Source organism: Pseudoxanthomonas sp. LjRoot206, assembly GCF_056175725.1.
In genome coordinates, this window is the sequence record NZ_JBGFFI010000004.1 from 1 (window position 1) to 56,210 (window position 56,210).

The 56,210-nt window shown below is 68.3% G+C and carries 55 protein-coding genes (1 of these 55 running past the window's edge); 30 read left to right on the top strand and 25 right to left on the bottom strand.

Annotated features, from left to right (window positions below; all coding sequences use genetic code 11):
- Nucleotides 1-436: 436 nt before the first annotated feature.
- Nucleotides 437-1,645, bottom strand: coding sequence for a tyrosine--tRNA ligase (gene tyrS / locus AC04MD_RS13035; RefSeq protein ID WP_475497710.1), 1,209 nt, complete (start codon nt 1,643-1,645; stop codon nt 437-439).
- 186 nt (nt 1,646-1,831) lie between these two features.
- On the opposite strand from tyrS, the gene AC04MD_RS13040 reads away from it, so the two are divergent.
- Together AC04MD_RS13040 and AC04MD_RS13045 are read left to right on the top strand one after the other, a co-directional pair.
- Nucleotides 1,832-3,268 carry a peptidoglycan DD-metalloendopeptidase family protein gene (locus AC04MD_RS13040; RefSeq protein ID WP_475497711.1) on the top strand — a complete coding sequence of 479 codons (1,437 nt, stop codon included), beginning with the start codon at nt 1,832-1,834 and terminating at the stop codon, nt 3,266-3,268.
- 71 nt (nt 3,269-3,339) lie between these two features.
- Nucleotides 3,340-4,479: an anhydro-N-acetylmuramic acid kinase gene (locus tag AC04MD_RS13045; RefSeq protein ID WP_475497712.1), complete on the top strand. Its 1,140-nt coding sequence runs from the start codon at nt 3,340-3,342 to the stop codon at nt 4,477-4,479.
- Here AC04MD_RS13045 and AC04MD_RS13050 read toward each other — a convergent pair.
- Genes AC04MD_RS13050 through AC04MD_RS13060 form a run of 3 tightly spaced genes read right to left on the bottom strand, consistent with a single transcriptional unit; the run spans nt 4,476 to nt 6,855 of the window.
- Entirely contained in the window at nt 4,476-4,703 is a 228-nt protein-coding gene (locus tag AC04MD_RS13050; RefSeq protein ID WP_475497713.1) for a hypothetical protein, read from the bottom strand. The two genes, AC04MD_RS13045 and AC04MD_RS13050, sit on opposite strands and share 4 nt — an antisense overlap.
- 47 nt (nt 4,704-4,750) lie before the next feature.
- A complete protein-coding gene (locus tag AC04MD_RS13055) occupies nt 4,751-6,085 on the bottom strand; it encodes an AmpG family muropeptide MFS transporter (RefSeq protein WP_475497714.1) in 1,335 nt (444 codons plus the stop codon).
- Nucleotides 6,085-6,855 (bottom strand): exodeoxyribonuclease III, encoded by a 771-nt coding sequence (locus AC04MD_RS13060; RefSeq protein ID WP_475497715.1) that lies wholly within the window; start codon nt 6,853-6,855, stop codon nt 6,085-6,087. Before AC04MD_RS13060 ends, AC04MD_RS13055 begins: the two co-directional genes overlap by 1 nt.
- 115 nt (nt 6,856-6,970) lie before the next feature.
- Here AC04MD_RS13060 and pyrE point away from each other — a divergent pair, with 115 nt between their 5' ends.
- Nucleotides 6,971-7,642: an orotate phosphoribosyltransferase gene (gene pyrE, locus AC04MD_RS13065; RefSeq protein WP_475497716.1), complete on the top strand. Its 672-nt coding sequence runs from the start codon at nt 6,971-6,973 to the stop codon at nt 7,640-7,642.
- Between the two features lie 18 nt (nt 7,643-7,660).
- Nucleotides 7,661-8,389, top strand: a complete 729-nt coding sequence (locus AC04MD_RS13070) for a hypothetical protein (RefSeq protein ID WP_475497717.1) — start codon at nt 7,661-7,663, stop codon at nt 8,387-8,389.
- A gap of 81 nt (nt 8,390-8,470) precedes the next feature.
- Here the strand turns inward: AC04MD_RS13070 and AC04MD_RS13075 are convergent, their stop codons facing one another.
- The 3 genes from AC04MD_RS13075 to coaBC are packed head-to-tail and all read right to left on the bottom strand — an operon-like array spanning nt 8,471 to nt 12,521.
- Entirely contained in the window at nt 8,471-10,783 is a 2,313-nt protein-coding gene (locus tag AC04MD_RS13075; RefSeq protein WP_475498159.1) for a phosphomannomutase/phosphoglucomutase, read from the bottom strand.
- Between the two features lie 44 nt (nt 10,784-10,827).
- Nucleotides 10,828-11,292 (bottom strand): dUTP diphosphatase, encoded by a 465-nt coding sequence (dut, locus tag AC04MD_RS13080; protein ID WP_475497718.1) that lies wholly within the window; start codon nt 11,290-11,292, stop codon nt 10,828-10,830.
- Complete coding sequence (gene coaBC / locus AC04MD_RS13085; RefSeq protein WP_475497719.1) at nt 11,289-12,521, bottom strand: bifunctional phosphopantothenoylcysteine decarboxylase/phosphopantothenate--cysteine ligase CoaBC; 1,233 nt, start codon at nt 12,519-12,521, stop codon at nt 11,289-11,291. The genes dut and coaBC overlap by 4 nt, the downstream gene beginning before the upstream one ends.
- Nucleotides 12,522-12,617: 96 nt before the next feature.
- Here coaBC and radC point away from each other — a divergent pair, with 96 nt between their 5' ends.
- The 7 genes from radC (at nt 12,618) to AC04MD_RS13120 (ending at nt 18,132) form a co-directional block, all read left to right on the top strand.
- Nucleotides 12,618-13,292: a RadC family protein gene (gene radC, locus AC04MD_RS13090; RefSeq protein ID WP_475497720.1), complete on the top strand. Its 675-nt coding sequence runs from the start codon at nt 12,618-12,620 to the stop codon at nt 13,290-13,292.
- Between the two features lie 100 nt (nt 13,293-13,392).
- A complete protein-coding gene (gene argS, locus AC04MD_RS13095) occupies nt 13,393-15,081 on the top strand; it encodes an arginine--tRNA ligase (protein WP_475497721.1) in 1,689 nt (562 codons plus the stop codon).
- A 14-nt stretch (nt 15,082-15,095) separates the two neighbouring features.
- The gene (locus tag AC04MD_RS13100; protein ID WP_475497722.1) at nt 15,096-15,884 is read left to right on the top strand and encodes an SPOR domain-containing protein; all 789 of its coding nucleotides are present in this window, start codon (nt 15,096-15,098) and stop codon (nt 15,882-15,884) included.
- On the top strand, nt 15,881-16,303 hold the full coding sequence (locus tag AC04MD_RS13105; RefSeq protein WP_475497723.1) for a hypothetical protein: 423 nt from the start codon (nt 15,881-15,883) through the stop codon (nt 16,301-16,303). The genes AC04MD_RS13100 and AC04MD_RS13105 overlap by 4 nt, the downstream gene beginning before the upstream one ends.
- Nucleotides 16,304-16,339: 36 nt before the next feature.
- The gene (locus AC04MD_RS13110) at nt 16,340-17,092 is read left to right on the top strand and encodes an SDR family NAD(P)-dependent oxidoreductase (RefSeq protein ID WP_475497724.1); all 753 of its coding nucleotides are present in this window, start codon (nt 16,340-16,342) and stop codon (nt 17,090-17,092) included.
- Between the two features lie 106 nt (nt 17,093-17,198).
- Nucleotides 17,199-17,765, top strand: coding sequence for an RNA polymerase sigma factor (locus AC04MD_RS13115; protein ID WP_475497725.1), 567 nt, complete (start codon nt 17,199-17,201; stop codon nt 17,763-17,765).
- Complete coding sequence (locus AC04MD_RS13120) at nt 17,752-18,132, top strand: DUF6768 family protein (protein ID WP_475497726.1); 381 nt, start codon at nt 17,752-17,754, stop codon at nt 18,130-18,132. Before AC04MD_RS13115 ends, AC04MD_RS13120 begins: the two co-directional genes overlap by 14 nt.
- 194 nt (nt 18,133-18,326) lie before the next feature.
- Here the strand turns inward: AC04MD_RS13120 and speA are convergent, their stop codons facing one another.
- Nucleotides 18,327-20,216, bottom strand: a complete 1,890-nt coding sequence (speA, locus tag AC04MD_RS13125) for an arginine decarboxylase (protein WP_475497727.1) — start codon at nt 20,214-20,216, stop codon at nt 18,327-18,329.
- Nucleotides 20,217-20,460: 244 nt separating this feature from the next.
- Here speA and speE point away from each other — a divergent pair, with 244 nt between their 5' ends.
- Complete coding sequence (speE, locus tag AC04MD_RS13130) at nt 20,461-21,318, top strand: polyamine aminopropyltransferase (protein ID WP_475497728.1); 858 nt, start codon at nt 20,461-20,463, stop codon at nt 21,316-21,318.
- 80 nt (nt 21,319-21,398) lie between these two features.
- On the opposite strand, the gene AC04MD_RS13135 is transcribed toward speE, so the two are convergent.
- The gene (locus AC04MD_RS13135; protein ID WP_475497729.1) at nt 21,399-21,761 is read right to left on the bottom strand and encodes a DUF6404 family protein; all 363 of its coding nucleotides are present in this window, start codon (nt 21,759-21,761) and stop codon (nt 21,399-21,401) included.
- 6 nt (nt 21,762-21,767) lie between these two features.
- Nucleotides 21,768-22,106, bottom strand: a complete 339-nt coding sequence (locus AC04MD_RS13140; RefSeq protein ID WP_475497730.1) for a P-II family nitrogen regulator — start codon at nt 22,104-22,106, stop codon at nt 21,768-21,770.
- Between the two features lie 187 nt (nt 22,107-22,293).
- On the opposite strand from AC04MD_RS13140, the gene ubiK reads away from it, so the two are divergent.
- From ubiK to AC04MD_RS13155, 3 genes are all read left to right on the top strand, one after another.
- Nucleotides 22,294-22,557, top strand: coding sequence for a ubiquinone biosynthesis accessory factor UbiK (gene ubiK, locus AC04MD_RS13145; RefSeq protein ID WP_475497731.1), 264 nt, complete (start codon nt 22,294-22,296; stop codon nt 22,555-22,557).
- Nucleotides 22,558-22,567: 10 nt separating this feature from the next.
- The gene (locus AC04MD_RS13150; protein WP_475497732.1) at nt 22,568-24,073 is read left to right on the top strand and encodes a YifB family Mg chelatase-like AAA ATPase; all 1,506 of its coding nucleotides are present in this window, start codon (nt 22,568-22,570) and stop codon (nt 24,071-24,073) included.
- A gap of 104 nt (nt 24,074-24,177) precedes the next feature.
- Nucleotides 24,178-26,238, top strand: a complete 2,061-nt coding sequence (locus AC04MD_RS13155) for a S9 family peptidase (RefSeq protein ID WP_475497733.1) — start codon at nt 24,178-24,180, stop codon at nt 26,236-26,238.
- A gap of 57 nt (nt 26,239-26,295) precedes the next feature.
- Here AC04MD_RS13155 and AC04MD_RS13160 read toward each other — a convergent pair whose 3' ends face one another.
- From AC04MD_RS13160 to aceB, 4 genes are all read right to left on the bottom strand, one after another.
- Nucleotides 26,296-26,772 carry a hypothetical protein gene (locus AC04MD_RS13160; RefSeq protein WP_475497734.1) on the bottom strand — a complete coding sequence of 159 codons (477 nt, stop codon included), beginning with the start codon at nt 26,770-26,772 and terminating at the stop codon, nt 26,296-26,298.
- 56 nt (nt 26,773-26,828) lie between these two features.
- Nucleotides 26,829-27,296 (bottom strand): hypothetical protein, encoded by a 468-nt coding sequence (locus AC04MD_RS13165; protein ID WP_475497735.1) that lies wholly within the window; start codon nt 27,294-27,296, stop codon nt 26,829-26,831.
- Nucleotides 27,297-27,410: 114 nt separating this feature from the next.
- Nucleotides 27,411-28,745: an isocitrate lyase gene (gene aceA, locus AC04MD_RS13170; protein ID WP_475497736.1), complete on the bottom strand. Its 1,335-nt coding sequence runs from the start codon at nt 28,743-28,745 to the stop codon at nt 27,411-27,413.
- 53 nt (nt 28,746-28,798) lie between these two features.
- Entirely contained in the window at nt 28,799-30,430 is a 1,632-nt protein-coding gene (aceB, locus tag AC04MD_RS13175) for a malate synthase A (RefSeq protein WP_475497737.1), read from the bottom strand.
- Nucleotides 30,431-30,540: 110 nt separating this feature from the next.
- Here aceB and AC04MD_RS13180 point away from each other — a divergent pair, with 110 nt between their 5' ends.
- The 3 genes from AC04MD_RS13180 (at nt 30,541) to AC04MD_RS13190 (ending at nt 32,653) form a co-directional block, all read left to right on the top strand.
- Nucleotides 30,541-31,509, top strand: a complete 969-nt coding sequence (locus AC04MD_RS13180) for a LysR family transcriptional regulator (RefSeq protein WP_475497738.1) — start codon at nt 30,541-30,543, stop codon at nt 31,507-31,509.
- 12 nt (nt 31,510-31,521) lie between these two features.
- Nucleotides 31,522-32,232, top strand: coding sequence for an AraC family transcriptional regulator (locus AC04MD_RS13185; protein WP_475497739.1), 711 nt, complete (start codon nt 31,522-31,524; stop codon nt 32,230-32,232).
- Nucleotides 32,233-32,302: 70 nt separating this feature from the next.
- Nucleotides 32,303-32,653 (top strand): VOC family protein, encoded by a 351-nt coding sequence (locus AC04MD_RS13190; RefSeq protein WP_475497740.1) that lies wholly within the window; start codon nt 32,303-32,305, stop codon nt 32,651-32,653.
- 1 nt (nt 32,654) lies between these two features.
- On the opposite strand, the gene AC04MD_RS13195 is transcribed toward AC04MD_RS13190, so the two are convergent.
- Both AC04MD_RS13195 and AC04MD_RS13200 read right to left on the bottom strand, forming a co-directional pair.
- The gene (locus tag AC04MD_RS13195) at nt 32,655-33,650 is read right to left on the bottom strand and encodes an alpha/beta hydrolase family protein (RefSeq protein ID WP_475497741.1); all 996 of its coding nucleotides are present in this window, start codon (nt 33,648-33,650) and stop codon (nt 32,655-32,657) included.
- An 82-nt stretch (nt 33,651-33,732) separates the two neighbouring features.
- Complete coding sequence (locus tag AC04MD_RS13200) at nt 33,733-34,011, bottom strand: hypothetical protein (protein ID WP_475497742.1); 279 nt, start codon at nt 34,009-34,011, stop codon at nt 33,733-33,735.
- 158 nt (nt 34,012-34,169) lie between these two features.
- Here AC04MD_RS13200 and AC04MD_RS13205 point away from each other — a divergent pair, with 158 nt between their 5' ends.
- Nucleotides 34,170-34,985 (top strand): CHAD domain-containing protein, encoded by an 816-nt coding sequence (locus AC04MD_RS13205; RefSeq protein ID WP_475497743.1) that lies wholly within the window; start codon nt 34,170-34,172, stop codon nt 34,983-34,985.
- Between the two features lie 225 nt (nt 34,986-35,210).
- Nucleotides 35,211-37,904, top strand: a complete 2,694-nt coding sequence (locus tag AC04MD_RS13210; RefSeq protein WP_475497744.1) for a bifunctional diguanylate cyclase/phosphodiesterase — start codon at nt 35,211-35,213, stop codon at nt 37,902-37,904.
- 6 nt (nt 37,905-37,910) lie between these two features.
- On the opposite strand, the gene AC04MD_RS13215 is transcribed toward AC04MD_RS13210, so the two are convergent.
- Nucleotides 37,911-39,023 (bottom strand): alpha/beta fold hydrolase, encoded by a 1,113-nt coding sequence (locus AC04MD_RS13215; protein WP_475497745.1) that lies wholly within the window; start codon nt 39,021-39,023, stop codon nt 37,911-37,913.
- A 200-nt stretch (nt 39,024-39,223) separates the two neighbouring features.
- Here AC04MD_RS13215 and AC04MD_RS13220 point away from each other — a divergent pair, with 200 nt between their 5' ends.
- The gene (locus AC04MD_RS13220; protein WP_475497746.1) at nt 39,224-40,807 is read left to right on the top strand and encodes a hypothetical protein; all 1,584 of its coding nucleotides are present in this window, start codon (nt 39,224-39,226) and stop codon (nt 40,805-40,807) included.
- 11 nt (nt 40,808-40,818) lie between these two features.
- On the opposite strand, the gene AC04MD_RS13225 is transcribed toward AC04MD_RS13220, so the two are convergent.
- Nucleotides 40,819-41,208, bottom strand: a complete 390-nt coding sequence (locus AC04MD_RS13225; protein WP_475497747.1) for a DUF1801 domain-containing protein — start codon at nt 41,206-41,208, stop codon at nt 40,819-40,821.
- A gap of 87 nt (nt 41,209-41,295) precedes the next feature.
- Nucleotides 41,296-41,694, bottom strand: a complete 399-nt coding sequence (locus AC04MD_RS13230; protein WP_475497748.1) for a hypothetical protein — start codon at nt 41,692-41,694, stop codon at nt 41,296-41,298.
- Nucleotides 41,695-41,896: 202 nt separating this feature from the next.
- On the opposite strand from AC04MD_RS13230, the gene AC04MD_RS13235 reads away from it, so the two are divergent.
- Entirely contained in the window at nt 41,897-43,003 is a 1,107-nt protein-coding gene (locus AC04MD_RS13235) for a sensor histidine kinase (protein ID WP_475497749.1), read from the top strand.
- Nucleotides 43,000-43,779: a LytR/AlgR family response regulator transcription factor gene (locus AC04MD_RS13240; protein WP_475497750.1), complete on the top strand. Its 780-nt coding sequence runs from the start codon at nt 43,000-43,002 to the stop codon at nt 43,777-43,779. Before AC04MD_RS13235 ends, AC04MD_RS13240 begins: the two co-directional genes overlap by 4 nt.
- Here AC04MD_RS13240 and AC04MD_RS13245 read toward each other — a convergent pair.
- Nucleotides 43,776-44,021 carry a hypothetical protein gene (locus tag AC04MD_RS13245; RefSeq protein WP_475497751.1) on the bottom strand — a complete coding sequence of 82 codons (246 nt, stop codon included), beginning with the start codon at nt 44,019-44,021 and terminating at the stop codon, nt 43,776-43,778. The genes AC04MD_RS13240 and AC04MD_RS13245 overlap by 4 nt on opposite strands.
- Nucleotides 44,022-44,121: 100 nt before the next feature.
- Nucleotides 44,122-45,090, bottom strand: coding sequence for a polysaccharide deacetylase family protein (locus AC04MD_RS13250; protein ID WP_475497752.1), 969 nt, complete (start codon nt 45,088-45,090; stop codon nt 44,122-44,124).
- A 165-nt stretch (nt 45,091-45,255) separates the two neighbouring features.
- On the opposite strand from AC04MD_RS13250, the gene AC04MD_RS13255 reads away from it, so the two are divergent.
- The 7 genes from AC04MD_RS13255 to AC04MD_RS13285 all read left to right on the top strand — a co-directional run bounded on the left by AC04MD_RS13255 (nt 45,256) and on the right by AC04MD_RS13285 (nt 53,711).
- Nucleotides 45,256-46,299: a DUF2272 domain-containing protein gene (locus AC04MD_RS13255; RefSeq protein ID WP_475497753.1), complete on the top strand. Its 1,044-nt coding sequence runs from the start codon at nt 45,256-45,258 to the stop codon at nt 46,297-46,299.
- A complete protein-coding gene (locus AC04MD_RS13260; protein WP_475497754.1) occupies nt 46,299-46,667 on the top strand; it encodes a hypothetical protein in 369 nt (122 codons plus the stop codon). Before AC04MD_RS13255 ends, AC04MD_RS13260 begins: the two co-directional genes overlap by 1 nt.
- A gap of 141 nt (nt 46,668-46,808) precedes the next feature.
- Nucleotides 46,809-49,940, top strand: a complete 3,132-nt coding sequence (locus AC04MD_RS13265; RefSeq protein ID WP_475497755.1) for a discoidin domain-containing protein — start codon at nt 46,809-46,811, stop codon at nt 49,938-49,940.
- A gap of 167 nt (nt 49,941-50,107) precedes the next feature.
- Nucleotides 50,108-50,977 (top strand): DUF2167 domain-containing protein, encoded by an 870-nt coding sequence (locus AC04MD_RS13270; RefSeq protein WP_475497756.1) that lies wholly within the window; start codon nt 50,108-50,110, stop codon nt 50,975-50,977.
- Nucleotides 50,974-51,708: a hypothetical protein gene (locus tag AC04MD_RS13275; RefSeq protein WP_475497757.1), complete on the top strand. Its 735-nt coding sequence runs from the start codon at nt 50,974-50,976 to the stop codon at nt 51,706-51,708. Before AC04MD_RS13270 ends, AC04MD_RS13275 begins: the two co-directional genes overlap by 4 nt.
- A gap of 5 nt (nt 51,709-51,713) precedes the next feature.
- The gene (locus tag AC04MD_RS13280) at nt 51,714-52,172 is read left to right on the top strand and encodes a helix-turn-helix transcriptional regulator (RefSeq protein ID WP_475497758.1); all 459 of its coding nucleotides are present in this window, start codon (nt 51,714-51,716) and stop codon (nt 52,170-52,172) included.
- 93 nt (nt 52,173-52,265) lie between these two features.
- Nucleotides 52,266-53,711 carry an FG-GAP-like repeat-containing protein gene (locus AC04MD_RS13285; protein ID WP_475497759.1) on the top strand — a complete coding sequence of 482 codons (1,446 nt, stop codon included), beginning with the start codon at nt 52,266-52,268 and terminating at the stop codon, nt 53,709-53,711.
- A gap of 57 nt (nt 53,712-53,768) precedes the next feature.
- On the opposite strand, the gene AC04MD_RS13290 is transcribed toward AC04MD_RS13285, so the two are convergent.
- The 4 genes from AC04MD_RS13290 to AC04MD_RS13305 all read right to left on the bottom strand — a co-directional run.
- Nucleotides 53,769-54,308, bottom strand: coding sequence for an RNA 2'-phosphotransferase (locus tag AC04MD_RS13290; protein WP_475497760.1), 540 nt, complete (start codon nt 54,306-54,308; stop codon nt 53,769-53,771).
- Nucleotides 54,309-54,314: 6 nt separating this feature from the next.
- A complete protein-coding gene (locus tag AC04MD_RS13295; protein ID WP_475497761.1) occupies nt 54,315-55,298 on the bottom strand; it encodes an HPP family protein in 984 nt (327 codons plus the stop codon).
- Between the two features lie 91 nt (nt 55,299-55,389).
- The gene (locus AC04MD_RS13300) at nt 55,390-55,707 is read right to left on the bottom strand and encodes a DUF3817 domain-containing protein (protein ID WP_475497762.1); all 318 of its coding nucleotides are present in this window, start codon (nt 55,705-55,707) and stop codon (nt 55,390-55,392) included.
- Nucleotides 55,708-55,881: 174 nt separating this feature from the next.
- Nucleotides 55,882-56,210, bottom strand: partial view of a DUF4231 domain-containing protein gene (locus AC04MD_RS13305; protein WP_475498160.1) — the 3' end only. The gene runs 547 nt beyond the window's last position; 329 of the gene's 876 nt are visible here — the last part of the coding sequence; its start codon lies off the right edge, out of view; its stop codon occupies nt 55,882-55,884.

Below are 56,210 nucleotides of genomic sequence, written 5' to 3' on the forward strand. Positions count from 1 at the left end.
TGCATTGCCCGAAGGCAAAAACATTTAGCTGCAGAGCTCGATCACAAGCTTTACGTATCGCTTGCATTTCTACAATTGACAAGATGCTCATGAATCGAACGTCTGCAAGATGGACAGCTAGTCCTTCCTGCAGGCGCCCACACAAGTCACCTGCGCACACTGTCAAAGAGCTTCGAAGTCGGCCTCAGCGCCTTCCTTCGTGACCCCGTCGTTTCCGTCGAGGTGAGCCGCCTATTATGGCGGGTTTTTCTGTTTCGTCAACACCTTTTTTCGAAGGTGTTGACGAATCTTTTCCCTTCTTCTGGCGCCCTGCCGGTCTGGCAGGGCCCCGTGCGTCGGGGGAGGGAAAGTATGGCCGGTTCTACCGGCTTTGGGAAGGGGGGTTGGACGGAAATTTTCACGCGCCCTCCACCACCCTTCCTGCGTCGGCCCTTGCTCAGCCCGCCACCAGGCGGATGCGCGCGAAATTGCGCTTGCCTACCTGCAGCACGCCCTCGAAACCCGGCGCCAGCTGCAGGCCTGCATCCTCCACGACTTCGCCGTCCAGCCTGACAGCGCGCTCCTTGAGCTTGCGGCTGGCCTCGGAATTGCTGGGCGTGATGCCCGCCGCCGTCAGAAGCGCGGCGATGCGGATGCCTTCGGCGGGTACCACGACATCCTTCAGCTCCAGCAGCGAGGTATCGCCCTGACCAGTGACGACAGCATGCCAACCCGCGATGGCCTTTTCCGCCTCACCCGCATCATGGAAGCGGGTGGCCAGCTCGCGCGCCAATCGCAGTTTCACGTCGCGCGGGTTCAGCCCGCCATCCGTAACGGACACCTTCAGTGCGGCCGCTTCGGCCGCTCCGATCTCGAAACTCAGCAGTTCGATCCAGCGCCACATCAGCTCGTCACCGATCTTCATCGTCTTGGTGACGATGTCGATCGCCGGCTCGCTGACGCCTATGTAGTTGCCCAGCGACTTGGACATCTTGTTGACGCCGTCCAGACCCTCGAGCAGGGGCATGGTCAGTACGATCTGCGGTGCCTGACCATGATGCTCCTGCAGGCCACGCCCCATCAGCAGGTTGAACTTCTGGTCGGTGCCGCCGAGCTCGACGTCCGCCTGCAGGGCCACGGAGTCGTAGCCCTGCACCAGCGGATACAGGAACTCGTGGATGGCGATGGACTGCTGGGCGGCGTAGCGCTTGGCGAAATCGTCGCGCTCCAGCATGCGGGCCACGGTGTGCTGGCCGGCCAGGCGGATCATGTCGGCCGCCCCCATCTTGCCGAACCATTCGGAGTTGAAGCGGACCTCGGTCTTTTCCCGGTCCAGCACCTTGAACACCTGATCCTCGTAGGTGCGCGCATTGGCCAGCACGTCCTCCCGGGTCAGCGGCTTGCGGGTGACGTTCTTGCCGGAGGGGTCGCCGATCATTCCGGTAAAGTCGCCGATCAGGAAGATCACCTGGTGCCCGAGGTCCTGGAACTGGCGCATCTTGTTCAGCAGCACCGTATGGCCCAGGTGCAGGTCTGGCGCAGTGGGGTCGAAGCCCGCTTTCACGCGCAGCGGGCGACCCAGCTTCAGGCGGGCCTCCAGGTCGTCGGGCTTGAGGATTTCGTCGGCGCCACGGCCGATCAGGGCAAGAGCTTCTGCGGAGGACACGGGATAGCGGTTCCAGTAGGGACGGCCACGTGAAGGCCAAGTCAGTGACGTGAAGTTACCGTTAAAAGAAAGTAAACAGTGATACCAATCAAAAAAGCTATTTGACTCAATGGTTTGACGCGAAGTCTTCGCGTGTCTATGGTACGCCGATTGGGGCTTTGCCTTGGCCCTTAAGGTGCAACCTTGATGCAAACTCATGGGGGCGGCAACGGCCGCAAGCAACAGTTCCGCGAGCGCCTTGGGGTGCTCCGCGACAACGCGGTAAAGCGGCATCTGCCGGAAGGCCGCTGGACGCGCCGCCACTGGATCCACGCCAGCCTGTTCACCACCATCGGCGTGCTGATGGCGACCATCGTGCCGGGCTTCTCCAGCGCGATCCAGGCGCCGGTGTCCGAGCCGCGCAATACCCTGCTGCTCGACCTGCCCGAATTGTCCGCGGCACGCCAGGCCGGCACCGCCGGCGACAGCTGGCAGGTAGTCCGGGTGAAGCCCGGCCAGACCATGGGCTCGATCTTCGAAGAACTCGGCATTCCTGCCGCCACGTTGCACCGCATCCTGGACAACGCCGACGCCAAGAAGGCGCTGACGCGCCTGAAGCCCGGCACCGAGGTCGCCTTCGACCTGCCGGTCACCGGCGGCCTGCGCACCCTGCGCTACGACCGCGACCCGAGCCACCGTGTCGAGCTGGTGGTCGGCGACGACAAGATCACCGAGCGCGTGATCGCGCGCGAAACCACCACGCGTACCGTCGTGCTCAGCGGCAAGGTGGGGCGCTCGCTGAACCGTTCGGCACGCAAGGCCGGACTGACGTCCGCCAACATCAACTCGATGACGGACGAGATCTTCAAGTACGACATCGACTTCAATTCGGACCTGGGTCCGGAAGACCGCTTCAGCGTGGTGGTCGAACAGACCTGGCGTGAAGGCGAGCTGATCAGCACAGGCCCGGTGCAGGCCGCCACGTTCACCGTCGACGGCAAACTGCACTCGGGTTTCCGCTTCACCCGCCCGGGCGGCAAGCCGGAGTACTTCACCGCCGCCGGCCGGCCGCTGAAGAAGAACTTCATCCGCATGCCGATCGCCTATGCGCGCATGAGCTCCAAGTTCGGCGCGCGCCGCCACCCGGTGCTGGGCACGATGCGCATGCACAAGGGCGTGGACTACGCCGCGTCGACGGGCACGCCGATCATGGCCGCCGGCGACGGTCGCGTGCAGTTCGCCGGCTGGCAGGGCGGCTACGGTCGCACCGTGATCCTCGACCACGGCCGTGGCCACACTACGCTGTACGCGCACATGTCGCGCATGGGCAACATCAAGCAGGGCCAGCGCGTGGCGCAGGGCACGGTGATCGGCTATGTCGGCACCACCGGCCTGTCGACCGGCCCGCACCTCCACTACGAATTCCGCATCAACGGCGTGCACCGCAATCCGCTGTCGGTGACGATGCCGCCGCCGGAGCCGCTGGCCGGCGCACAGCTGGCGGCGTACCGCACCTACACGGCCAACGCGCTGGCGCGCATCCGCACCGTGGAAGACATCATCTATGCCGATGTCGGCCCCGCCGACGAAGGCAAGAAGCCGGCAACCGTGGCCGCGGCGAAGCCGGCAGCACGCAAGGGCTGATCGCCCCGCATGGCGGGATGCCTGAAAAGGCGGGACACTGTCCCGCCTTTTTCTTTGCCCGACGGTTTCGCATGACCCAAGCCACCGACGCCCTTGCCGCCGAGCTTTACCTGGGCCTGATGTCCGGCACCAGCGCCGACGGCATCGATGCCGCGCTCGTGCGCTTCGAGGGCGAGGGTCGCGCCCTGCGCTGCGAACTCGTGCATGGCCGCACCTTCGGCTGGGACGCGGCGCTGCGTGCGCAGCTGGTGGCGCTCGGCCAGGGCGCGGACACGGTGTCGCTGGATGAACTCGGCATGCTGGACGGGCGCATCGCGCTCGCCTTCGCCGAGGCGGCGCTGTCGCTGCTGCAGGAGGCCGGCGTGCCGCGTGGCCGCGTACGGGCGATCGGTTCGCACGGGCAGACGGTCCGTCACCGACCGCACGCGGACCCTCCCTTCACCTGGCAGCTCGGCGACGGCAACGTCATCGCCGAGCGCTGCGGCATTGCCACGATTGCCGATTTCCGCCGTCGCGACGTGGCGGCGGGCGGCCAGGGTGCGCCGCTGATGCCGGCCTTCCACGCCGCCCTGCTCGGCTCGGCGCAGGAAGACCGTGCCGCACTGAACCTGGGTGGCATCGCCAACTTCACGCTGTTGCCGGCGGACGGGGACGTGCGCGGTTTCGATACCGGTCCGGCGAATGCACTGATGGACGCCTGGTGCGAGCGCCATACCGGCCGCGCCTACGATGCCGGCGGCGCCTTTGCCGCCAGCGGGCAGGTCAATGCGGCGCTGCTGGCCCGGCTGCTGGCCGATCCGTGGTTCGCGCAGCCGCCGCCCAAGAGCACGGGACGCGAGCATTTCCACCTGGACTGGCTGCAGGCTCGCATGGACGAGACCGTCGTCGCGCCTGCCGACGTGCAGGCCACGTTGCTGGAGCTCACCGCGCGCACGGTCGCCGATGCCCTGCAGATGACGCAGCCGGACACGCGGCGCGTGCTGGTGTGCGGCGGCGGCGTACGCAATCACGTCCTGATGGCGCGCCTGGCGGCTTACCTGCCGCAGGCGATCGTGGAATCGACGGCCTCGCACGGCCTGGACCCGGACTACGTGGAGGCGATGGGCTTCGCCTGGCTGGCGCGCGAGACGCTGGCGGGCCGCCCCGGCAACCTGCCCGCCGTCACCGGCGCGACGGGACGTCGCGTGCTGGGCACGGTGTATCCGGCCTAGAACCCCTTGCCGGAGGGGACATCCCTCAGCGCGCTGATCGCATCGGCCAGCGCATTGACCTCACGGTCGCTCAAGCCACCGCGGACTTCCGCCTCGCAGACGAACAGCCCCTGCTCCAGCAGGTTGAAGATGGTGTCGTGGATCGGCCAGCCCCGCGCGTGCGAGACGCGGCGGATGCGTTCGGCCAGGATCGGATCCACGTCCTTCAACACAATGTCGGTCATTCCGCCGTTCCCCGCAGTGCCCCTTGGCGCGACTGTAGCGCAGTCATTCACTCCGGCGTAGACGAGGTGGGCGCGTCCACGCCGGTGGCGGCCTCGTGCCCTCCGCCGAAGCGGATGCGTGGCGCCAGCCAGAAGAACAGCCCGACGGCCGGCACCGCCACCAGCGCGGTGATCCAGAAGTACACGCCGTAGCCGGTCTGCTCGACGATACCGCCGGAGACCGCGCTGAGCAGCTTGCCCGGCAGCATCACCAGCGACGAGAACAACGCGTACTGTGTAGCGGTGAAACGCTGGTTGACCAGCGCGGACAGGAACGCCACCAGGGTCGTGCCCTGAAAGCCCTGCGCCAGGTTTTCGCCGGAGATCACCAGTGTCAGCTTCCACACGTCGCCGTCAGCGCCGATCAGCCAGACATACAGCAGGTTGCTGATCGCGCCCAGCACGATGCCGGCCAGCAGCGGCCATTTCACACCCCAGCGGGCGATCGCGATGCCGGCCAGGAACACCCCGCCCAGGCCAACCCAGATACCGTAGAACTTGGTGACCGTGGCGATCTCGGTCTTGGTGAACCCCTGCCCGAGGTAGAACGGCGCCATGATGCCGCCACCCAGCGACTGGTCGGAGATCTTCGCCAGCAGGATGAAAGCCAGCAGCGCCAACGCCAGCGCGGCCCCGAAGCGGCGGAAGAAGTCGAGGAACGGCTCCACCACGCCTTCCTGCAGACCCTCCGCCCACGTGGTCATCCTGATCCGCACCACGTCAGGCTCCGACGCAAGCAGCACCGCGGCTACCGGGATCAGCATGAAGGCGGCCATGGCCACGTACACCTGCGGCCACGGCACATGGTCGGCCAGGACCAGCGCCAGCATGCCCGTGATGATCAGCGCGATGCGGTAACCCAGCGAATAGGTCGCCAGCAGCGCGCCCTGCGACTCCTGCGGCGCGATCTCGATGCGGTACGCATCCACGGCGATATCGAGCGTAGCGCCGGCGAACGCCGTCAGCAGGGTGATCCAGACGAAGGGAGCCAGCTTCCCCGGCGTCAGGTGGGCCATCAGCAGCAGGCCGACGATGACGACCGACAACGCCAGCAACAACCAGCCGCGGCGTTGGCCTAGGCGACCGAGCAACGGCAGCCGCCACCGGTCCACCACCGGCGCCCACAGGAACTTCAGGGTGTATGCCAGGCCCGCGCTCGCGATCAGGGTGATGTTCTTCAGCTCCAGACCGTTCTCGGTCAACCAGTACGCCAGTGTGCCGGCCACCAGCAGGAACGGCATGCCCGAGGCGAAGCCGAAGAAGAACATCGTCCACGCCGACGGCTGCGCGAAGGCACGCCAGACAGACGGTTTGGCGGGGCGGTCGCTGGCGGAGGCGGTCATCAGGTGTAATCCACCGTGAAGGGTGCATGGTCGGAAAAGCGCTGCTCACGGTAGATCGAGCAGGCCTTCAGCCGGTCGCGCAGCGAGGGCGTGACGAACTGGTAGTCGATCCGCCATCCCACATTGTTAGCGCGGGCCGCGCCGCGGTTGCTCCACCAGGTGTAGTCCTGCCCTTCCGGGTGCAGCGCGCGGTAGGCATCGACCCAGCCGCCGTCGTCCACGCACATGCCGTTCAACCAATCGCGCTCGGGCGGCAGGCAGCCGGAGTTCTTCTGGTTGCTGGTCCAGTTCTTGATGTCCAGCCGGCTGCGCACGATGTTCCAGTCGCCGCACAGCACGTAGTGCCGGCCACTGCGCCGCCACTCGTCCAGCACCGGCGCCAGCCAGTCCATGACCTTGAACTTGAAACCCTGGCGCTCGTCGCCCGAGGAGCCCGACGGAATGTAGAACGACACCACGCTCAGGTCGCCGAAGCGCGCCTCGAGGTAGCGGCCTTCCTCGTCGAAATCGGGCCAGCCCAGCGCCGTGCGGACCTCCTCCGGCTCGCGCCGGGCGTAGATCGCCACCCCGCTGTAACCCTTCTTGGTGGTGGCGTCGCGGAACCAGGCCTTGTAGCCAGCGGGCAGGAATTCGGGACCCGCCAGCTGATGCTCCTGGGCCTTGGTCTCCTGCACGCACAGCACGTCGGCATTCTGCGCGGCGAACCAGTCGAAGAAGCCCTTGGTGGTGGCCGAACGCAGGCCGTTGGCGTTGAAGCTGATGATGCGCATGGTCACGTCGTTCGTCGGAAACCGGGCAAGCGTACCCGAACCGGCGCATCCGTCGCGCGGCATCGACCGGCAGGCGGTTATCCTGTCTGCTCACCTGTTCAGCCGTTTGCCGCCCATGACCGATCACCGCGCCCGCTTCCTACAGCTCGCCTTGCACGCCCAGGCGCTGCGCTTCGGCCAGTTCACGCTGAAATCGGGACGGCAGAGCCCGTATTTCTTCAATGCCGGGCGTTTCGACAGCGGCGCACGGCTGGCTGGACTGGCCGCGTGCTACGCGGATGCCGTCGAGGACGCTGGCCTGCAGTTCGACTTGCTGTTCGGCCCCGCCTACAAAGGCATCCCGCTGGCCACCGCGGTCGCGTGCGAGTTCGCCCGCCGTGGCCGCGACCTGCCCGTGGCCTTCAACCGCAAGGAAGCCAAGGACCACGGCGAGGGCGGCCTGCTGATCGGTGCGCCGCTGGAAGACCGTCGCGTGCTGATCGTCGACGACGTGATCACCGCCGGCACCGCGATCCGCGAAGCGCTGGGGCTGCTCCGCGCCGGTGGCGGCACGCCGGCCGGGATCGTCGTCGCGCTCGACCGGCAGGAAGTGCTGGGCGAACCCGGTGCCGGTGGCGTGCGCCGTTCGGCCGCGCAATCGGTGGCGGACGAGACCGGCGTGCCCGTGGTCGCCGTGGCCAACCTGCACGACCTGCTTGCATTTGCCGGCGAAAGCGCCGACCTTGTCCGCCATCGCGACGACCTGCTGGCCTACCGGGCCCGCTACGGCAGCGCGACCCAGGACTGACCGCAGTTGGGGACTGCCATGACCGTCCGTACTTCCTACATGCTGGCTGCGTTGCTCGTGGCCGTACCGCTCGCGTCCGCCCAGGGCAACCAGGGCAAGAAGCCGACGGCCGCGTCGACCGCCAACAAGAAACTCTTCTGCTGGGAAGAGAAGGGTCAGCGCATCTGCAGCGATGCGCTGCCAGCCGACGCCGTGAACGTCGCGCGCGACGAGATCAGCGCGTCCAGCGGCCTGCGTACCGGCGGCGTGGACCGTGCCATGACCGACGAAGAGCGCGCCCAGGCCGCCATCGATGCCCAGCAGCAGCTGATCGATGCCGCCGCGGCGGACATGCGCCGGCGCACCGACGCGGCGATGCTGCTGTCGTACCGCAGCGAGGACGAGCTGCGCCGGGTGTTCAACGAGCGCACGGCCATCGTCGACAACAACGTCCGCACCGCCCGCTACAACACGATCAGCCTGCGGGACGGGCTGATCAGCCTGCTGCAGACCGCAGGCGACAGCGAACTGGCGGGCCGGCCCGTCCGCAAGGAGACGGCCGCGGCGATCCACCAGCGCCATGCGGAACTGGTCCGCACGCGCCGCCTGCAGCAGAGCTTCGAGCAGCAGCGCGCCGACCTGGACGTGGAGATCGCCGACATCCTGCAACGCTTCCGCGCGATGAGGGGCATCACGCCGGACCAGGCCGGGGAAGCGGCCTTGGCATCACCCACACCGCCGCAAGCCTCCGCGCCCGTCCGCAAGTAAGGCATGGCGCGCGACCACTGCGGGAACTGAAAACGCCGGGCATTGCCCGACGTTTTCGTGTGGCTCACCGTCGTGCGACAGTCAGAACGTCATCTTCAACTCCGGCGCCAGCGCCTGCAGGCGTGTACGGAACTCCGACTTGATGCGCTCCAGTGCCGCGCTGTTGTCGGCTTCGAACCGGAGTACCAGGATCGGCGTGGTATTGGACGCCCGCACCAGGCCCCAACCATCGTCCCAGTCCGCGCGCAGGCCATCGATGGTCGACAGACGCGCGCCCTCGAACTCCGCCCCGTCGACGAAGCGCTCGACGATGGCGTGCGGCGTGCCATCCACCACGTCGACCTTGATCTCCGGCGTGGACACGCCGTCGGGCAGTTCGGCCAGCACCTCGGACGGGGTCTCGGCTCGGTTGGCCAGGATCTCCAGCAGGCGGGCGGCGGAGTACAGGCCGTCGTCGAACCCGTACCAGCGCTCCTGGAAGAAGAAGTGGCCGCTCATCTCACCGGCGAGTTCCGCCCCGCTCTCGCGCATCTTCGCCTTGATCAGCGAATGGCCGGTCTTCCACATCATCGGCGTGCCGCCGTGGCGCAGTACCCAGCCCTGCATCTTTCCGGTGCACTTCACGTCGTAGATGATCAGCGCGCCCGGGTTGCGCTCCAGCACATCGGCGGCGAACAGCATCAGCAGGCGGTCGGGGAAAATCACCGCGCCTTCCTTGGTCACCACGCCGAGACGGTCGGCGTCGCCGTCGAAGGCCAGGCCGATATCGGCGTCGAAACGCTTCACGGTCTGGATCAGATCTTCCAGGTTGTGCGGCTCGCTGGGGTCCGGATGGTGGTTCGGGAACGTGCCGTCGACCTCGCAGTACAGGGGGATCACATCGGCGCCGATCGCCTCCAGCAGCTGCGGCGCGATGTCGCCGGCCACGCCGTTGCCGGCGTCCACCACGACCTTCAGCGGACGCTCCAGCTGCACGTCGTCGGCGATGCGCTGGATGTAATCCGCGGCGATGTCGCGTTGCTGCAGGTCGCCCGGCACGCCCGCCACGTACAGGCGGTTGTCGCGGATGCGCTCGTACAGGTCGGTGATCGCGTCGCCCGACAGGGTCTGCCCGCCCACCACGATCTTGAAGCCGTTGTAGTCCGGCGGATTGTGGCTGCCGGTCACCGCTACGCAGCTGCCCGCGCGCAGGTGATAGGCGCCGAAGTAGGCCACTGGCGTCGGCGCCAGACCGATGTCGATGACATTGCGGCCGGCCTTGCGCAGGCCTTCGATCAGTCCGCCGGCGAGGTCCGGTCCGGACAGGCGACCGTCGCGGCCGACCACGATGTCGGGCAGGTCCTCGTCGCGCATCACCGAGCCGATGGCCAGGCCGATCAGCTCGGCGACTTCGACGCTCAGCGACTTCCCGACGATGCCGCGGATGTCGTAGGCGCGGAAGATGCCGGGATCCACGTCGACCGTCTTGCCCTCGGCCTGCCGGTAGGCGTCTTCGTCGCCATCTTCCGCCGCCACGGCGGCGCGTCCCGTCGTGACCGGTGGCGGATCGCGCAGCAGCGCTTCGCCGAGGGTCGGTTCCTCCATGTCGCGCATCTCTGCTCCTTGTTTTCCGAATCGTCCCAAACGGACACCACCCCGCGCGGCCAGCAACGCCGCGATCGCCAGGAGCGCCAGCAGCGCCGCTACGACGAAGGCCGGGATGGCGCCCAGACCCAGCGGGCCGGACTCGCTGTCGGGCACGGCCGTCGCCACGCGCAAACCGGTCTTGCCCACCGCATGGGCCATGCGCTCGGCGCCGTCCTCGAGCCCGCTGTCGCCGCGCTGCTCGATCGAATAGCTGCCCTGGCGAAGGGCCAGGTATCCGCCGGCGGGCATCGCTACATCGTCGAAGCCCTGCGTCAGCTGCGCCAACGGCAGGCGCACGTACAGCACGCCCTGCGGCACCGCGGCCGCCAGCCCGAACGCGGACTGCTTGCCATCCTTGACCACGCGCGTCGCCACGGCGTCGCTCTGCATGCCCGCTTCCAGCAAGGCCAGCTTGCTGTAGCCGAAGGCGACGGCATCGTCGTAAGCCGACGTCAGCGTGCCCTCGAGGATTTCCACCTGCTCCACGCCGGCCCAGCCCTCGCGGATGGCGGCAATGGCGGCGGCCGTGTCGTTCGCCGCCAGGGCCGACTTGACCGACGCGGACCCCAGACGTTGTTCCAGTTGCCTGACCTGGGCCGTGTGGCTGGCCAGGACCGCGTCGACCGCAGCGTCGCGCGCGCGCTCCGTTTCTTCCAGCAGGCCGGCATCGCGCCATTGGCGGATGCCGCTCCACGCCATCAGACCGGCCAGCAGCGCAAGCAGCACCGCCAGTTTCGGCAACGCGCTGCGCAGGTCGCCCACGGCCATGCGCCCGCGGCTTTCGTTAGTCGTGTTCATCGGCTTGTCCCCTGTCACCGCACGCCGGTGTGGCCGAAGCCACCCGTCCCCCGTGCGCTGTCGGCGAAAGTATCCACCACTTGCAGGCTTACGCGCACGACCGGCAGCACCATTACCTGGGCGATGCGGTCGCCCGGCTGGATGGTGAAGGCCTCATGCCCGCGGTTCCACACGCTGATCAACAGCGGTCCCTGGTAATCGGCATCGATCAGGCCGGTGCCGTTGCCCAGCACGATGCCGTGCCGATGACCCAACCCGGAGCGCGGCAGCACCACCGCGCACAGCTGCGGATCGCCCAGGTACAGCGCGATCCCGCTGGGCACCAACGCGGCATCGCCCGGCTCGAGCACCAGCGGTGCGTCCAGGGCCGCGCGCAGATCCATGCCGGCGCTGGCCTCGGTGGCGTAGGCCGGCAGCGGCCATTCGTCGCCGAAGCGGGGGTCCAGCAGTTTCACTTCCACCGCGCGCTCTGCGCTCATGCGTTCAGTCGCTCCACGATCAGATCGATCAGTTCGTCGGCAAGCCGCGTCTTGGGCGCGGACGCGAAGCTGCGCTCGCCATCCTTCCAGTAGGCCGTCATCGCGTTCTGGTCGCTCTCGAAACCGCCGTCGGCGATACCGACGCGGTTGGCCACGATCATGTCCAGCCGCTTCGCCTCCAGCTTCCTGCGTGCGTACTCGGCGACGTTGTTGGTTTCGGCAGCGAAACCGACCACCAGCTTCAGCGCCTGCGTCTGTGCGGCGACCTCGGCCAGGATGTCGGGCGTGCGTACCAGGTCCAGCGCCAGCGACTCGCTGGACTTCTTGATCTTGTTGGCTGCCGGCTCGCGCGGCGTGTAGTCCGCCACCGCGGCGGCGCCGATGTAGATGTCCGCGGGCAGGGAGGCGAACACCGCATCGTGCATCTGCGCGGCCGAGCGCACGTCCACGCGCGTAACGCCCGCGGGGGTGGCCAGATGTACGGGACCCGCGACCAGGGTGACGACGGCGCCGCGCCGGGCGGCGCTGGCGGCGACCGCGAAGCCCATCTTGCCGCTGCTGCGATTGCCGAGGTAACGCACCGGATCCAGATCCTCGTACGTGGGGCCGGCGCTGACCACGACCTTGAGGCCGGCCAGGTCCTGCGGCCCCTGTGCGACGGCGGCAGCGTGTCCGGCCAGCGCGGCCACGATCTCGTCCGGTTCGGCGAGCCGGCCGGGGCCGGATTCGCCTTCGGCGAGCGGACCGTCGTTCGGGCCGACGACCTGCACGTCGCGGCCGCGCAGCGTGGCCACGTTGGCCTGTGTGGCCGCGTGCTGCCACATGCGGTGGTTCATCGCCGGCGCAACGGTGATCGGCGCGGTGGTCGCCAGGCACAGCGTGGTCACCAGATCGTCGGCCAGACCGTGCGCCAGCCTGGCGATCAGGTCGGCGGTGGCCGGCGCGACGATCACGCGGTCGGCCCAGCGCGCCAGTTCGATATGGCCCATCGCCTGCTCGGCGGCGCTGTCCCACAAGCTCGTGCGGGTGGGATGGCCGGACAGGGCCTGGAAACTGAGCGGCGTCACGAACTGCTGGGCGCCTGCGGTCATGGCGACCTGCACCTCGGCACCCGCCTCACGCAGCCGGCGCACCACTTCCAGCGCCTTGTAGGCGGCAATCCCGCCCCCCACGCACAGCAGCAGGCGCTGCCCCGCCAGTCCATGCGCCCTGTTGTCCGATCCGCTCACGTCGGCCCATTCCTACGTCGATACCGGCAATTAGCTTACCCGAACGCCCCGCAAGGCCCGATGCCGGCGCAGCGACCGTCCGTCGACCATGACCGCATGCACATCCGCGACTGGCCCCACGACGAACGTCCCCGCGAGAAGCTGCTGGCCCGTGGGCCCGCCAGTCTCAGCGATGCGGAACTGCTCGCCATCTTCCTGGGTTCCGGATTGCGTGGGCGCGACGCCGTGGCCACCGCCCGGGAACTGCTCGCCCACCACGGTCCGCTGCGCGCCCTGCTGGAACGTCCGCCCGCCCAGCTCGTCGACCTCCCCGGCCTGGGACCGGCCCGCGCCTGCGCTCTGGCCGCCGCCCTCGAGCTCGGTACGCGCCTGCTGCATGCCTCGCTGGAGCGGGGCGACTCGATCGGCGATCCGGACGCCGCAGGTCGCTACTTCTCCCAGCGCCTGCGTGGACGCCCGCATGAGGTTTTCGCCGCACTCTTCCTCGATACCCGTCACCGGGTGCTGGCCTTCGAAGAGCTGTTCCAGGGCTCCGTGGACAGCGCCGAAGTGCATCCGCGCGAAGTCGCCAGGCGAGCGCTGGCGATCAATGCCACCGCGCTGATCGTCGGCCACAACCATCCGTCGGGATGCGCGGAGCCGTCGGCCGCCGACCGCGCGGTCACCCAGCGGCTGAAGCAGGCGCTGGCCCTGGTGGACGTGCGCCTGCTGGACCATTTCGTCATCGGCGACGGACCACCGCAGTCGATGGCGGCGCGCGGCTGGGTCTGAGCGGCTGCGGTCCAGGTGGGCCTCGCTGAACCGCGCCGATCCCACGCGGGGACCGGGAAAACCTAGAATAGGCGGTTCCCACGCAACACGACGGTCTTCCGTGAAAGCTTCCCTCCGCGCCTTGATCGCCCAGGGCATCGATGCCCTGCGCTCCGCCGGCACGCTGCCGGCCGACGCCGCCACGCCGGATTTCGTGGTCGAGCGCCCCAAGACCCGCGAACACGGTGACTTCGCCACCAACGCCGCCATGCAGCTGGCCAAGACCGCACGCAGCAACCCGCGCGCGATCGCGACCGCGCTGGTCGCGGCCCTGCCGGCCAGCGACGACGTGGCCAAGGTCGAGATCGCCGGCCCCGGTTTCATCAACTTCCATCTCAGTCCGGGCGCCTACCAGCGCGAAGTCGCGGCAGCGCTGGCGCAGGGCACCGGTTATGGTCGCAACGACAGCGGCCAGGGACGTACGGTCGGCGTGGAGTACGTGTCGGCCAATCCCACCGGTCCGCTGCATGTCGGCCATGGCCGCGCCGGCGCCATCGGCGACTGCATCGCCCGCGTCCTGGCCGCCAACGGCTGGAACGCGAAGCGCGAGTTTTATTACAACGACGCCGGCGTGCAGATCGACAACCTGGCCAAGTCCACCCAGGCGCGTGCGCTCGGCAAGGTACCCGATGGCGAAGGCTGGCCGGAGGACGGCTACCGCGGCGACTACATCGCCGACGTGGCGCAGGCCTACCTCAATGGCGACTCGGTCGAGGTCGAAGGCCATGTGGTCACTGGCGAGAAGGATCCGCAAGACCTCGACGCCATCCGCCGCTTCGCCGTGGCCTACCTGCGCCGCGAGCAGAACCTCGACCTGGCTGCGTTCGGCGTGTCCTTCGACCGTTATTTCCTGGAGAGCTCGCTGTACGCCGACCAGAAGGTCGAGGAGACCGTGCGCAAGCTGGTCGCCTCCGGCCACACCTACGAGGAAGGCGGCGCGCTGTGGCTGAAGTCCACCGACTTCGGCGACGACAAGGACCGCGTCATGCGCAAGTCCGACGGCAGCTATACCTACTTCGTGCCGGACGTGGCCTACCACCTGAGCAAGTGGCAGCGCGGCTACGAGCGCGCGATCACGGAACTGGGCGCCGACCACCATGGCTCGCTGGCGCGCGTGAGGGCCGGCCTGCAGGCACTGGGCGAAGGCATCCCGCACGGCTATCCGGAGTACGTGCTGCACCAGATGGTCACGGTGATGCGCGGTGGCGAGGAAGTGAAGCTCTCCAAGCGTGCCGGCAGCTATTTCACCCTGCGCGACCTGATCGAGGAAACCAGCGCCGACGCGACGCGCTGGTTCCTGATCGCGCGCAAGCCGGACTCGCAGCTGACCTTCGACATCGATCTCGCACGCCAGCAGAGCAACGACAATCCGGTGTTCTATGTGCAATACGCGCACGCCCGCGTGTGCAGCCTGCTGCGCCAGGCGGGCGAGAAGGGCTACGCCTACGACCAGGCCAACGGCCTGGCCAACCTGGCGCGGCTGGATGACGACACGTCGCTGCAACTGATGGTCGAACTGTCGCGCTACCCGGAGGTGGTGGAGGCGGCCGGGGAATCGCTGGAGCCGCATGGCGTGGCGCAATACCTGCGCGAGTTGGCCTATGCTTTCCACACGTGGTACGCCGGCACACCGGTGCTGATCGACGATCCGGCGGCACGCGATGCGCGGCTGGCGCTGGCCCTGGCGGTGCGCCAGGCGCTGGCGAACGGACTGGACCTGTTGGGCGTCAGCGCGCCCGAGAAGATGTGAGCGGAGAGCAGTAGATGGCAGCAAGGCGCGGCAAGAACCAGGCCACCCGTAACTCGGGCCATGCGACCCCGCCGTGGGTATGGCTGGTGCTCGGTTTGCTGATCGGCCTGGCGGTGTATTTCATCGTGCCCGGCCTCGGCAAGAAGGACGGCGACGGCTTCTTCCGCCCGCAGCCGAACCCGGACGCGCAGCCGGCACCGATCGACAGCGCCGACGTCGAGTCGGTGGTGCCCGACGCGCCCGCGGGCGATACACCGCCGACGGCGGCGACCGATGCATCCGGCACGAAGGAAACGCAGTACGACTTCTACACCCTGCTGCCCGGCAAGGAAGTGCAGATGTCCGATGCGGAACTGGCTGCCAGCGCGCGCGAGGAAGACGCCCGCAAGGCGCGTGCCGCACTGAACGGGCAGGCAACCACGCCCGTGGCGACCACGCCGGCCGACGTCGCCCCCGCCCAGCCGGCGCCGATCGACGAGACCTCGCCCCCGCGCGCGAACGACGCCCCTCGCGTCGCGGATGCCGCCGCGACACCCAGGCCCGCGCCCCCCGTCGCCAGCGCCGACACCGGCGCGCGCTACATCCTGCAGGCCGGCGCGTTCGGTGCGTCCGGCGATGCCGAGGCCACCAAGGCCAAGATCGCCATGCTCGGCCTCAGCGCCCGTGTCGAATCGGCGCAGATCAACGGAAAGACCGTCTATCGCGTGCGCATGGGGCCGTACGGCACGGCCAGCGAACTGGCCGAGGCGAAGCAGAAGCTCGCCAGCGGCGGCTTGCCGGCGATGGCGGTCAAGGCGCAGTGAGCCCCGCACGGCCGACGCTGCAGCGCCTGCTGCTGGCGACGGCGGTCGCGATGGTGGCGCTGCTCGGCGCGTCGTGGCTGGTGGGACGCGTGCTGCCGGCGACCTGGCAGGACGTGGTGCAGACGCGCCTGGGATTCCTCACGCCGGTCAGTTACATCGTGACGGCCCTCTGCATGGGCGTGGGGGGCGCACTGGCGGGTTACCGCTTCCTGATCGTCGCCATCGGCCTGACGCTGGCGGTGTGGATCGCCACGCTGTCGGTGCTCGCGGGCATCGCCGGTTCGGCCTCGGACGTCGCCTACCCGCTCGGTTACCTGCTGCGCACGAACGCGCTCAGCGCGACGCTTTCCGTGGTGGCTGCCGCGTTCGGCACCTGGCTGGGCGCCTTGTGGTACGCGCGGCGCACGGCGCGACGCTGACCCGACCCCTTGTTCGTTTCCCCCCAAGGAATCCGCATGACCCGCACCGCCCTCATCACCGGCGCCACCTCCGGCTTCGGCGCCGCCGCCGTCCGCCGTTTCGCCGCCGCAGGCTGGCGCGTGATCGCCACCGGACGGCGCGCCGAGCGCCTGCAGTCGCTGGTGGACGAGGTCGGCGCCGACAAGGTGCATGCTGCCGCCTTCGACATCCGCGACGAATCGGCGATGGATGCCGCCCTCGCCGCACTGCCGGACGGCTTCCGCGACATCGACCTGCTGGTGAACAACGCCGGTCTCGCGCAGGGCACGCTGCCCGCGCAAACCGCGCTGCTGTCGGACTGGCGCACCATGATCGACACCAACGTCACCGCGCTGGTCGTGCTGACGCACCGCCTGCTGCCGCAGCTGGTCGAGCGGAAGGGCGCGATCATCAACATCAGCTCGGTCGCCGGCGTGTATCCGTACCCCGGCGGCAACGCCTACGGCGGCAGCAAGGCCTTCGTCAGCCAGTTCTCGCTCGGCCTGCGCAGCGACCTGCACGGCACCGGCGTACGGGTAACGGCGATCGAGCCCGGCATGGCGGAAACCGAGTTCACCCTGGTGCGCACGCATGGCGACCAGGCGGCCTCCGACAAGCTCTACACCGGCGCCAACCCGATGACCGCCGAGGACATCGCCGAGTCGATCTTCTACGTCGCGACCCTGCCGCCGCACCTCAACATCAATCGGCTGGAGATCATGCCGGTGACGCAGTCGTTCGCGGGTTTCCAGGTACATCGCGGCACTTAGGAAAGATGCCCGCGCCGGCCGCACCGCATTTCCTTCCGCCCGGATTGAACCGTTTCCGCTGAATTCGGCACCTTGACTCCCGACAGACGGATACAGGGGCGCTCGCGTGCAGCGGGACAAGGAACGGATACTGGACGAATACCTCGCCGCGGCCGCCCGGACGGGCGACCGCGCCGCGTGGGAGCGTCTGGTCGCGCGCTGGCAGCCGCGCCTGCTGCGCCACGCCTGGCGCCTGACCGGCCACCCGGACCTGGCTCGCGACATGGTGCAGGAGGCGTGGGTCGAGATCGTGCGTGGCCTGCGCCGCCTGGACGACATCGCGGCCTTTCCGGCCTGGGCGTTCCGGATCGTGACCCGCCGCTGCGCGCGAGCGATCCGAGGACGACAGGTCGAGCGTCGTCATCTGGTCGATGCGGAGCTTGAAACCACGATGGCAGGTGGACAGGACGCGGCGGGCGAACGTGCCTCGGAGCTGGCCATCGTCATGGCCGAGATGCGGACCCTGCCAGCGCCCCAGCGCGCGGCGCTTTCGTTGTTCTACCTGGAAGACCTGAGCGTGGCAGAAATCGCCGTCGCGCTCGACGTGCCCCCGGGAACGGTCAAGACCCGGCTGATGCATGCGCGGCACAAGATCCGCGCGCGACTGGAAGGAAACTCCGATGGACAAGACTGACGAGCTGATCAAACAGACCCTTTCGGCCGAGGATCGCGACCTGCTGGCGCGACACGGCGAGCCGGGTTACTTCTCGCAGGCGTTCGGCCTGTTCCGCGGTTCGCTGGGATGGGTGGTGTGGGTCGCCTACCTGTGCGGGATCATCGCCTTCGCGGGCTTCGGCGTGTCGCTGTGGCGGAGCTGGCATGCCACTGACGCATTGGCCGCCGTGCAGTGGGGCGTGCTGGCCATCGTGCTGTTCCAGTTCACGATGATCATGAAGTCGTTCCTGGGCAGCCACCTGGAAGCCAACCGCATGCTGCGCGAGTTCAAGCGCGTGGAGCTGCAACTGGCGCTGCTGCGGGATGCCGGAAGGAAGATCCCGTGAGGGCGGAAATGAGTCCGGCCGCACGTCGCGTGGAATCCGGCATCACGTGGTCGTGCGCGTAGCCCACGCTACGCCAAGCTCGTCCGGGAGCCGGCACAGGCATCATCCGCGAAGATGGTCCGGGCAGCACGTAGCGTGCGCCATGCGCACGTCACGTGGAATGAGGCTTCGCGTGGTCGTGCGCGCAGCGCACGCTACGCCAGCGGTTCATCCGACAGGTAGGTGTAGCCGGTCAGACCTGCTTCCAGCGCGTCGGCGAGCCGCTGTGACTCGTCGGCGGGCAGGCCGGCTTCCTGCACGCGCTGCCGATACACCGCGCGCAGGTCCTCCAGCTTGTAGCCCACGTAGTCGAGCATGACGTCGGTGGTATCGCCGCGACGCTGCTGCGTCAGCAGGTAGCCGGCACCGGCATCGGCACTGACTTCCACCGCATCGGTGTCGCCGAACAGGTTGTGGATGTCGCCGAGGATTTCCTGGTAGGCGCCCACCAGGAAGATGCCCAGCCGGTAGCTCTCGCCCGGCTTCATGGCATGCAGCGGCAGCGAGGAATCCAGGCCCTCGTTCTCGACATAGGTCTTGACCATGCCGTCCGAGTCGCAGGTCATGTCGGCGATGATGCCGCGGCGCGCCGGCGCTTCGTCCAGGCGCTCGATCGGCACGATCGGGAACACCTGGTCGATCGCCCACACGTCGGGGATCGACTCGAACACGCTGAAGTTGACGAAGTACTTGTCGACCAGGCGCTCGTTGAGTTCGTCCAGCAGGTCGCGATGGCTGCGCTCGTCGCTGCTCAGGCGCGCACGCACGGCATGCGCGATGGCGTAGAACAGGTCGTCGATGCGCGCGCGGTGGACCAGGTCGATCTGCCCCAGCGCGTACAGCGACAGGCCTTCGCTGTGGTGGTGCTGCGCCTCGTGGAACAGCTCGACCGCCGGACGCGTATCCAGTTCGCCGTGGATCTCGCGCAGGTGGCGAATCACCGCCGGCTCGTCGTCGTGCGCGGGCGGCACGCGACCCTCCGGCGCCTGCTCGACTTCGGACACGTTGACCACCAGCACGGCATGGTGCGCGGTCATCGCGCGTCCGCATTCGGTGACGATGCGCGGCGGCGTGAGCCCGTGCTGTTCGCAGGCTTCGGCCAGCGGCTGCACGATGTTGCTGGCGTATTGGCCGATGCCGTAGTTGATCGAGCAGTAGCTGCGCGAGCGCGTGCCTTCGTAGTCGATGCCGAGGCCACCACCGACGTCGACATGGCTGATGGTCGCGCCCAGCTTGGACAGCTCGACGAAATAGCGCGTCGCCTCGCGCATGCCATTGGCGATGTCGCGCACGTTGCTGATCTGCGAACCCATGTGGAAGTGCAGCAGGCCCAGCGTGTCCTGCAGGCCCGCCTCGCGCAGCTGCTTCCACAGGTCCAGCACCTGGCGCGGGGACAGGCCGAACTTGGCCTTGTCGCCGCCGCTGTTCTGCCACTTGCCCGCGCCCAGCGTCGCCAGCCGCATGCGCACGCCCAAGCCAGGCTTCACGCCCAGTGCGCGCGATTCCTCGATGACCAGCGCCAGCTCGGACGGCTTCTCGATGACGATGAACGTCTGCAGGCCCAGCTTGCGGCCGATCAGCGCCAGGCGGATGTATTCGCGGTCCTTGTAACCGTTGCAGACAATCAGCCCACCCGGGCGCGACAGCGCCAGTACGGCCATCAGCTCGGGCTTGCTGCCGGCTTCCAGGCCGAAGCCATCGCCTGCGTGCGACGCCAGCGTGCCGGCGACGCCGCGATGCTGATTGACCTTGATCGGATAGACCGCCGTGTAGCCGCCCTTGTACTCCCAGTCGGCCTGCGCCTGTGCGAACGCCGCCTGCAGCTTGCCGAGGCGGTCGCCAAGGATGTCGGGGAAACGCACCAGCAGCGGCAGCTGCGCGCCCTGCGCGCGTGCGGCGTCGACCACCTCCGGCAGCGGAATCACCGGGCCCTGCGCGCCCTTGGGCGACACCACGATGCGACCCGCGGCGTCCACGTCGAAATACCCTTCGGCCCAGTGCGGGACGGAGTAGGTCTTGCGGGCGTGGTCGGTGGACCAGGACATGGCGGTTTTCCAGTGGGGGCGAGCGGACGCGCATTCTACAGGCTGCGGTCACATGGGTCCGTTACAATGCGCCCCCGCGCTCAAGCCCCTCTCCCGTCGGGAGAGGGGTTGGGGTGAGGGTTCGGCGAAGTCCCGATCACGCGGGCATCGCTGCGCTCACCGCACCCTCATCCGGCGCTGCGCGCCACCTTCTCCCGACGGGAGAAGGAAACAGCTTTCGCCTTCCACACGCAGGACATCACCCATGACCGCCAACGACACCTGGTTCATCGAACACTTCTCGCACACCGGCTCGGCCATCGGCTTCCGCACCACCGGCAAGCTGGACGAGGTGCAGTCGCCGTTCCAGAAGATCGAGATCTACGACAGCACCGACTGGGGCAAGCTGATGGTGATCGACGGCGCCATGATGCTGACCACGCGCGACAACTTCTTCTACCACGAGATGATCAGCCATCCGGTGCTGTTCACCCATGCCGCACCGAAGCGCGTGGTGATCATCGGCGGCGGCGACTGCGGCACGCTGCGCGAGGTGCTGAAGCACCCGGGCGTGGAGAAGGCCACGCAGTGCGACATCGACGAGCAGGTCACGCGCATGGCAGAGAAGTATTTCCCCGAGCTGTGCGAATCCAACCACGATCCGCGCGCCGAGCTGCTGTTCGACGACGGCGTGGCCTACATGGCCAACTGCGAACCCGGTAGCGTCGACGTGGTCATCGTCGACTCGACCGATCCGGTTGGCCCGGCGGAGGGCCTGTTCAACAAGGCATTCTTCGAGAGCTGCTACCGCGCGCTGAAGCCGGACGGCCTGCTGGTGCAGCAGTCGGAATCGCCGCTCGCGCTGCTGGACCTGATCAAGGACATGCGTGCCGAGATGGGCAAGGCCGGCTTCCAGTCGTTCAAGACGCTGCCGTTCCCGCAGCCGTGCTACCCGACCGGCTGGTGGAGCGTGACCATCGCCAGCAAGGCGGCCGGTGCCGACTTCGCGTTCCGCCAGGAAGACGCGCAGGCCAAGCCGTTCGACACGCTGTACTACACCGCGCACCTGCATACGGGGGTGCTGGTGGCGCCGCCGTTCGTGGCGAAGGCGCTGGGCGAGTAAGGCGCACCGTATGATGCAAACAGGAAGGCCCCGCTCTCGCGGGGCCTTCCTGCTTCTGACCTATGGATCGGGACCGGCCGCTACGGCACGAAATCCTTCCACGCCGGGATCTGCTTGTTCCGCGCCTGCGAGCGCAGCACCGCGGCCATCAGCAGGCCGAACAGCACGCCCGCCACCAGTGCGAGCGCCGCAGCAAAGGCCAACGGCATGCTGTTACGGCCCCACATCAACAGCCACATCAGGAGCCCCCAGAACAGGCCGAAGAAGCCGCCCATCAACAGGGCAATCGCCCAGAAGCCCGCCATCAGCGGCGGCGGCACGTTCAACCCCATCCGCCAGAACAAGCGATACAGCGGCGGCGCTGCCGTACTGCGGCGGACGCCTTTCGACTCGATGAACGCCAGCGCCTGTTGCAGGCGCGCGTCGAATGCGGGATCAGTCACGGGGCATCACAGCGCGTCGGCGTCGAGTTCGCCGGTACGGATGCGCACCACGCGTTCCAGGTCGTAGACGAACACCTTGCCGTCGCCGATCTTGCCGGTGCCTGCCGCCTTCACGATGGCTTCGACGACCTGCTCGACCTGATCGTCGGTCACCGCGACTTCCAGCTTCACCTTGGGCAGGAAATCCACCACGTACTCGGCGCCGCGATAGAGCTCGGTGTGGCCTTTCTGCCGGCCGAAACCCTTCACTTCGGTGACGGTGATGCCGGCGATGCCGGTTTCCGCCAGCGCTTCACGCACGTCGTCCAGCTTGAAGGGCTTGATGATCGCCATGACCATTTTCATGCGGAGTGCTCCCTTGGATGCTGGACGCAGGATAGCGCGCCACGCCGGCACGCGGTTGCGGCCTCGGGCCGTACGCGGTTCAATGGCCACCTCGCCGCCGGATTTTCCCGACAGCGCTGCGCAGCGAATGCCGATGGCGAGTCTCCATGCCCGGCTCGCAAGCTCGATGCACTGCCGGAGACCAGACATGATCGACCTCAACCACATCGACGACCTCGCCCGCCGCCTCAGCCAGCTGGTGCCGCCCGGCCTGAAGGACTCGCAGGAAGAACTCCAGCAGACCTTCACGTCCGCGCTGCAGGCAGGGCTGGCGAAGCTGGACCTGGTGACGCGCGAGGAGTTCGACGTGCAACAGGCCGTGCTGCTGCGCACGCGCGAGAAGCTCGAAACGCTCGAGCGCACCGTCGCCACGCTGGAAGCCCAGCTGGCCGACAAGCCCGCCCAGTCCTGACACCGCCGCCATGAGTCTGGCCCTGGTGAACAGCCGGGCACGGGCGGGCGTGTCCGCGCCCCCGGTCCGGGTGGAGGTGCACCTGTCCGGCGGGCTGCCGTCCACGCAGATCGTCGGCCTGCCCGAAGCCGCGGTACGCGAGTCGCGCGACCGCGTGCGCGCCGCGATCCTGTGCGCGCAGTTCGAGTTCCCGACACGCCGCATCACCGTCAACCTGGCGCCTGCCGACCTGCCCAAGGACGGCGGGCGCTTCGACCTCCCGATCGCGCTCGGCATCCTCGCGGCCAGCGGACAGATCCGTCGCGAGACATTGGCGGAATATGAGTTCCTAGGCGAACTGAGCCTCACCGGCGAACTCCGCGCGGTGGACGGCGTGCTGCCGGCAGCGCTGGCGGTCGCCGCCAGTGGCCGGACCCTCGTCGTGCCGGAACCGAGCGGCGCGGAGGCCGCACTGGCGCAGCGGGGCCAGGCCTTCACCGGACGCACGCTGCTGGAAGTCTGCGCCCTGCTGGAAGGCCGTAAGGTCCTGCCGTCGGCGATCGCGCCGCCACCGCTGCCCTCCTCGATCCCCGACATGGCCGACGTGCGCGGACAGGCTCACGCGCGTCGCGCCCTGGAGGTCGCGGCCGCGGGCGGCCATCATCTGTTGCTGGTCGGCTCTCCCGGTTGCGGCAAGACGCTGCTGGCCTCTCGACTTCCCGGCCTGTTGCCGGACGCGAGCGATGCCGAAGCGATGGAGAGCGCCGCGATCGCCTCGGTCAGCGGCCGCGGCCTCGATCCCGCACGCTGGCGACAGCGTCCCTATCGGGCACCGCACCACACCGCCAGCGCCGTTGCACTGGTCGGCGGTGGCGCACAGCCGCGGCCTGGCGAGATCTCGCTCGCCCACAACGGCGTGCTGTTCATGGATGAACTTCCCGAATGGAGCCGCGCCGCACTGGAGGTCCTGCGCGAGCCGTTGGAATCCGGCACGGTCACCGTCTCGCGCGCCGCGCGGACCGCCGAGTTTCCCGCGCGCTTCCAACTGGTCGCCGCGATGAACCCCTGCCCCTGCGGCTGGGCCGGTGATGCGAGTGGGCGCTGCCGGTGCGGCCCCGACCTGGTGCGTCGTTATCGCAGCCGGCTGTCCGGACCGCTGCTGGACCGCATCGATCTGCATGTGCACGTGCCGCGCCTGCCCCCGCATGAGCTGCGACCGGATGCCCCGGATGGCGAATGCACGGCGGCGGTGCAGGCACGCGTCGTGGCGGCGAGGACGCGACAACAACTCCGATGCGGCCGCCCCAACGCGCGCATGGGCCAGGCCGAGACGATGGCGCATTGCCGGCTGTCGGCGCGCGACCAGGCCTTGCTCGAGCGTGCGGTCGAACGCCTGCAACTGTCCGCACGCAGCCTGCATCGCATCCTGCGCGTGGCACGCACCATCGCGGACTTGGCCGGCAGCGATGCCATTGCGACACCGCACCTGACCGAAGCCCTTGGCTACCGGGGGATGGATCGCGGCAGCGCGGCATGACGTCCGGCCACCGCGGCCGGCGGCGCGGTGTGGTCTACTCGGGTCACATTGACCGTCGGCAGGCGTCCTGTCTGCCGTCGCCCCATTTCCCGAGGAGTCCACCCATGCGCCATACCGCACTTCGACTCACCCTGCTGGCTTCGACCGTCGCTGTCGCACTGGCCGCGCAGGCTGCTCCGTCCGCCGCGGACCGCATCGCCGGCACCGAACTGATCGCGCGCGACGCGCTGTTCGGCAATCCCGAGCGCGCCAACGTGCAGATCAGCCCCGACGGCAAGTACCTGAGCTGGGTCGCGGCGGTCGATGGCGTGCTCAACGTCTGGGTCGCTCCGGCGGACAACCCGGCGCAGGCCAAGGCCGTCACCCAGGACAAGGCACGCGGCATCCGCAGCTATTTCTGGTCCTACCAGCCCGACACCCTGCTGTACCTGCGCGACAGCGGTGGCGACGAGGATTTCCACCTCTATGCAGCGGACCTGAAGAGCGGCCAGGCCAAAGACCTGACGCCGTTCGCGAAGACGACCGCGCAGGTCGCCGGGCTGAGCCCGACGCAGCCCGGCACGATCCTGGTCGGCATGAACGACCGCGATACCAAGTGGCATGACGTCTACAAGGTCGACCTGACGAGCGGGCAACGCACGCTGCTCGAGAAGAACGAATCCGAGATCGGCGGCTACATCGCCGATGCCGACTACCGGCTGCGCTACGCCACGCGCTCGCGCCCCGATGGCGGTGCCGACGTGCTGAAGCGCGACGCCAAGGGTGGCTGGGAGAAGGTCGAGGACATCCCGTTCGAGGATGGGCTGACGACCAGTCCCGGCGGCCTGACGCTGGACGGCAGGACGCTGTACTTCACCGATTCGCGCGGCCGCAACACCGCGGCCCTGTTCGCCGTGGATGTGGACAGCGGCAAGCGCACACTGGTGCTGGAAGATGCCCGCGCCGACGTCGGCGGTACGCTGGCCGATCCGAAGACGGGCAAGGTGCAGGCCGTGTCCGTGGACTACCTGCGCGACGAGTGGAAGGTGGTCGATCCGTCGATCCGCGCCGACCTCGAGAAGCTCGAAGCCATCGGGCCGGGCGATGTATCGGTCAACACGCGCACGCTCGACGACAAGACCTGGATCGTCGCGTACTCGGCGGCCGAAGCACCGCTGGTCTACTACCGCTACGACCGTCCCGCCGGCACGCTGACCAGGCTGTTCTCCGCGCGGCCGAAGCTCGAAGGCAAGCCGCTGGTGCCGCAGTGGCCGGTGGAGATCGCCTCGCGCGACAGCAAGACGCTGGTCAGCTACCTGACCCTGCCGCGCAGCGCCGATGCCGACAACGACGGCAAGGCCGATGCGCCGGTGCCGCTGGTGCTGCTGGTGCATGGCGGTCCCTGGGCGCGCGACTCCTACGGTTACGGCGGCTACAACCAGTGGCTGGCCAACCGCGGCTATGCGGTGCTGTCGATCAACTTCCGCGGCTCCACCGGCTTCGGCAAGGACTTCACCAACGCCGGCAATGGCGAATGGGCCGGCAAGATGCACGACGACCTGATCGACGCCGTGCACTGGGCGGTCAAGCAGGGCGTCACCACCGAGGACAAGGTCGCGATCATGGGCGGCAGTTATGGCGGCTACGCCACGCTGGCCGGCCTGACGTTCACGCCGGACGCGTTCGCCTGCGGCGTCGACATCGTCGGCCCGTCCAACCTCAACACCCTGCTCAGCACCGTGCCGCCTTATTGGGCCAGCTTCTTCGAACAGCTCGCCAAGCGCATGGGCGATCCGCGCACCGACGCCGGCAAGGCGTGGCTGACCGAACGCTCGCCGCTGACCCGCGCCGACCGGATCAAGAAGCCGCTGCTGATCGGCCAGGGCGCGAACGATCCGCGCGTGAAGCAGGACGAGAGCGACCAGATCGTCAAGGCGATGACGGCGAAGAAGATCCCGGTGACCTACGTGCTGTTCCCCGACGAGGGGCACGGCTTCGCACGACCAGAGAACAGCAAGGCATTCAACGCCGTGGCCGAAGGCTTCCTCGCCCAGTGCCTCGGTGGTCGTGCCGAGCCGATCGGGGACGACCTGAAGGGTTCCAGCATCAGCGTGCCGACCGGCGCGGATGGCGTCCTCGGTCTGTCCGAGGCGCTGAAGCGGCACACGCAGGAAGTGAAGAAGTAGGAACCAGCACCCGGATGCGCAGGGAGCGATCCCTGCGCAGCGGGACAGCATCGCCTGTTACGGGCCCAGCTTTTCCGGTTCCCGGCAGGTCAGGCCGCAGGCTGGCCGCTCTTCCATCAGTTTCTCCGCAGCCTGCCGCGCCTGTCGCAACTCGGCGACGGTGCGGCAGACCCGCGTGGGCCGGTTGCTGCCCACCTGCTTGATGCGCTCGCACACCAGACGTTCGTCTTCGGCACGGGTGATTCCGGCATTGATGGCTTCCAGCGCATTGATCGCGGCCATCCTGTCGTCCATCGCCAGTTCGTCCAGCGACTGCCGGCCTTTCGTCAACGCGAGAAAGCGGTCCTGCTGGACCGCCAGCGCCTGGCGTTCCGCCACGCTGAGATCCTTGAAGCGTCCCTGGCCGGCGAGCGCCTCCTGCCTCAACTGCGTCTGCTGAGCGTGGATCTCGGGCAACGAGCCGGCCGTGCGCGTGTTGGCCAACAGCGTGGCCGGCAGGCACAGCGAGAGGACGAGAACGAATCGAATCAACATGGCGATCTCCGTGGACATCCGATGATCGAACCGCGGCGCGCCGGACGCGCCGGGGCCTAGTTGCTCCTGCAGCCGGCGCCACACATGACCTTCTGTTCCATGGTCTTCTCGGCTTCTTCGCGTTCTTTCCGCCGCTCGGCCACCGTCTTGCAGATGCGGGTCGGACGGTTGCTGCCGACCAGCTTCACCCGCTCGCAGACCAGGCGCTCGTCTTCCACGCGGGTGATCGCGGCCTTGATCCATTCCAGTGTGTTGATCGCCGTGGTCTGGTCATCGCGCGCCAGGTCGTCCAGCGTGCGCTTGCCTTCGATCAGGGTGATCAGCTGGTTCTGCTTCTGGATCAGCGCCTGGCGATCGGACTCACTGATGTCCTTAAACGGACCCGCCTTGTCCATCGCCTGCTGCCGGTACGAGACCTGTTCCCTGTGGATCTCGCCCAGGTCGGCCGTGGTGTTGCCGTTGGCGGATGCGGCGGCCGAGGCCCCGAGCATCCATGCCGTGAAGAGGATGACGCCTGCGCGCATGCCAACTGCTCCCTGCTGTCGTGGATGTAATGGAACTTACCCACGGCCGGGCTGCGTGTCGAGTGCCGCCGGTCAGCCGGGAGCGACGAGCCGTCGCCCCCGGCATGCGGCCTGTCAGGCCGCCTTTTCCTTCTCGTAGAACTGCTCTTCCTCGGTCGACCCTTTCAGCGCAGTGACGCTGGAGCTGCCGCCCTGGATGACGGTGGTGACGTCATCGAAGTAGCCGGCGCCCACTTCCTGCTGGTGCGAGACGAAGGTGTAGCCCTTCTCGCGCGCCGCGAACTCGGCTTCCTGCACCTGCTCGACGTAGTGCTTCATGCCTTCACCGCGGGCGTAATCGTGGGCGAACTTGAAGGTGTTGAACCAGTTGATGTGGATGCCGGCCAGGGTGATGAACTGGTACTTGTAGCCCAGCGCCGACAGCTCGTCCTGGAAGCGGGCAATCTGCGCGTCGTCCAGGTTCTTCTTCCAGTTGAAACTGGGCGAGCAGTTGTACGACAGCAGCTTGCCCGGGTGCTTGGCATGCACGGCCTGCGCGAACTCGCGGGCGAAGCCGATGTCCGGTGTGCCGGTCTCGCACCACACCAGGTCGGCGTAAGGCGCATACGCGACGCCGCGGCTGATCGCCTGCTCCAGGCCGTTCTTCACACGGTAGAAGCCTTCCGGCGTGCGCTGGCCGGTGACGAAGGGCTGGTCGTTGGCGTCGAAATCCGAGGTCAGCAGGTTGGCGGCTTCGGCGTCGGTGCGCGCCAGCACGATGGTCGGCACGCCCAGCACATCGGCGGCCAGGCGCGCGGCCTGCAGCTTCTGCACGGCTTCCTGCGTGGGCACCAGCACCTTGCCGCCCATGTGGCCGCACTTCTTCACCGCGGCCAGCTGGTCTTCGAAGTGCACGCCGGCGGCGCCGGCGATGATCATGTTCTTCATCAGCTCGTAGGCGTTCAGCACGCCGCCGAAGCCGGCCTCGCCATCGGCGACGATCGGCAGGAAGAAGTCGATCGCATCCTTCTCGTCGGCCTTGCCGTCGCAGAGGTTCTTCCACTGGATCTCGTCGGCGCGCTGGAAGGTGTTGTTGATGCGGCGGACCATGGTCGGCACCGAGTCGTACGCGTACAGCGACTGGTCCGGATACATGGTCTCGGAGGTGTTGCCGTCGGCGGCGACCTGCCAGCCCGACAGGTAGACGGCTTCCAGGCCCGCCTTGGCCTGCTGCATGGCCTGGCCGGCGCTGATCGCACCGAAGGCGTTGACGTAGCCCTTCTTCGCTTCGCCGTTGACGAGCTTCCACAGCTTTTCCGCGCCGCGCTTGGCCAGGGTGTGCTCCGGCTGCAGGCTGCCGCGCAGGCGGACCACGTCCGCGGCGGCGTAGTCGCGCTTCACGCCGGTCCAGCGCGGATTGCAGTCCCAGTCTTGCTGGATGGCGTCGATCTGCTGTTGCTTGGTGCTCATGGCGGGCTCTCGTTCGTCGTGGGGCGTCGTGGTGGGGGTGATCAGTCGATGCGTCAGTCGATGCGGTCGTACGCGGGCAGGGTCAGGAAGTCGGCCAGCTCGTCGGCGCGGCTCAGGTGGTCGAGCAGGGCGATGGCTTCGGAGATGCGGTCGCCGCCCGGCAGTCGCGAGTGGTCGCCCAGCTTCGCGGGCAGTGCGGCCAGCGTGCGCTGCAGCAGCGCATAGTCGATCTGCGTGCCGTCGCACAGATGCACGCCCGGCGTGTGCAGCCACTGCCAGATCTGCGTGCGCGAGATCTCGGCGGTGGCGGCGTCCTCCATCAGCCAGTGGATCGGCACGCAGCCGTTGCCGTCGAGCCACGCGGCCAGGTAGCGCACGCAGACTTCGACGTTGCCTTCGAAACCGGCGCGCGTGATGGTGCCGGTGGACGGACGGATCAGGTCGTCGCGCGTGACCGCCACGTCCTCGCGCAGCACGCCGCGCTGGTTGGTCTGCGGCATGTGCTCGTCGAAGATCGCCTTCGCCACCGGAATCAGTGCCGGATGCGCGACCCAGGTGCCATCGTGGCCGGCGGTGACTTCGCGCAGCTTGTCGGCGCGCACGCGGGCCAGCGCCTGTTCGTTCGCGGCTTCGTCGTTGTTGATCGGGATCTGCGCGGCCATGCCGCCCATCGCATGCGCGCCGCGGCGGTGGCAGGTCTGGATCAGCAGTTCCGAATAGGCCTTCAGGAACGGCTGCGTCATCGTCACCTGGCCACGCTCCGGCAGCACCTTGTCGGCGTGGCGACGGAAGGTCTTCAGGTAGGAAAAGATGTAGTCCCAGCGACCGCAGTTCAGGCCGACGATGCGCTCGCGCAGCGCGTGCAGGATCTCGTGCATCTCGAACACGGCCGGCAGCGTCTCGATCAGCACGGTGACCTTCATCTGCCCGTGCGGCAGGCCCAGCGCCGCCTCGATGTGCGACAGCGCGGTTTCCCACAGCGCCGCCTCTTCCATGCTCTGCAGCTTGGGCAAGTAGAAGTACGGACCCCGGTCCTTCGCCTGCAGCGCGCGGGCGTTGTGCCAGGCGAACACGGCGACGTCGAACAGGCCGCCGGCGATCGGCGCGCCGTCGATCAGCACGTGCTTCTCGTCCAGGTGCCAGCCGCGCGGCCGCACCAGCAGCACCGCCTGCTCGTCCTGCGGCTTCAGCGCGTACTGCTTGCCGGTGTCGGAGGTGAAGCTCAGGTCGCCGGCCACCGCGCCGATCAGCGCCCGCTGGCCGGTCAGCAGGTTCTGCCAGGTCGGCGAGGTCGAGTCCTCGAAGTCCGCCATGAACACCTTCGCGCCGGAGTTCAGCGCGTTGATGACCATCTTCGGGTCGACCGGGCCGGTGATCTCCACGCGTCGGTCCTGCAGCGCGTTCGGCACCGGGGCCACCGTCCAGTCGCCGTCGCGGATGGCGCGGGTGTCGTCGCGGAAGTCGGGCAGGCCGCCGGCGTCGAAGCAGGCCTGGCGCTCGCGGCGGGCCCGCAGCCGGGCCTGGCGTTCGGGCTCGATCGCACGATGCAGCGAGACGAGCAGCGCCAGTGCGCCCGGCGGCAGCAGTGCGTCCTGGTCCACCAGGCTGGCGGTCAGGGCGATGCCGGGAGTGGGACGGTCGGCGCGTGCATCGCGCGGCGGCAGGGCGAAAGCGGGAGCGGACATGGGGGTCTCCTGGCGACTTGCTGGAGACGCACAGTGCTCCCGGCTCGAATTATTTGACAAAACAGTTTTGTCAATGCATTAAATAAGTTCACCTTATATTTGACTAGACCGTGAGCTCTAAAGAAGCGCCAACTCCGCGATTTCCTTACAAATCCGATCGCCTGAAGCCGCTGCGTGCCTTCTGCCAGACGGTGCGACTGGGGTCGGTATCGCGGGCAGCGGAGGCGCTTTTCGTCAGCCAACCGGCCATCACCCTTCAGCTGCAGGCGCTGGAACGGGACCTGGGGGTCACCCTGTTCGAGCGCAGCGGGCGCCGGCTGACCCCCAGCCGGGAGGGCCAGGTGCTGTATGAACTGGCCCAGCCGCTGGTCGCCGGCCTGGACGGACTGGACGCGACTTTCCGCGAGAAGGTCAGTGGGCTGGAGGCCGGCGAACTGAACGTCGCCGCCAACAGTTCGACCATCCTCTACCTGCTGCCGAAGATCGTGGAGCACTTCCGCCAGCAGCACCCGGACGTGAAGCTGACCCTGCACAACGCCGCCACCGCCGACGGCACCGACCTGCTGCGTTCGGACGCGGTGGACCTGGCGGTGGGCTCGGTGCTCGACGTGCCGGCCGACCTCAGCTACGCGCCGGTGTACCGCTTCGAACCGATGCTGATCACGCCGCCGGAGCATCCGCTGGCGAAGAAGCGCGACCTGCGCCTGGAGGACCTGGCGCCGTACGGCCTGATCCTGCCGCCGAAGCGGCTGATCACCTACCGCCTGGTCGACCTGGTGTTCCAGCAGGCGCGCGTGCCTTACACCGTCGCGCTGGAGGTTGGCGGTTGGGAGGTGATCAAGCAGTACGTCAGCATGGGCATGGGCATTTCGATCATCGCCTCGATCTGCCTGACCGACAGCGACCGCGACCGGCTGGCGGCGCGTTCGCTGGCGCAATGGTTCCCGTCGCGCAGCTACGGCGTGGTGGTGCGCAAGGGCAAGTTCCTGTCGCCGCAGGCGCGCGCCTTCATCGAACTGATCCAGCCCCATCTTTTCGAGCGCCGCGATTACGATGAGAGCGGACACTCCGAGCGCTGACGTCGTGCCTGCATGAGCGGCCGTTACCGACAACACGACCTTGCCCCTGGCCAGCCGCTGCTATGTCGCTGGGACTATGTGCATGGCGTGCAGGCGACGCCTGCACTGGTGCTGCCGGACGCCTGCGTCGACCTGCTGTGGGACGGCACGCGGTTGAGTATCGCGGGTCCCGACACGCGCGCGCAGTACGCCAGCATCTCCCCTGGCCAGCGGGTGCAGGGGCTACGCTTCGCGCCCGCGGTGGCCGCCCACTGGCTGGGCGTGCCGCTGCATGTCCTCGCCGACCAGCGCGTGGAGCTGCGCGATCTCGGTAGTCCGCGCCTGAGCGCGCTGGTCGATCGCATGGCGGAGCGCGAGGGCGATGCGATGGCCTGGTTCGCCGAGCGGATCCTGGTCGACGCGCCGCCTCGCGACCGTGCGATGCAGGCAGTGCATGCGCGACTCTCGTGCTCGCAGCCCGAGTCGGTCGCGCAGCTCGCGCGAGATCTCGGCCTCACCGAACGCACGTTGTTGCGCCGGTGCGGCGACGCGTTCGGTTACGGACCGAAGCTGCTGGCCCGCATCCTGCGGCTGCAGCGATTCCTGCAATCAACGCACGCCTCCGCCAGCGTCGTGGACGCAGCGCTCGACGCCGGCTACTACGACGCCGCCCAGCTCGCCGGCGATACGCGACGCCTCACCGGCCTGACGCCGACACAGCTGCTGGCGCAGGTCGCGCGCTGACTGTCCGATTTCGCCAAGACAGGGCCGATGGACTCGCGCAGACTGTCGGCCTCTTCCACGGACACCTGCCATGAGCGCCGCCGAACAGCACCACCGCATCGACTACATCGAGTTCAACGTCGCCTCGATCGCCGCCTCGAAAGCCTTCTACGGCGACGCATTCGGCTGGACATTCCAGGACTACGGCCCGGACTACTGCGAATTCCGCGACGGCCGCCTGACCGGCGGGTTCGCGCATGGCGCGCCGCAGCCGGGCGGCGCGCTGGTCGTGCTGTATTCGAGCGCGCTGGAAGACAGCCTGGCGCAGGTGGAGAACGCCGGCGGCCGCATCAGCAAGCCGATCTTCGCCTTCCCCGGCGGACGCCGCTTCCAGTTCACCGATCCCGACGGTTACGAACTCGCCGTCTGGTCGACGACCTGAGTCAGCGCGCGTCGTAGCGGGTGAGCAGCGCGCGGTGGCCCGACTGCCACTGCGCGAGCTCCGCGGATGAGCCGCCGTAGGCCGTGTCGATGAAGGCCAGCGACAAGGACTCGGTCGCCTGCTTGACCTGCTCGCTGACCTCGCGCGAATCGAAGTAGCGATGGTCGGTGAACACGTTGTGGGTGCCGTGGCGATACACCGCCAGCACCTTGTGCGCGCCGCCGATGGCGTCGAACACCTTCAGCCGGTCGTCCACGCCCGAGCCGAAACCGGGGATACGGATGATGTCATCGGCGGTGGTGACGTGCAGCGTGGGGATGGTGATGCCGGCGAGGATCGGACGGAAATCGTCGTCGCCGTAGAACGGCGGCGCGGAGATCACGATGGCAGCACTGAAACGCGGATCGTGCAGGTCGATCGTCTTCCCGTCCCGCACCACCCGTGCACCGGCGGCCATCAGTGTGGTGTTGGCGCCGTAGGAATGGCCGGCGGCGACGATGCGCGCACGATCGACGTGCTGGCCCCACTCGCCGGCCAGCACCCGGTCGAGCGCGAAGCGCTGGTCGCGCACGCGCGCCACGGCCTCTTCGTCGCTGGCGGCATGCTGGAAGCGCGACACCAGCTCGAACGGATTGCCCTGCCACAGCGCGCGATCGCTGCCGACGTGCTGCACATGGAGGCTGGCGATGCCGTGCTTCGCCCAGTAGCGACCTAGGTAGGTATAGCCGTCGCGCGCACTGCCGATGCCGTGCGAGAACACCACCAGCGGCACCTTGCCCGTGTGCGCCGCCTCCGGCCAGAACAGCTTCACCGGCACCACGCGGCCGCGCGTCGGATCCACCCAGTCCAGGTCCTGCACGCGGTAACCCGCCTGCATCTCGATACCGGCATCGCTGTCCACGCGCACGTGCGACGACGCCACCAGCATCGGCGCCAGCAACAGCAGGGACAGCAGGACCGCCACGCGGCGGCGGCGGAGAACGGCAGCAAGGTTCATCGACAACACATCCGGGACAGGGAACCCCACGCGCCCGACGGCGCATGGACACGACAACACGGGTGCCGCGCGGACGCAGCGCCTACTTCTTCTTCGGACGACCGGCCTTGACCGGCGCCAGCGCATCCAGCGCCTTCGCCAGCGCCTGCGGCGACAACGCCGACAGCGCCTGCAGGCCGGCCCTCAGCAACTCGCTCTTCTTCGCCGGGCGCTGCACCTGCAACGCGCGGCTCTTCAGTACGCCGACCAGAGCGAAATCGTCGGCCGGCATGGTGAAGCTGTCGCGGACCAGCTTGGCCGGCGCGGCATCTGCGGCCACGTCGGCACCGCCGGCTTCGCGCGTCTTGCGGGACTTGGCCACGGCACATCCTGAAATCGTATAAACGATTTATACCTTTTCGTAGGGGCGCCGCCAAGTCGGGGCAAATCCGACCAGCGGCAGGCATTCAGGCGGGACGGCATGCCTGGGGCAGCGGCGACCGGCCGTAGACTGTCGCCTTCCCGCCGTGGTGGTCCCCCATGTGCCCTCGCGCCGCATCCTCACGTACCGGCGAACGTGCCGCCGCGCTCGCGGCCGGCGATGCACGCACGCTGGCATCGGCGCTGGCGATCGCGCCCGCCGATCCAACGGGCGTGCACGAAGCGCGCAAGAGCGTCCGCCGCCTGCGCTCGCTGTTGGCACTGGGCCGGCGCGCACTGGGCAAGAACGCGGTCGACCCGATCGACCACGAACTGCGGGCACTGGCGAAGGACCTTTCCGTGCTGCGCGACGGGCAGGTGGTGCAGGACACCGCCCGCCAACTGGCGAGCGATGCCGACGATGCCGAGGAAGCCGCCAGCTGGGAGGCGTTGTTGCCGCTGCTGGACGCGCGGCAGCAGCGGCGACTCGCCGATGCGCTGCGCGATGACCCCGCCTTCATGCGCCGGCAGGCACAGGCGCACCGACTGGCCGAACAGTTGCAGCAGCTGCCCTGGCACCGGCTCCGCGGCAGCGACCTGGGCGACGCGCTCGCGCGCTCGGTGCGGCGGCAGGCCCGGGCCCAGGCGACCGCGCTCGCGTCGGGCAGCGTCGACGACCTGCATGCGTGGCGGCGTCGGTCGCGAAGGCTGCGCATGCAACTGGGCGCGTTGCGCAAGCTGCACGTGCGACCGCGTATCGGGCACCCCATCACCGGCGTGCGGCATGTCGCCAGGCTGGTCGACCAGTTGGGCCTCCTGCAGGACCTGGCGCTGCTGACCAAGGCACTGGACGCGCTGGAGCACGCCCCTCCTCGCGCCCGGTCCGCGACACTCCGGCGCGCCAGGACCACCTCCCCCATCCACCCCCTGGCATAAACCCGGTCCACGCGGCGCCCGCCGCCGCGACCTGCGTCAAGAGCGCCACCCAGGGGCCGATAGTGACACTGACGGTCTCTCCGGCCGGTGCCGGGACGCCTCCGGCGCGGCGGTGAGGCCGTGGATCCGGTGTTCCGTCACGCGGCCGGTCTGGCACGAAGCCTGCTTCCCTCCCGGGTCGGCTCCGGTCGGATCGACCTCCCATCACGCAGGATCAAGGCCCAGGTGAGTTCCACCCCCGCCCTTTCAGGCGATGCCACGGCATCGTCGGCAACCGCCTCCCGCCGCGCCGGCCTGCCGCCGCTGGCGTGGGCCGCCGCTGTCCTGCTGCTGGGGCTGGCATGCACCTCGATCGTGGCCTACCGCGAATGGCGCGACCTGCAGCAGCGCGCGGAAGCATCACGCCACGCCCTGGCCGATGCCGGCGCATCCCAGCTGCGCGTACCGCTCGAGCAGGCTGCGTCCATGCTGCGCGCCATGCAGACCGTCTTCCTGGCCAACGACCAGATGGACCAGGCGCGCTTCAGCCAGTACCACGCCAGCCTGCGCAGCCCGCTCGCGCCGGGCGCCTACACCTCCGTGGCCTTCGCGCGCCGCCTGCCGGTGGGCGAGCCGCTGGCCGACCATGTGTCGTACCGCTACGAATTCGTCGCACCCTACCAGGCGAACGCGTCGCTGGTCGGCTTCGACATGGTGCGGCAGAAGCCCAACCTGGCCGCCCTGCTGCGCGCCCGCGACACCGATACGGTCGTGATCTCGGCGCCGTTCGCGCTGCGCCAGACCACGCCGACCGGGCAGAACCCGCTGGGCGTGACGCTGCGGCTGCCGGTGTACTCGGACGGCCCGACGCCGGGCACGCCGAACCAGCGACGCGCGCGCGAGATCGGCGCGCTGGCCATCGGCATCCGCCTGCAGCCGCTGGTCGAAACGGCGATGGCCGGCGCAGTGCTGGACGGCTTCCGCGTGCGGCTGTACGACGCCGCCGACGATGCGCATCCGTTCTACGACTCCGCCGCGACCGTGGCGGCGGGACTGCCCGCACAGGTGCGCAGGCTGGACTTCGGCGGCCGCCAGTGGCGCCTCGAGATGCGGCCGCGCCCCCAGCCGCTGGACAGCGGACGCCTGCAGGCGATCCTGGCCGGGGGCAGCGTGATCAGCCTGCTGCTGGCCGCGCTCGCGTGGTCGCTGACCACCACGCGGCGGCGCGCGGTGGCGCTGGGCCAGCAGATGAGCCAGCGCTACCGCGAGAGCGAACTGCGTTTCCGCGCACTCAACGAACTGCTGCCCGCGCTGGTCCTGCTCGCCGACGCCCGCGATGGCCGCATCGCCTACGTCAACCAGGCCGCGCGCCTGCGCCTGGGCGACACCACCGGTCTGCCGCTGTCCACGCTGTTCTCGGATCCGCAGCTGCAGGCGCGCGCACGCGACGCGGCGGCGATCGGCAACGACTGGGGCAACCTGGAGGCCGTCCTGCTGAGCCCGGACGGTGGCGCGTTCTGGGCAAGCGCATCGATCGCGCAGGTCGACATGGACGGCACCGCGCACTTGCTGATGGTGGCGACGGACATCTCCGAGCAGCGCGAGCTGACCGAACGCCTCAGCTACCAGGCCACGCACGACGCACTGACCGAACTGTGCAACCGGCGCGAGTTCGAACGCCGCGTCGAAGAGGCGCTGAGCGAACGCAAGGGCCGCGCGGTCTGCGACCCCTGCGCGTTGCTGTACATCGACCTGGACCAGTTCAAGCTGATCAACGACGTCTCCGGCCACATGGCCGGCGACCAGCTGCTCGCCCAGCTCGCGCTGGCGATGCGCCAGCAGTTGCGTGGCGGCGATGTGCTCGCGCGCCTGGGCGGCGACGAATTCGGCCTGATGGCTTTCCACGTGGATGCCGAAGGCGCGCGCGCGTTGGCCGAACGGCTGCGCGAGCGCATCGAGGCGCTCATGTTCGTCTGGCAGGACCGAACCTATACGGTCAGCGCGAGCATCGGCGTGGTCGTGGTCGACCAGCAGGAACCGACGCTGAAGGACCTGCTGGCGTGGGCGGATACCGCCTGCTACCTGGCCAAGGAGAACGGCCGCAACCGCGTGCACATGTACCGCGAGGACAACGAGACCACGCGCCGGCACGGCGAGATGGAATGGGCCAACCGCCTGCGCTGGGCGATGGAACAGGACCGCCTGCTGTTGGACTACCAGGAGATCGTCCCGCTCGACGGTCGCGACAACGCCACCAGCATCGAACTGCTGCTGCGGCTGCGCGACGAGGACGGCGGCATCGTGCTGCCGGGCGCATTCCTGCCCGCTGCCGAACGCTACGGCCTGATGCCGGCGATCGACCGCTGGGTGATCCGCAACGCGCTCGCCCATTTCGCCGAGCTGCACCACGCGGGCATGCGCCTGGGTACCTGCGCGATCAACCTGTCCGGCGCCAGCATCGAGGACGAGGGCCTGGCCGACTTCATCCTCGCCCGCATCACCGAGTACGCGGTGCCGCCGCACGCGCTGTGCTTCGAGATCACCGAGACCGTCGCCGTGCGCAACCTGCTGAAGGTGGTCGGCGTGATCGAACGCCTGCGCCGCGTCGGCTGCCGCATCGCGCTGGACGATTTCGGCGCCGGCATGTCGTCCTTCGGCTACCTGAAGAACCTGCCAGCGGACCTGATCAAGATCGACGGCAGCTTCATCCGCGACCTCGAGACCGACCCGATGAGCCGCACCATCGTCAGCGCCATCGCGCAGATCGGCCACCAGCGTGGCCTGAAGGTGGTCGCCGAATGGGTGGCCAGCCCGAAGATCTGCGACGCGCTGCGTTCGCTGGGCGTGGACTACGGCCAGGGCTATGCGCTGCACCGCCCCGAGCGCGTGCTGTTCCAGCGCGAGGAACCACCGCCGCGCCGGCTGGCCGTGGTGCGCTGAGGCGGCTCAGTCCTTCGCGTCGACCGCCAACGGCCGTACGTGTTCCAGCAGGCTGACCAGGGTCTTGCCCGGCTCTTCCCACGGCATCATGTGGGCGGAATGTTCGAACCAGACGGCCTGCTTGTACGGCGCCTGCACGCGCGCCAGCCACGCCGCGGTGGGCTCGGACGGCGTGGTGTAGTCGTGCCGGCCCATGAACATCACCACCGGGATCGGGAAGCGCTCGACGCCGGTGAAGTCGACCTGAAGGAATTCGTCCAGCAAGCGGCCGAGCGAGAACACGCTGCCTGCATTGATCGCGCAGCGCGCGGCATCGTCGTAGTCGGGCGACAACCGCGGCCCCTGGTAGAAGTATTTCGAGTCTTCGCGGTACGCGGTAAGCCCGCCATAGAACTGCGGCCACTTGCGCGCGATGATGATGCGCTCGCGGGTGATCGGCGTATTGCCCGGGTACGGCGCGATCGATTCCATCTCGCGCACGGCCTCGGCGTTGCCTTTCTCGCGCGCGGTGCGCAGGCCGTAGTCGAAGCTCACCTGTTCGTTGGTGCGCACGTTGATCACCTGGCCGATGCCGACATAGGCATGGAACAGGTCTGGCCGCTGCAGCGCCGCGTGCATCGCCACCACCGTACCCCAGCTGTGCGCCATCAGCACCAGCTTGCGCTTGTGGTAGCGGCTGCGCAGGTGCTCGGCCAGCGCGATCGCGTCGTCCACGTAGCGCTGTACCTTCAGCGTATCGGCGACCGCTTCCTGCGGATTCAGCACCAGCGTCTTGCCCGAGCCGCGCTGGTCGTAGTTCACGACGGTGAAGTATTCCTCCAGCGGGCGCTGGAACTGCCACAGCGTGGGGATGATCGGCGACGCCGGCCCGCCATGCACGAACAGCACCATCGGGTTGTCGCGGTCCTGGCCGCGGACATTCACCCACTGGCGGATGCCGCCGATCTCGACGGCATAGTCTTCCTGCACGCCCCCGGGCGCGACGATGCGGCCGAGGTCGGCGACGATCTCCCGCGCCGGCGCGTAGCCCGAACGGTCCGGGCAGGTGTCCTGCGCGATCGCGCTCGCGGGCGACAGGAACGCGGCGACCAGCGCGAACGTGGCGGTGATGGGCTTCACAGGCACTCCTTGCGGCATCGGGTACGGCGGCATTGTCGGCGAAGCCCCGTCGCCGTGCCCGGGCCGATGGTCGTGGTGGACGCGTCGTCGGTCACGCTTCCGCCCTGTGTCGCATGCAGCGTGTGCGCGATGACCGCGGGATGGATTCCTCACGCCGCAGGCTTGCGGTCTAATGCAGCGGGGAACTCTGCGAGGACAACATGAAGGCATGGATGGGGGCGGCCTGCCTGCTGGCCGCATCGCAAGGGCTGTGGGCGCAATCCGTCGCGCCCGTCGACACGCATGATGCCTACCACCAGCAACCGCCCGCTGCCGCACCCCTCGGCAAGACGGGGCCCACGCCGCACGAGAAGCGCAAACAGGGCGTGTCGCCCGCCTATGCGCGCCAGTGGCGCGAGGCACTGGCACGCGCCGACCGGGGCGATGCCGCCGAGGCGGGTCGCGCACTGGCGGACGTGCTGGCGCATCGGGAATTCGCCACGCTGAGCGCGGGCGAGCAGCGCGCCACCTGGTCGCGCGCGGCCTGGATGGCGGTAGCCCTGGACGATCACGCGCACGCCCGTGCCATGGTCGAGAAAGCGATCGCCGCCGATCCGAACGACGCCGACGATCTCTATCTCCTCCTGCAACTCGAGGACCATGCGGGAGAGCGCAGTGCAGCCGCGCGGCACCTGCATGCGCTGGTGCGTCGCTGGCCGCGCATGCTGGACCATCTGGACATCGGCGTCGTGCAGCACGTCGCGCACCAGGCACCGGACGACGACCCTGTGCGGTGGTCGCTGCTCGAGGCCTTGCTGGAAGCCGGCTGGGACGGTCATGGCCTGGGCGTCGGCGACCTGTGGTACCAGCTCGCACTGCATTACCTGGCCAACGGCAATGCGGCGGGCGTCCGCCGGGCAGCGGCACTCACCACCTCGCCGCAGGCGCTGGTGAAGTTCCGTGTGGACCGCCGCTTCGATGCCCTGCTCGATCGCGGGGACGCCGCGCTCGATGTCACCGCCGCCGCCGAGCGTCGCCTGGATCACCTGCGCCGCCTCGCCAACGAGCGACCGAAGAATCTGGAAGTCCGCATGGAACTGAGCTACGCCCTGCTGACGCTGGGCCGGTATGCGGAGGTGGTGACGCTCGCGGACGATGTGGTGGCCGCCCGTGCGACCGCGTCACCGGACGCGCCTGCGTTCGACGATCCGTCGTTCTCGGCGTGGATCGTGGACAACCGTGCGACCGCCAGACGCGCGCTCGGCGCGATCGACCAAGCGCAAGCCGATCTGTTCCTCGCTGTCTCGATGGCCGACGACGACATGCCGAATGTCGGCCACGCACTGAACCTCGGCGATTTCCTCTGCCAGCGCGGTCGACCGGAGGAGGCGCTCGCCGCCATCGGGGATCTGGACGACGGCATGAGCGACTATGGCCGCATGGTGCAGGCGTCGATCCGGCACTGCGCTGCCCTTCAGCAGGAAGATGCCGCGTCCGCCCGTCGCGAGTTGCGTCTGCTACGCGAGCACCGCGACCAGGGGATGGAACTCTGGATCTGGGCGCTGGTGGAGGCGGACCGGCTGGACGAGGCGGCCAGCGCATTGATCGCGGGGCTGGAAGCACCCGAATCCCGTGGCGAGATGCTGGCCGCGGTACAGGACTACCGCGAGCTGGCGCCGCTGCCGGCGTTCCAGCCGGTAGTGCAGCGATGGCGCGACCTGCTGATGCGCGCCGATGTGCAACAGGCGATCGCCAACGTGGGGCGCATCGAACGCTACCCGATCTTCCGTGCAGGCGGGGGCTGACGGGACCTCACTCAGACGTGCGCCATCCATTGGCGCAACAGCGCCTGCAATTCGGTGGCGTGCGCTTCCACGTCCTGCATTCCGGTGAACGTCCAGGTCGCACGATCCGCGCCGAGCCAGGTCAGCAGTCCGTCCGGATCGGCGATCGCACCCTTCGGCAGTGCCTTCTTGCCCGCGCCCAGATGCAGCACCAGCAGCAGCCGGTCCGCACTCCGCAATTGCATCGTCGCGAAGTGGCGGCCATCGACGTGGAAGCTGGGCGCATTCCACTTGATGCCCTCGCCGATGCGCGGGTCAGCGGCCAGGATCACCGCACGCAGGCGGCGGAGCGCCGCGTCCTGCGGATGCGCGAGCGTGGTGAGGAATGCGTCCACCTCGTCCGGAGTCTTGCGTTCTGCCATACGATCGCCTCGCGGCCTCGCCGGCACCGGCCGGCACTGGGCGCGACGGTAGCGGCTGCAAGGGCCGCTGGCTAGCCACGGCGCGGCTCAGTCGCCGGATGGCAACGTGGTTGGGGCCGCGTCCTGCTGTACCGCCACCATCGACTTGCTGTCCTGGGCACGCAACGGCTGGATGCGCAGGCCGCGATGGCGGCACAGGTCGATGGCCGGATACACGACACGGCGGCCGTTGACGAACTCCACCTTCACGTCGTGCACGCACTGGTCGCTGGCGAGCTGCACGGTGACGGCGTCGCCGCCGCCGGTGATGGTGCCGCCGTGCAGCAGTTCGTTCCATGCCGAACCGCCGGCCGGCGTCGTGGCGACGGACACCACGCGGTCGTGCGCGCGATTGACGAGGTAGACATAGCGGGTACGTTCGCCGGCATACGCGTTGGCGATCGAGCTGGCGGCGACGAGCAGGGCGATGACGGACAGGCGGTGCATGGCGTGATCTCCGATGGTGAGGGCGCCACCGGCGACGCGGGAGTGCGTGCGGGGCGAGCGCATCTCGCGCCCGTCCGGCCAGGGCGGCAACGGATCCGTGACGAATCGTCGTGCCGCCGGGACGAATCGTAGTCGGTGACGTTCGTGGCTTCCCGTCCCTCGCGCGGGGCCCTACGATGCGGACGCCGATGGGGAGGGCCGCATGAAAATCCGTCTGGGCAGCACCGAGATCGGCCTGTTCCGTTACCTGGCCTTGTGGACGGCGGTCGCGCTGTTGTTCACCCTGCAGACGAAACTCAACAATGGCCTGCATCGTCCCACCTGGCCGCTGTGGGATCTGATCCGCTGGTCGCTGATCCAGTGGTACACGTGGGCGGCGCTCGCTCCCCTCGTGTTCCGCCTGGCCGAACGCTACCCGGTGAGCAGTCCGCTGCGCTTGCGCGGGTTGGGCAAGCAACTGGTCGCCAGCCTGTGCACGACGCTCGTCGCGATGATGATGGGCGCCCTGGTCTCCACGCTGTTCGAGCCCAGCGGCTTCTTCGAACAGCTCGGCTACTTCCTGGAGCAGCACTTCGCCATCGGCCTGCTGACCTACTGGCTGCTGTTCGCCATCCAGCAGGCCATCCAGTTCCACGCCGAGAAGGCGCGGCGCGAACTCGAGGCCAGCCAGCTGGCGACCGAACTGGCGCAGTCGCGGCTGCAGGTCCTGAAGACCCAGCTGCAGCCGCACTTCCTGTTCAACACGCTGCACGCCATCGTCACCCTGCTGGACGAGGACACGCTGTCCGCCGAAGACATGCTGCTGCGCCTGAGCGAATTGCTGCGCGCGTTCCTCGAGGACTACGACGGCCAGGAGATCCCGCTGCGGCGCGAACTGGAACTGCTCGAGCTCTATCTCGGCATCCAGCGGCACCGCTTCAAGGACCGGCTGACCACGCGCATCCATGTCGCGCCGGAGGTACAGGACGCCGCGGTCCCCAGCCTGGTGCTGCAACCGATCGTGGAGAACGCGATCCGCTACGGCATCGGCCAGCACGTCGGCGACGACTGCGTCGAGATCGACTGCCGGCGCGAGGGTGGTGTGCTGTGCATCGACGTGCGCAACTTCAACAGCACGCTGGACGAGGGTGGCCACGCCGGTGGCCACGGCATCGGCCTGTCGAACACGCGCATGCGCATGCGCGAACTCTATGGCGACGAGGCCAGCCTGCGGCTGGACCTCATCGTGCCGCGCGGTGTCGCCTGCCGCTTGCGGATCCCGTTCCACGAACTGGAAGACGACGTGCTGACGGAGCACGTGCCGGCATGAGCCTCACCGCGTTGGTGATCGACGACGAGCCGATCGCACGCCACGCCGTGGTGCGGCTGCTGCGCGAGGACCCGGACATCGAGGTGGCCGGCGAATGCGGCGACGGCATATCCGCCGTGGCGGCGATCCGCGAGCTGTCGCCCGACCTGGTGTTCCTGGACATCCAGATGCCGGGGATCACCGGCCTGGACGTGGTGGCGACGATCGGTGCGGCGCGCATGCCGGCGACCGTCTTCGTCACCGCCTACGAGCAGTTCGCCGTGCGCGCGTTCGAGGCGAATGCGGTGGACTACCTGGTCAAGCCGTTCAGCCGCGACCGCTTCGCGGAAACGCTGCGTCGCACGAAGCAGCGCCTGGCCAGCGCGCGCGGCACCGATGGCGACACGACGGCGCGGATCATGAAGGCACTGGCGTCGTTGCAGCAGCGCGACGCCTACCTCGAACGGCTGCCGGTGCGCGAGGACGAGCGCGTGGTGCTGGTCGACGTGGACGACATCGTCTGGATCAAGGCCAGCGGCAACACGGTGCGCCTGCACCTGGCCGACCGCGTGCACGAGCTGCGCGACACGATGTCCGCGCTGGCGGCGCGCCTCGACCCGCGCCGCTTCGCCCGCGTGCACCGCTCGGCGATCATCAACATCCGCCGGGTCAAGGACGTCCATCCCTGGTTCAACGGCTACCACGTGGTGACGATGGATACCGGGCAGCAGCTGCGCATGAGCCGCTACCAGCACGAGGCGTTCCTGAAACTGGCGACGCTGCGGCGCGACGACTAGCCGGCGCGCGCCTTCAGTTTCTCGTCGATCGCCCGCCGTGCCCGCGCCTTGCAGGCCGCCAGCGCGTCGTAGCAGGTGAAGTAGTCGCGCCGATCGGTGATCCAGAGGTTGTCGCTCCAGTCGCCGCCGCCGGTCTCGCGTACGCGCACCGCCAACGACCAGGGCCGATGTTCGTCGGCGCGTTCCAGCACCACTTCCACCAGGTGCCCCTGGCAGGTCGACAGGTCCACTTTCTTCTGCATGCGCTCATTCCCGGCAAGAAGAGGTACGCCCTGCCTGGCCTGCGATCCGGTCCACCCTGGTCCACCGGAACCAACGCCGAAAGCCGGCGTCGCGGGCCAGCTACTCGGACTCCACGCCCGCCAGTTGCAGCACCCAGCCCGGCACCACCGGCTCGCCGGCATAGAAGTCCTTCGGTTTCTTCTCGGCCATCGCCCAGCGATGCAGCCAGCTGGGACCGTAGCGGCCGTTATAGCCGTCCTCGCCGCGTGCGTAGGCGGGATCGCGCAACGCCTCGTCCAGCGTCACCACGCGATAGCCGCGGCGCTGCACGCCGGCCACCAGCTCGGCGTAGGCGACGGCGTTCAACTCGTTGGCGTGCAGCAGCCATACCTGCGGCAAGGCATAGCCCAGCAGCACCTGCGATTGCTGCTCGTAGTAGTCGACCTTGTTGAGCATGTAGGGGATGTAGCCACGACGCAGCCGCTCCAGCGTGGCCGCGCGCCCGGCCGTGTCGGGCTGGCCATCGAGCACGTTGGCGTAGGCGAACGCCCACACCCACTCGCCGTTGTCGACCGTGACGGGCGCGATGCGGTAACCGTGCCCGCCGAGGAAGGCGGACAGCACGGCGCGATCCTCGGGCGTGCGGCCCGCGCGCAGGTAAGGGTGGCGGAACCAGCGCGGCACCTGCCCGCGCTCGGCCAGCAGCGGACGCAGCACGCGTTCGCCGTCGAGGATGTCCTGCTGGAACGCCGGCAGCCCGACCGCGTGCACATCGAGATGGCCATGCGTGTGGTTGCCGAGTTCATGGCCGGCGTCCAGCCAGTCGCGCAGCATCGCCACGCGCGCCGGCTGCACCTGTCCGTCGATCTCCAGCTTGCCTTCGTTGACGAAGCCCACCACCGATACGCCCGCCTGCTTCAGCTGCGCCATCAGCTGCGCGTGGCGCGTGCCCAGTTCCGCCGGTGGCGTCTTGTCCATCCGCTGCCACGGCAGATCGTCGATGGTGATGGCGATGCGGCGGTCGGGTGGCGCCGCCTGCGCGGCCCATGCCAGCGACGACAGCAGCAGTACACGCAGGAGGAACGGCATGCGCGATCCGGAGGACACGGGGACGAGCCGCGAGCTTACCGCCCGCCTCGTGCGGCGCGCCACCGCACGCGACCATTCGCATACCTTCACGCCGCGTGATCACGGACTGTCCTGTCGATGCGGCATGATGCGTAGGAAGGATCACGGACCCCCAAGGATCATCTGATGCGTGCATGGCTGTTGCTGCCCCTCCTGCTGCTGTCTTCCTTCGCCGCGCACGCGGCCGACGTCTGCCCGCAGCTGTCGCAACAGGCACCGACCGATGTCGCCACCCGCATCGCCGCGGTCGCCTGCCGTGAGCACCTGATGTGGTACCGCCCCTTCATCGACCGCAACGGCCGGCTGGCGAACGCGCCGATGATGGAAGCCGAGTCTTCCCTGCTGTCGATCGGCGACGACCGCGCCTGGCAGCGCGTCGTGCGTTACTGGCGCGACAGCGGCCTGCTCGGCGCGATCGGCCATCGCCGCGGCGCGACCGACTGCCTGTATGCCTCGGCGACCGGTCCGCAGGCCGAAGCCTGCCGCGGCTTCGTGGTGGACACGCCGTGGTCGGCCGCCTTCATCTCATGGGTGATGCGCGAAGCCCGGGTGCCGGGCTTCCGTGGTTCCAGCCGCCACTTCACCTACGTGCAGGCGGCGTACCAGAACCCGTCGACCAACGCCTTCGACGTCATCGACGTGGCGAATGCCAAGCCGGTGGTCGGCGACCTGATCTGCTACGTGCGCCAGTCCGGCCGCCTGTTCGGCCACGCAGGCCTGCTGCCCGTGCTGCGCAGCGGCGGCTCGCTCGACATGCATTGCGACATCGTGGTGGCGGTGAATCCGAACAACGACAGCACCGCGTACGCCATCGGCGGCAACGTGCAGCAGAGCGTCACCATGCGGATGCTGCCGCTGAACCGCAACGGCGAGTTCTGGGGCGGGCTGCCGCTGCGCATCGGCGACGGCACGCTGTGCGCGCCCGACAACGAGGCGGCGTGCAACATGAACCGCCAGGACTGGGCGGCGATCCTGCGGCTGAAGTCGCCGGAGCAGCTGGCGAAGCTGCCGGGCTTCCTCCCACCCGCGCAGGAAACGCCGGGCAACGAGGGACCGGAGAAGGCCGAGTGCTGCATTCACTGCGTCATCGGCTCGGGTGTGCCAAGGTGCCCTGCGGAATCGGCGACGCCCGCCGCCGCCGCCCCGACCACCGACACGGAATCGCCCTGATGACCCTGCCACGCCTCGCACTGCTGTCCGCTGCCCTGCTGCTCGGCGCCTGCACGACGACGGCACCGACCGCCACGCCCAGCGCCACGCTGGCGGCGGGACAGCAGGCCACCGTCGACGGCACCATCGTCAGCGTGGACACCACGCCCTGGACCTACGACGGCAGCGCGGTGGTGAAGATCGCCAGCACCAACGGCCAGGTCGACGTGCACCTGCCCGCCCGCTGGAACCTGTGCAAGGCGCCGCCGCCGGATGACGTGCAATCCCTCAAGGCTGGCGACCGCGTGCAGGCGACCGGCACCGTCACCGACGATGGCGCGCTGGTCGTCTGCGAACACGCGGAACACGGGCTGCGCAAGACGCCCTGATCGAGCGCCCGCCACGGCGCGGAGAACGCGGCGGCTCCGGTATGTGAGACGACGCGATGGTGCAGCGCAGCTCGCATGTAAACGTTTACATGGCTAGTGTCCGCCGCTCGCGGGTCGCCCCGCGCTGCCAGGAGCTGCCGCATGAATTCCACCCCCTCGCGTCGCGCGCCCACCGCGTCCACGACCGTCATCGCACTCGCCCTGGGCATGCTGGCGGGCGATGCCGCCCACGCCGCAGACGGGCTGCCGCCGCGCTCGACCTGGGTCGCCAGCAGTTCGGCCAGCACCACGGTGGAAATGGCGCCGGCGAAGGCGATCGACGGCGACCCGGCGACCAAATGGGGCGGTGCGTTCTCGCAGGGCCACTGGTACCAGGTCGATCTCGGCAAGCGCGTCGCCGTCGGCGCAGTCGAACTGCACTGGGAATGGGGCGGCGCGCGCTCGTACACCATCGAAGCCTCCGATGACGGCACGCACTGGCGTACCGCGTTCCAGACGCGCGACGGCGCAGGCGGCATCAGCTACGACGCCTTCCCCACCGTGCAGGCGCGCTACCTGCGCCTGGCAGCACCGGATCGCACGGCCGACTGGGGCGTGTCGGTCTTCGAGTTCCAGCCTTACGCTGCCAGCGAGGCCCCGCGCATCACCGGCGTGGACGGCAACGCTGCGGCGCTGTGGACCGGCACCGCTCCGCACGCCATCCAGGGCAAACCTGGCGCGGACGGCGCGCGCCAGTTGCAGATCGAACTGCCGCGTCCGCTGTCGCTGGCCGGCCTGGAGGTGTTCTGGAAGGACACGCCGGCCAGCGCGACTCTCGAAGGCCGCGAAGCGGACTCCGACCGCTGGATCACGCTCGCCGAGGATCCGCGCGCCTACGGCGGCAGTTCGTTCCTCGCCGATAGCCAGGCACGCACCCTGTCCGCCCTCCGCCTGCGCGTGCGCTCCACCGACGCGCGCGCACCGACGCTGCAACGCCTGCGGCTGATCGGGCCCAAGCGCGTGATGACGGCGATGAAGCGGTACGAACTGGCCGCCGCGCGCGAGCACGCTGCGCTGTTCCCGTCGTCGCTGCACCAGCAGCAGGTGTACTGGACCGCGGTCGGCATTCCCGCCGGCCGGCAGAAGTCCGTGCTCGACGAGTTCGGCCATGTCGAAGCCTTCAAGGGCGCACCCCTGGTGCAGCCGGTCTGGCGCGATGCGTCGGGCCACGCCAGCGCCGCCAACACGCAGACCCGGATCATCCACACCCTGCGCGACGGCTGGATGCCGATGCCGTCGGTGCAGTGGTCGCCGCAACCGGGGCTGGACCTGACCACCTCGGCGATCGCCATCGAACAGCGCGGCGCGCCGGTGACGCTGGTGCGCTATCGCCTGCACAACACCGGCACCACGCCGGTCGCCGGCACGCTCAACCTGCTGACGCGCCCCATGCAGGTCAGTCCGCCATGGCAGAACGGCGGACCGTCGCCGATCCGCGACATCGCGATCGATACGGTGCGCGATGGCGCTGCGGTGAAGGTCAATGGCCGCACGCTGTTCCAGTCGCTGGCGTCGCCGCAGCACGCGTCCACCTCTGCGTTCGGCGCGCACGGCGAAGGCGAAATCACCGGCCTGCTGGTCGCCGGCACGCTGCCGGGAGATCGCCAGGCGCACGACGACAGCGGATTGGCGGCCGGCCAGCTCGGCTACGACGTGGCGCTGGCAGCCGGCGCCACGCAGGACATCGTCATCGCATTCGCGCTGGGCGATGCACGGCTCGATCCGGCCCAGCCGTTGCCGCCGGCGCCCGCGATCGACCTCGCGCCGCTGACCGGCGACGACGCGTTCGACACGCTCAGCGACCAGGTCGCGGCGCAGTGGCAGGCACGCCTCGGACGCATCGGCCTGTCGCTGCCGGATGCCTCGCTGGTCGACATGCTGCGCGCGCAGGCCGCCTACATGCTGATCAACCAGAGCGGCCACGCCATGCAGCCGGGCCCACGCAACTACAACCGCTCCTTCATCCGCGACGGCGCCGCCACCGCCGCCACGCTGGTGCGGATGGGCATGCCGAAGACGGCACGCGATTACCTGGCGTGGTACGCCGGCCACGCAGTGCACGACAACGGCCTGGTGTCGCCTATCCTCAACGACGACGGCTCGGTCAATACCGGCTTCGGGTCCGACATCGAATACGACAGCCAGGGCCAGCTGATCTGGCTGGTCGCCGAAATCGCACGGCTCGATGGTGGCGCGGCCAGCGTGCGCGATTACCAGGACAAGGTGACGCGGGCGATGACGTTCATGCAGGAACTGCGCGAGCGCACGATGGTGCCCGGCTATCTCGCCGACCAGCCGTCGCCGGAGCGTTTCCACGGCATCCTCGCGCCGTCGATCAGCCACGAGGGCTATCCCGTTCCCACCCACAGCTACTGGGACGACTACTGGGCGCTGAAGGGTTGGCACGACGGCGCGTGGCTGGCCGAGCAGTGGGGCGATGCGAAGACCGCCGCGTGGGCGCGCGAGCAGTACGCGGCGCTGCGCGCTTCGCTATCCGCGTCGCTCTCCGCGACGATGAAGTGGAAGGGCATCGACACCATCCCGGCCGACGCCGACATGGGCGGCAGCGATCCGACCAGCCTGTCGATCGGCCTGGACCCGGCCGGCCAGCAGGACGTGATGCCGGCCGACGCGCTGAAGAGGACCTTCGACCGCTATCTCGACGACGTGCGCAAGCGCGATGTCCCCGATGCGCTGTACGCGTACACGCCGTACGAGATCCGCAACGTGCTGACCTACGTGCACCTCGACCGCCCGCAGGAAGCGCACGAACTGCTGATGCGCTTCCTCGGACATCGGCGCCCGCTGCCGTGGCAGGTGCTGGCGGAAGTGGTCTATTCCGATCCGCGCCATGCGATCTATCTCGGCGATATGCCGCACACGTGGATCGGCTCGGAGTACGCGCGTGCGATCTTCGGCATGCTGATGCACGAAGGCGACGAGGCGCTGTCGCTGCTGCCCGGCACGCCGACCGAATGGGTTGCAGGCGACGGCCTGCGCGTGGACGGCCTGCCGACCGCCTACGGCACGCTGGCGATGACGGCACGGCAACAGGGCCAGTCCCTGCGCGTCACGCTCGGCAGCGACCTGCGCAAGGACACCGCGCTGCGCGTCAGCTGGCCGACCCGCACCAGACCCTCCCGCGTGACGCTCGATGGCAAGGCGACCACCGACTTCGATGAGCAGGGCCTGCGCACGACCCGGCCGTTCAAGGAACTGATCGCGACCTGGTGAGCCGGTGCGCCATGCGCGCGCCGAAAGCATGAGACGAGGATGGCCGTTTTCGCCCCCGTCCTCCCTGCTACGCTCGTCCCGTATCGCTGCAGCCGGCCAGCGATGCGGCCGGCCGACGATGAGGCCTGGCTGGGGAGTCCGGCACGCCACTGGGGAGGGAACCACCGATGCGCAGTCTCTACGCGGCGCTTGCCGCGGTCTTCATGTTGTTCGTTTTTTCCGGCGCCGCCAACGCGCAGGAAGACGCCGAATCGAACCCGATCGCGGACCTGCCCTGGCAGGTCGGCCCGACCGTCGGCAAGATCGGCACCCGCGCCACGATCGACGTGCCGGAGGGCTACGCCTTCCTCGACGTCGACGGCACGCGCCGGCTCAACCAGTTGCTGGAGAACCCGCCGGACGGCAGCGACACCTACACGCTGGCGCCGCACGACCTGTCGTGGATCGGTTTCTTCTCGTTCCAGGAAATGGGTTACGTCAAGGACGACGAGAAGGTGGATGCGGACGACGTGCTGGAAAGCGTCCGCCAGGGCACCGAACAGGGCAACGAGGAACGGCGCCAGCGCGGCTGGGAAACCATGCGCATCCTCGGCTGGTCGTTCAAGCCACAGTACGACGAACAGCTCAAGGCGCTGGAGTGGGCGATCCTCGCCGAAACCGAGACGAACAAGAACAAGATCGTCAACTACAACACGCGCGTGCTCGGCCGTCGCGGCGTGATGGAAGTGGTCGTGGTGGCGGATCCTGAGACGCTGCAGCCGGCCATCGCCGACTTCAAGCGGCTGATGCCGGGCTACAGCTTCGCAGCGGGCGAGAAGTACAGCGAGTTCGTTGCCGGCGACCATGTCGCGGAGTTCGGGCTTGCCGCGCTGATTACCGGTGGTGCCGCCGTGGTGGCCTCGAAGAAAGGCTGGCTGGCCGCAGCTGGCGTGATGCTGGCCAAGATGTGGAAACTGCTGCTGATCGGTTTCTTCGGCGTGGTCGCCGCCGTGCGCGGCCTGTTCAAGCGCAAGCAGCAGGACAAGACGGTCCAGTGAGTGTCAGCAGCGAATGGCTGCTGGTTGCGGGCATCCTGGCGTTCTACCTCCAGGATGCCGCGCGCCTGGCCTACTTCGATGAGGTGGTGGTCTCGGGTAGGCGGACATGGCGGGTGGCGGTCGAGGCGAGCACCGAGATGCGCGGCCGCTTCCTGTGGATGCCGTCTCCGCTGCTGCCCGCCCGCACGACGCTGCACGCGAGCTGGCTGGCGCCGGTCGAAGGCACGGCCACCGATACCGTCGAGAGCCTGCGCGCGTTCGTCCGTTCGCTGTGGCCGGTCCGCCTGGGCTGCGTGATGGCGGGGCTGGTCGTGCTGGTGGCGATCCCCTGCCTGCTGCTGTTGTCTGCACCACCCACCTGGCTGCTCGCCGCCCTGCTGGCCTGGCTGGCGATCACCCTCGGGATGCTCGGTTTTCTCGTGCTCCGCCGACAGCGGCTCGGCCTCACGCGCCGGCGGCTGGCCACGCTCGCCAGCGAATGCCTGCTGTGCCCACCGTACGCCGTCAACCTCTACCGGAAGCTGTGCGACCAGCGCGGCTTCCGTGGCGATCCGATCGCCTTCGCCGCGGCGAACCTGCCACCGCCGCACCAGCAGCGGCTGCTCGACGCCATCGAGCGGCGCCTCGCGCTGTTCGCACAGTCGTCCGATGAGGCAGCCGTTCGGCGCCTACAGGACGCGCGTGCCCGCATCCGCGGCACGCTGGACGCCGCCCTCACGCCAGCGAGCTAGTGCGCGTGGATTTCGCTGCGCGACGCGTCCCCGGCATCAGCATCGGCACGCGCCGGCGACTGCACGCGCGTCAGGATGGCGTGGTGCCGCTGGAGGAAGGCCGGCTGCTCGCAGCCGGCATCCCCGGCACACGCGTCGTCGAACTGGAATCGCGCAACCACGTGCTGCTGGAACACGAACCCGCGTGGCACGGGGTGCTGGACGTCCTCGGCGGCGCGCCGCGCGGCGAGGAGCACTTGGCAGTGCTGAACGCGCGCGAACACGAGATCGTCACGGCGCTGGTCTCCGGCAAGACCAATGCGCAGATCGCTGCCGCGCTGTTCATCAGCGACAAGACCGTGCGCAACACGCTCACCCGCATCTACGAAAAACTGGGCGTGCAGTCGCGGACGCAGGCAATGGCGTTGTTGCGGGGGGGGCGGCCGACTAGTGTCGCGACAAGAAGGGTTGCCGAGCTGGCTTGACGGCATCCGACGAGGTTGCACCCCGCCCGGGCGTCCGCCGACGCCGCTCTGCTAATCTTGACGGACGGTCGGACGCAGGGGGAGGGAACCTGGATGGCTGCTTTTTTGATGCGCGTGATCGCTTGTGCGACAGCGATGCTGCTCGCTGCGTGCGTACCGCGCATATCCGGTCAGAAGGATGCCGTCGCACGCGACGAAAGCCTGCCTGTTTCTCCGGCACGGCCAAGCGTGCAGCTCCTTGAGATCGGCGTCGCGCCGACGAAGGCAAGCAGTTCGTACAGCCTGAATCTGGTCAAGCGCCATTTGCCGCCGCCGCCCTGGATCCTTGATACAGCGGTAATCGGACCCGAGTTCACTTCGGTCGAGATCGGGGATTTCAACGGTGACAGGCGCGATGACGTTGCCGCGCTGGTGTCGGGCGCCACGCCGGAACACCCCTTCATGCTCTATCTCCTGCTGCAGACGCCTGCGGGCGATCTGGCCCCGGCGACCCCCTTCCCCTTGAGCTCCTACGAAGGCGGGCCTTATTACAACAGCCCCCAATCGATGACCCGTGGTGACTTCAACAACGACGGGATCACCGACCTGGTCCTGACCAGAGGTCGCGGGATTTCCATTCTTGTCGCCGATGGCAGCGGCGGCTTTCGAAGTACCACGTACTCCGCCGACCGGGCGTTTCCGCTGCCGGCCGTCGTCCTGGACGTCAATCGGGACGGTCACCAGGACGTGGTTGCGTTCACCACATTGCTCGCTAGCGAGCGGGGAGCGCCACGCAATGGCTTTGTCGTGCATTACGGCGACGGCAAAGGCGGAATAGGCGGCCATTCCGAGATCAGGACGTCGGGGGCGGTCGAAGGAGATGGTGAGATCGGATACTCGCTCGCCACCGGCGATCTCAACTCGGATGGCTACCCGGACCTGGTGGCGCGAATCTCGGAGTTCGACATCAATGCACAACGCTGGCGTCACGTGGTGTCAGTCCATTTGCACGACACGCGCCAGGGATTCCTCCCCGCGTTGAAGATCAATGCCGTACTTACGACGGGCCAGGAGCTTCTCTCGCTCGAGAAGGTCACGGTCGCAGACTTCAACCGCGACGGACTGGCGGACCTTGTCGCAACCGCGGAGAGCCATCGACGCCGGGAGATCCATGTGTTCGCGCAGAAGACCGACGGCACGCTGGAGACGACGGCGCGAGTCAAACCCATCTACAACTTGCCCACCGCGCTGGATGCGGGCGACCTCGATGGCGACGGTTATCTCGACCTGCTCATTGCCCACTCGGGCTGGAACAACATCGGCTATCTCCTGCAGGGACCCGATGGCCTCGAGGACCAAGTGCTCAAGGGCGTCTTCGCCGAAGCCCCGGGCATCGGTCTGAACAGCCAGGCGATCGGCGACCTCAATGGGGATGGATGCAATGATGCGGTCGTCGTCGGGCAGTGGGAAGCCATGTCAGTGCTGCACGGCAGTGGGTGCGTGAACCGCATCCGCCACACTGGAGGCAATGCCGTTCCACGGCTGGTTCCCGGCTCGTGATCGGTCGCACCTGATCGATAGCAGTGCCGGCGTGCCGGCATCTGGGAACGAACGGGGCTAGCGCGTCACCAGGAACGACGGCGGCACGTGCTCCACCAGCCAGACGCCGTTGTCCGAGCGGAAGAAGGCATGGCCTGCCCGGTGCATGTCGCCGGCCTGCACGACCAGCACGACCGGTTGTCCATGCCGCACGCCGACTTTCACGGCCGTGTCGGTGTCGGCGGAAAGATGCACGTGATGGCGCTCGCCACGCAGCAGACCCTGTCGCCGGATCGAGTCGAGGAAGCGCGTCGCGGTGCCGTGATACAGCTGTTCGGGTGGCACCTGGGCGGCCAGCCCCAGTTCGACCGGCACCGAATGGCCCTGGTTGGCGCGGATGCGGGTGCCGTCCCCGCTGATCGCGAAGCGCTGCTTGTCGCTCGTGCGCACGACCTCGTGCAGCAGCTCCGCCGTCAGTGGCAGATGGCCTGCCGCTTTGGCCAACAGCTCATCGATCGCCACCCATCCTTGTGGATCGAGCGCCAGGCCGATCTTCTCCGGCTCGTGCCGCAACACCAGGCTCAGGAACTTGCTCGTGCGTACCAACGTGTCTGCCATGCGTCCTTATCCGTTCTCGTCTGCCTTGACCCAACGTCCACTGCCCTGCGACACGACTTCGAAGCGGGCCCATTGCCGGAACTCGTCCGCGCTGCAGCTATCCGCCTGGCCGACCTGCTCACCCGCAATGACTTGGTAGTGCAGTCGATCGGCGGCGGAATCGTCACGCAGTTCCTCCTGCGTCAGCACGCGCCGCACGCTCCATAGTTTGCCCAGCTTGCCGTTGCTGTAGGCGCGGCCGGCGATGATGTCCTGCGGGTGGGTGATGTTCTTCTCGGCGTGCTGCTTGGCCAGCTCCAGCAGTTCGGTGAGGTTCTCGGTGGTGATGTCGACATAGGAATTGAGCTGCTCCATCGCCGCGGAGAAGTCTTCCTGGGTCAGTTCGAACTGGCGCGCGGCCGGGCGCGTGGCGGGGATGGGCTGGCGTCGCTTGTGCAGGTGCGCGGGATAGCGGCGCCACGGGAACAGCGCGTTGAAGGCGATGGCCATGGACAGGATGGCGACCACGTTGATCAGCACCGGCATCAGCAGGTAGCCGTAGCCCAGCGCGTGCACCTGCGAGCCGCCGATCACCGCCGCCAGCGCGGTGGCGCCGCCGGGCGGATGGATGCAGCGCAGGTAGTACATGCCCAACACCGCGAGGCCCACCGCGAGGGCGGCGGTCCAGGCGTGGCCGGGGAACAGTTTCTGGCAGCTCACGCCGATGAAGGCGGACAGCAGGTGACCACCCACCACGGCCCACGGCTGCGACAGTGCGCCCTGCGGCACGGCGAACAGCAGCACGGCGGAGGCGCCCATGGAGGTGACCATCAGCGCGCCGCCGACGGCGCCAGCGGCATGTTCGGGAAACGTCCAGCGGGTCAGCCAGTACACCGCAACGATGCCCAGCAACGCGCCGATGCCGGAAATCCACTTCTCGCCGTGGCGGGTGGCGTTGCGCTCGATGCCCAGCAGCAGGCGCAACTCGGTCAGGCGGGACGGCGGGCTCATGGGCGATCGAACGAGGGGGCGGCGACGCAGTCTATGCGAACCACGAACCCCTCCGTCGTAGGGTGGGCCTTGGCCCACCACCTCCCGGATGTCAGACGCGCTCGGTCAGCAATCCAATCCGGCGGAACCACACCTCCAGCGGCACGGTCACCAGCGGCGGCACGGCGGCGATCACGGCCAGCAGCGTGGTCCACCACGGCCAGCGCAGGCGCAGCGCGGCCAGCACGGTGACGACGACATAGAACAGGAACGCGCCGCCATGCAGCGGTCCGAAGATCTTGACGCCCAGTTCGTTGGCCACCGGCCCGTACTTGAGGAACATGCCGATCAGCAGACCGGCCCAGGTGAAGCCTTCCAAGAAGGCCGCGACAGCGAACAGGCGCCCGGCGGGCGCAAGAGGACGGGACATGCAGGAACTCCAGTGAGGGATGCCGGATGCGATGGCGGCTGCGGCGCTCGCTGGCTAAGTAACTCTAGCCGAGATCGCGATTGCCAAAAAAGGACAAAGCTCTTGCTAGAGCAAAGTGCGGAAGATGCACTTCTAGATGAGCCTCAGAGGCCGAATGAGTACAGGCACTGCGAGCTAAGCACTCTGCTGTCGCGCCACCCACTGAGTATGTTCGCGGGAGAAGGCTTGCTCCGCGATGTTCACGAACTCCGACAACTCGGCATTCGTCGATACTTCGCTTATCCCTGCCTGAAGAATTCCAATTTCGTGTGCCGTCAGAGTGTAAGAGGATGATAATTCATTGAACTTCTTCGCTTGCGTCCAGCCAATAGCACTTGAGGCGATTACCAACAAGGGCTCAATTGGCCAGATCGACACACTAGGCCACGCGATACGCGACAGCAGCATAAGAATCACAGAAGAGTAAACAGCGATACTAAAAAGAACCCAGTTCCGGCTTGCCT

Coding starts and splice junctions, on each gene's coding strand:
- AC04MD_RS13290 (WP_475497760.1), bottom strand. CDS start 54,308: ATGGCAGACACGTTGGTACGCACGAGCAAGTTCCTGAGCCTGGTGTTG.
- AC04MD_RS13100 (WP_475497722.1), top strand. CDS start 15,096: ATGGCAGCAAGGCGCGGCAAGAACCAGGCCACCCGTAACTCGGGCCAT.
- AC04MD_RS13050 (WP_475497713.1), bottom strand. CDS start 4,703: ATGACCGACATTGTGTTGAAGGACGTGGATCCGATCCTGGCCGAACGC.
- AC04MD_RS13190 (WP_475497740.1), top strand. CDS start 32,303: ATGAGCGCCGCCGAACAGCACCACCGCATCGACTACATCGAGTTCAAC.
- AC04MD_RS13250 (WP_475497752.1), bottom strand. CDS start 45,090: ATGCCGTTCCTCCTGCGTGTACTGCTGCTGTCGTCGCTGGCATGGGCC.
- aceA (WP_475497736.1), bottom strand. CDS start 28,745: ATGAGCACCAAGCAACAGCAGATCGACGCCATCCAGCAAGACTGGGAC.
- AC04MD_RS13120 (WP_475497726.1), top strand. CDS start 17,752: ATGGACAAGACTGACGAGCTGATCAAACAGACCCTTTCGGCCGAGGAT.
- AC04MD_RS13295 (WP_475497761.1), bottom strand. CDS start 55,298: ATGAGCCCGCCGTCCCGCCTGACCGAGTTGCGCCTGCTGCTGGGCATC.
- AC04MD_RS13185 (WP_475497739.1), top strand. CDS start 31,522: ATGAGCGGCCGTTACCGACAACACGACCTTGCCCCTGGCCAGCCGCTG.
- AC04MD_RS13160 (WP_475497734.1), bottom strand. CDS start 26,772: ATGTTGATTCGATTCGTTCTCGTCCTCTCGCTGTGCCTGCCGGCCACG.
- AC04MD_RS13260 (WP_475497754.1), top strand. CDS start 46,299: ATGACCCTGCCACGCCTCGCACTGCTGTCCGCTGCCCTGCTGCTCGGC.
- speA (WP_475497727.1), bottom strand. CDS start 20,216: ATGTCCTGGTCCACCGACCACGCCCGCAAGACCTACTCCGTCCCGCAC.
- AC04MD_RS13040 (WP_475497711.1), top strand. CDS start 1,832: ATGCAAACTCATGGGGGCGGCAACGGCCGCAAGCAACAGTTCCGCGAG.
- AC04MD_RS13285 (WP_475497759.1), top strand. CDS start 52,266: ATGGCTGCTTTTTTGATGCGCGTGATCGCTTGTGCGACAGCGATGCTG.
- AC04MD_RS13045 (WP_475497712.1), top strand. CDS start 3,340: ATGACCCAAGCCACCGACGCCCTTGCCGCCGAGCTTTACCTGGGCCTG.
- radC (WP_475497720.1), top strand. CDS start 12,618: ATGCACATCCGCGACTGGCCCCACGACGAACGTCCCCGCGAGAAGCTG.
- aceB (WP_475497737.1), bottom strand. CDS start 30,430: ATGTCCGCTCCCGCTTTCGCCCTGCCGCCGCGCGATGCACGCGCCGAC.
- AC04MD_RS13225 (WP_475497747.1), bottom strand. CDS start 41,208: ATGGCAGAACGCAAGACTCCGGACGAGGTGGACGCATTCCTCACCACG.
- AC04MD_RS13150 (WP_475497732.1), top strand. CDS start 22,568: ATGAGTCTGGCCCTGGTGAACAGCCGGGCACGGGCGGGCGTGTCCGCG.
- AC04MD_RS13055 (WP_475497714.1), bottom strand. CDS start 6,085: ATGACCGCCTCCGCCAGCGACCGCCCCGCCAAACCGTCTGTCTGGCGT.
- AC04MD_RS13235 (WP_475497749.1), top strand. CDS start 41,897: ATGAAAATCCGTCTGGGCAGCACCGAGATCGGCCTGTTCCGTTACCTG.
- speE (WP_475497728.1), top strand. CDS start 20,461: ATGACCGCCAACGACACCTGGTTCATCGAACACTTCTCGCACACCGGC.
- AC04MD_RS13060 (WP_475497715.1), bottom strand. CDS start 6,855: ATGCGCATCATCAGCTTCAACGCCAACGGCCTGCGTTCGGCCACCACC.
- AC04MD_RS13220 (WP_475497746.1), top strand. CDS start 39,224: ATGAAGGCATGGATGGGGGCGGCCTGCCTGCTGGCCGCATCGCAAGGG.
- AC04MD_RS13230 (WP_475497748.1), bottom strand. CDS start 41,694: ATGCACCGCCTGTCCGTCATCGCCCTGCTCGTCGCCGCCAGCTCGATC.
- ubiK (WP_475497731.1), top strand. CDS start 22,294: ATGATCGACCTCAACCACATCGACGACCTCGCCCGCCGCCTCAGCCAG.
- pyrE (WP_475497716.1), top strand. CDS start 6,971: ATGACCGATCACCGCGCCCGCTTCCTACAGCTCGCCTTGCACGCCCAG.
- AC04MD_RS13255 (WP_475497753.1), top strand. CDS start 45,256: ATGCGTGCATGGCTGTTGCTGCCCCTCCTGCTGCTGTCTTCCTTCGCC.
- AC04MD_RS13070 (WP_475497717.1), top strand. CDS start 7,661: ATGACCGTCCGTACTTCCTACATGCTGGCTGCGTTGCTCGTGGCCGTA.
- AC04MD_RS13300 (WP_475497762.1), bottom strand. CDS start 55,707: ATGTCCCGTCCTCTTGCGCCCGCCGGGCGCCTGTTCGCTGTCGCGGCC.
- AC04MD_RS13270 (WP_475497756.1), top strand. CDS start 50,108: ATGCGCAGTCTCTACGCGGCGCTTGCCGCGGTCTTCATGTTGTTCGTT.
- AC04MD_RS13140 (WP_475497730.1), bottom strand. CDS start 22,106: ATGAAAATGGTCATGGCGATCATCAAGCCCTTCAAGCTGGACGACGTG.
- AC04MD_RS13110 (WP_475497724.1), top strand. CDS start 16,340: ATGACCCGCACCGCCCTCATCACCGGCGCCACCTCCGGCTTCGGCGCC.
- AC04MD_RS13245 (WP_475497751.1), bottom strand. CDS start 44,021: ATGCAGAAGAAAGTGGACCTGTCGACCTGCCAGGGGCACCTGGTGGAA.
- dut (WP_475497718.1), bottom strand. CDS start 11,292: ATGAGCGCAGAGCGCGCGGTGGAAGTGAAACTGCTGGACCCCCGCTTC.
- AC04MD_RS13075 (WP_475498159.1), bottom strand. CDS start 10,783: ATGGCCGTGGGCGACCTGCGCAGCGCGTTGCCGAAACTGGCGGTGCTG.
- AC04MD_RS13195 (WP_475497741.1), bottom strand. CDS start 33,650: ATGAACCTTGCTGCCGTTCTCCGCCGCCGCCGCGTGGCGGTCCTGCTG.
- AC04MD_RS13265 (WP_475497755.1), top strand. CDS start 46,809: ATGAATTCCACCCCCTCGCGTCGCGCGCCCACCGCGTCCACGACCGTC.
- AC04MD_RS13240 (WP_475497750.1), top strand. CDS start 43,000: ATGAGCCTCACCGCGTTGGTGATCGACGACGAGCCGATCGCACGCCAC.
- AC04MD_RS13205 (WP_475497743.1), top strand. CDS start 34,170: ATGTGCCCTCGCGCCGCATCCTCACGTACCGGCGAACGTGCCGCCGCG.
- AC04MD_RS13165 (WP_475497735.1), bottom strand. CDS start 27,296: ATGCGCGCAGGCGTCATCCTCTTCACGGCATGGATGCTCGGGGCCTCG.
- AC04MD_RS13155 (WP_475497733.1), top strand. CDS start 24,178: ATGCGCCATACCGCACTTCGACTCACCCTGCTGGCTTCGACCGTCGCT.